The sequence below is a fragment of the Cryptosporangium japonicum genome (assembly GCF_039524755.1).
In the GTDB taxonomy this organism is placed as follows: domain Bacteria; phylum Actinomycetota; class Actinomycetes; order Mycobacteriales; family Cryptosporangiaceae; genus Cryptosporangium; species Cryptosporangium japonicum.
Genome location: NZ_BAAAGX010000016.1, coordinates 397220 through 453876 on the forward strand (window position 1 = coordinate 397220; position 56657 = coordinate 453876).

55 protein-coding genes (1 of these 55 cut by a window edge) are annotated in these 56657 nt (G+C 73.8%); 28 read left to right on the plus strand and 27 right to left on the minus strand.

What is annotated here, in order from left to right; all coding sequences use genetic code 11:
• A partial coding sequence (locus ABD437_RS21590) for a TetR/AcrR family transcriptional regulator (protein WP_344650698.1) occupies window positions 1-673 on the plus strand: 673 nt, incomplete at its 5' end.
• Here ABD437_RS21590 and ABD437_RS21595 read toward each other — a convergent pair.
• Genes ABD437_RS21595 through ABD437_RS21605 form a run of 3 tightly spaced genes read right to left on the minus strand, consistent with a single transcriptional unit; the run spans window position 670 to window position 2748 of the window.
• Entirely contained in the window at window positions 670-876 is a 207-nt protein-coding gene (locus tag ABD437_RS21595) for a hypothetical protein (RefSeq protein WP_344650699.1), read from the minus strand. The genes ABD437_RS21590 and ABD437_RS21595 overlap by 4 nt on opposite strands.
• A gap of 59 nt (window positions 877-935) precedes the next feature.
• On the minus strand, window positions 936-1532 hold the full coding sequence (locus ABD437_RS21600; RefSeq protein ID WP_344650700.1) for a cadmium resistance transporter: 597 nt from the start codon (window positions 1530-1532) through the stop codon (window positions 936-938).
• Window positions 1533-1557: 25 nt separating this feature from the next.
• A complete protein-coding gene (locus ABD437_RS21605) occupies window positions 1558-2748 on the minus strand; it encodes a CaiB/BaiF CoA transferase family protein (protein WP_344650701.1) in 1191 nt (396 codons plus the stop codon).
• 114 nt (window positions 2749-2862) lie between these two features.
• Between ABD437_RS21605 and ABD437_RS21610 the strand changes: the two genes are divergently transcribed.
• On the plus strand, window positions 2863-4077 hold the full coding sequence (locus ABD437_RS21610) for an MFS transporter (protein WP_344650702.1): 1215 nt from the start codon (window positions 2863-2865) through the stop codon (window positions 4075-4077).
• Window positions 4078-4207: 130 nt separating this feature from the next.
• On the opposite strand, the gene ABD437_RS21615 is transcribed toward ABD437_RS21610, so the two are convergent.
• The 5 genes from ABD437_RS21615 to ABD437_RS21635 all read right to left on the minus strand — a co-directional run bounded on the left by ABD437_RS21615 (window position 4208) and on the right by ABD437_RS21635 (window position 9691).
• Window positions 4208-5278 (minus strand): BMP family ABC transporter substrate-binding protein, encoded by a 1071-nt coding sequence (locus ABD437_RS21615; protein WP_344650703.1) that lies wholly within the window; start codon window positions 5276-5278, stop codon window positions 4208-4210.
• Window positions 5279-5434: 156 nt separating this feature from the next.
• Complete coding sequence (locus ABD437_RS21620; RefSeq protein WP_344650704.1) at window positions 5435-6712, minus strand: NAD(P)/FAD-dependent oxidoreductase; 1278 nt, start codon at window positions 6710-6712, stop codon at window positions 5435-5437.
• On the minus strand, window positions 6709-8073 hold the full coding sequence (locus ABD437_RS21625) for an NAD(P)/FAD-dependent oxidoreductase (RefSeq protein WP_344650705.1): 1365 nt from the start codon (window positions 8071-8073) through the stop codon (window positions 6709-6711). The genes ABD437_RS21620 and ABD437_RS21625 overlap by 4 nt, the downstream gene beginning before the upstream one ends.
• Window positions 8070-9485, minus strand: coding sequence for an FGGY family carbohydrate kinase (locus tag ABD437_RS21630; protein ID WP_344650706.1), 1416 nt, complete (start codon window positions 9483-9485; stop codon window positions 8070-8072). Before ABD437_RS21630 ends, ABD437_RS21625 begins: the two co-directional genes overlap by 4 nt.
• On the minus strand, window positions 9482-9691 hold the full coding sequence (locus ABD437_RS21635) for a hypothetical protein (protein ID WP_344650707.1): 210 nt from the start codon (window positions 9689-9691) through the stop codon (window positions 9482-9484). The genes ABD437_RS21630 and ABD437_RS21635 overlap by 4 nt, the downstream gene beginning before the upstream one ends.
• Before the next feature lie 101 nt (window positions 9692-9792).
• On the opposite strand from ABD437_RS21635, the gene ABD437_RS21640 reads away from it, so the two are divergent.
• Together ABD437_RS21640 and ABD437_RS21645 are read left to right on the plus strand one after the other, a co-directional pair.
• Entirely contained in the window at window positions 9793-10527 is a 735-nt protein-coding gene (locus ABD437_RS21640; protein WP_344650708.1) for a GntR family transcriptional regulator, read from the plus strand.
• A 9-nt stretch (window positions 10528-10536) separates the two neighbouring features.
• Window positions 10537-11703, plus strand: a complete 1167-nt coding sequence (locus ABD437_RS21645; protein WP_344650709.1) for an alpha-hydroxy-acid oxidizing protein — start codon at window positions 10537-10539, stop codon at window positions 11701-11703.
• A gap of 10 nt (window positions 11704-11713) precedes the next feature.
• On the opposite strand, the gene ABD437_RS21650 is transcribed toward ABD437_RS21645, so the two are convergent.
• Entirely contained in the window at window positions 11714-11911 is a 198-nt protein-coding gene (locus ABD437_RS21650) for a hypothetical protein (RefSeq protein WP_344650710.1), read from the minus strand.
• A gap of 93 nt (window positions 11912-12004) precedes the next feature.
• On the opposite strand from ABD437_RS21650, the gene ABD437_RS21655 reads away from it, so the two are divergent.
• Complete coding sequence (locus tag ABD437_RS21655) at window positions 12005-12394, plus strand: VOC family protein (RefSeq protein WP_344650711.1); 390 nt, start codon at window positions 12005-12007, stop codon at window positions 12392-12394.
• 27 nt (window positions 12395-12421) lie between these two features.
• Here the strand turns inward: ABD437_RS21655 and ABD437_RS21660 are convergent, their stop codons facing one another.
• Complete coding sequence (locus ABD437_RS21660; protein WP_344650712.1) at window positions 12422-13234, minus strand: siderophore-interacting protein; 813 nt, start codon at window positions 13232-13234, stop codon at window positions 12422-12424.
• A 111-nt stretch (window positions 13235-13345) separates the two neighbouring features.
• Window positions 13346-14161 (minus strand): MBL fold metallo-hydrolase, encoded by an 816-nt coding sequence (locus tag ABD437_RS21665; protein WP_344650713.1) that lies wholly within the window; start codon window positions 14159-14161, stop codon window positions 13346-13348.
• A 70-nt stretch (window positions 14162-14231) separates the two neighbouring features.
• Here ABD437_RS21665 and ABD437_RS21670 point away from each other — a divergent pair, with 70 nt between their 5' ends.
• Window positions 14232-14561, plus strand: a complete 330-nt coding sequence (locus tag ABD437_RS21670) for a winged helix-turn-helix transcriptional regulator (RefSeq protein ID WP_344650714.1) — start codon at window positions 14232-14234, stop codon at window positions 14559-14561.
• On the opposite strand, the gene ABD437_RS21675 is transcribed toward ABD437_RS21670, so the two are convergent.
• Genes ABD437_RS21675 through ABD437_RS21700 form a run of 6 tightly spaced genes read right to left on the minus strand, consistent with a single transcriptional unit; the run spans window position 14542 to window position 21628 of the window.
• Window positions 14542-16101: a long-chain-fatty-acid--CoA ligase gene (locus ABD437_RS21675; protein ID WP_344650715.1), complete on the minus strand. Its 1560-nt coding sequence runs from the start codon at window positions 16099-16101 to the stop codon at window positions 14542-14544. The genes ABD437_RS21670 and ABD437_RS21675 overlap by 20 nt on opposite strands.
• Window positions 16102-16105: 4 nt before the next feature.
• A complete protein-coding gene (locus tag ABD437_RS21680; protein WP_344650716.1) occupies window positions 16106-17149 on the minus strand; it encodes an ABC transporter ATP-binding protein in 1044 nt (347 codons plus the stop codon).
• Window positions 17142-18842, minus strand: coding sequence for an ABC transporter permease (locus tag ABD437_RS21685; protein WP_344650717.1), 1701 nt, complete (start codon window positions 18840-18842; stop codon window positions 17142-17144). The genes ABD437_RS21680 and ABD437_RS21685 overlap by 8 nt, the downstream gene beginning before the upstream one ends.
• Window positions 18839-19945 (minus strand): ABC transporter substrate-binding protein, encoded by a 1107-nt coding sequence (locus tag ABD437_RS21690; protein ID WP_344650718.1) that lies wholly within the window; start codon window positions 19943-19945, stop codon window positions 18839-18841. Before ABD437_RS21690 ends, ABD437_RS21685 begins: the two co-directional genes overlap by 4 nt.
• Window positions 19946-19976: 31 nt before the next feature.
• Window positions 19977-20279 carry a DUF4387 domain-containing protein gene (locus tag ABD437_RS21695; RefSeq protein WP_344650719.1) on the minus strand — a complete coding sequence of 101 codons (303 nt, stop codon included), beginning with the start codon at window positions 20277-20279 and terminating at the stop codon, window positions 19977-19979.
• Entirely contained in the window at window positions 20276-21628 is a 1353-nt protein-coding gene (locus ABD437_RS21700) for an acyclic terpene utilization AtuA family protein (protein WP_344650720.1), read from the minus strand. Before ABD437_RS21700 ends, ABD437_RS21695 begins: the two co-directional genes overlap by 4 nt.
• A 99-nt stretch (window positions 21629-21727) precedes the next feature.
• Between ABD437_RS21700 and ABD437_RS21705 the strand changes: the two genes are divergently transcribed.
• Together ABD437_RS21705 and ABD437_RS21710 are read left to right on the plus strand one after the other, a co-directional pair.
• Window positions 21728-22435 carry a GntR family transcriptional regulator gene (locus ABD437_RS21705; protein ID WP_344650721.1) on the plus strand — a complete coding sequence of 236 codons (708 nt, stop codon included), beginning with the start codon at window positions 21728-21730 and terminating at the stop codon, window positions 22433-22435.
• Window positions 22432-23745 (plus strand): alpha/beta hydrolase family protein, encoded by a 1314-nt coding sequence (locus ABD437_RS21710; protein ID WP_425558195.1) that lies wholly within the window; start codon window positions 22432-22434, stop codon window positions 23743-23745. Before ABD437_RS21705 ends, ABD437_RS21710 begins: the two co-directional genes overlap by 4 nt.
• 101 nt (window positions 23746-23846) lie before the next feature.
• On the opposite strand, the gene ABD437_RS21715 is transcribed toward ABD437_RS21710, so the two are convergent.
• Genes ABD437_RS21715 through ABD437_RS21735 form a run of 5 tightly spaced genes read right to left on the minus strand, consistent with a single transcriptional unit; the run spans window position 23847 to window position 28129 of the window.
• A complete protein-coding gene (locus ABD437_RS21715) occupies window positions 23847-24470 on the minus strand; it encodes a hypothetical protein (protein ID WP_344650722.1) in 624 nt (207 codons plus the stop codon).
• Window positions 24461-25888: a hypothetical protein gene (locus ABD437_RS21720; protein WP_344650723.1), complete on the minus strand. Its 1428-nt coding sequence runs from the start codon at window positions 25886-25888 to the stop codon at window positions 24461-24463. Before ABD437_RS21720 ends, ABD437_RS21715 begins: the two co-directional genes overlap by 10 nt.
• Window positions 25885-26733 (minus strand): ATP-binding cassette domain-containing protein, encoded by an 849-nt coding sequence (locus ABD437_RS21725; RefSeq protein ID WP_344650724.1) that lies wholly within the window; start codon window positions 26731-26733, stop codon window positions 25885-25887. Before ABD437_RS21725 ends, ABD437_RS21720 begins: the two co-directional genes overlap by 4 nt.
• Complete coding sequence (locus ABD437_RS21730) at window positions 26730-27539, minus strand: zf-HC2 domain-containing protein (RefSeq protein ID WP_344650725.1); 810 nt, start codon at window positions 27537-27539, stop codon at window positions 26730-26732. The genes ABD437_RS21725 and ABD437_RS21730 overlap by 4 nt, the downstream gene beginning before the upstream one ends.
• Entirely contained in the window at window positions 27536-28129 is a 594-nt protein-coding gene (locus tag ABD437_RS21735; RefSeq protein WP_344650726.1) for an RNA polymerase sigma factor, read from the minus strand. The genes ABD437_RS21730 and ABD437_RS21735 overlap by 4 nt, the downstream gene beginning before the upstream one ends.
• Window positions 28130-28223: 94 nt before the next feature.
• Between ABD437_RS21735 and ABD437_RS21740 the strand changes: the two genes are divergently transcribed.
• Entirely contained in the window at window positions 28224-29042 is an 819-nt protein-coding gene (locus tag ABD437_RS21740) for an SAM-dependent methyltransferase (RefSeq protein WP_344650727.1), read from the plus strand.
• Window positions 29043-29058: 16 nt separating this feature from the next.
• On the opposite strand, the gene ABD437_RS21745 is transcribed toward ABD437_RS21740, so the two are convergent.
• Entirely contained in the window at window positions 29059-29952 is an 894-nt protein-coding gene (locus ABD437_RS21745) for a LysR substrate-binding domain-containing protein (RefSeq protein WP_344650728.1), read from the minus strand.
• Between the two features lie 77 nt (window positions 29953-30029).
• Here ABD437_RS21745 and ABD437_RS21750 point away from each other — a divergent pair, with 77 nt between their 5' ends.
• From ABD437_RS21750 to ABD437_RS21760, 3 genes are read left to right on the plus strand one after another with little or no spacing between them, the layout of a single operon-like run.
• Window positions 30030-31181 carry a tartrate dehydrogenase gene (locus tag ABD437_RS21750; protein WP_344650729.1) on the plus strand — a complete coding sequence of 384 codons (1152 nt, stop codon included), beginning with the start codon at window positions 30030-30032 and terminating at the stop codon, window positions 31179-31181.
• Window positions 31178-31636: a DUF1203 domain-containing protein gene (locus ABD437_RS21755; protein ID WP_344650730.1), complete on the plus strand. Its 459-nt coding sequence runs from the start codon at window positions 31178-31180 to the stop codon at window positions 31634-31636. Before ABD437_RS21750 ends, ABD437_RS21755 begins: the two co-directional genes overlap by 4 nt.
• Window positions 31637-31667: 31 nt before the next feature.
• A complete protein-coding gene (locus ABD437_RS21760; RefSeq protein ID WP_344650731.1) occupies window positions 31668-32135 on the plus strand; it encodes an RDD family protein in 468 nt (155 codons plus the stop codon).
• Window position 32136: 1 nt separating this feature from the next.
• On the opposite strand, the gene ABD437_RS21765 is transcribed toward ABD437_RS21760, so the two are convergent.
• Window positions 32137-33684 (minus strand): APC family permease, encoded by a 1548-nt coding sequence (locus tag ABD437_RS21765; protein ID WP_344650732.1) that lies wholly within the window; start codon window positions 33682-33684, stop codon window positions 32137-32139.
• Window positions 33685-33838: 154 nt separating this feature from the next.
• Between ABD437_RS21765 and ABD437_RS21770 the strand changes: the two genes are divergently transcribed.
• The 8 genes from ABD437_RS21770 to ABD437_RS21805 all read left to right on the plus strand — a co-directional run bounded on the left by ABD437_RS21770 (window position 33839) and on the right by ABD437_RS21805 (window position 46365).
• Window positions 33839-34501 (plus strand): TetR/AcrR family transcriptional regulator, encoded by a 663-nt coding sequence (locus tag ABD437_RS21770; protein WP_344650733.1) that lies wholly within the window; start codon window positions 33839-33841, stop codon window positions 34499-34501.
• 93 nt (window positions 34502-34594) lie between these two features.
• Window positions 34595-35416 carry an urea amidolyase associated protein UAAP1 gene (locus ABD437_RS21775; protein ID WP_344650734.1) on the plus strand — a complete coding sequence of 274 codons (822 nt, stop codon included), beginning with the start codon at window positions 34595-34597 and terminating at the stop codon, window positions 35414-35416.
• Window positions 35413-36042: an urea amidolyase associated protein UAAP2 gene (locus ABD437_RS21780; protein WP_344650735.1), complete on the plus strand. Its 630-nt coding sequence runs from the start codon at window positions 35413-35415 to the stop codon at window positions 36040-36042. The genes ABD437_RS21775 and ABD437_RS21780 overlap by 4 nt, the downstream gene beginning before the upstream one ends.
• Entirely contained in the window at window positions 36039-39587 is a 3549-nt protein-coding gene (gene uca, locus ABD437_RS21785; RefSeq protein ID WP_344650736.1) for an urea carboxylase, read from the plus strand. The genes ABD437_RS21780 and uca overlap by 4 nt, the downstream gene beginning before the upstream one ends.
• Window positions 39584-41230, plus strand: a complete 1647-nt coding sequence (gene atzF / locus ABD437_RS21790) for an allophanate hydrolase (RefSeq protein ID WP_344650737.1) — start codon at window positions 39584-39586, stop codon at window positions 41228-41230. Before uca ends, atzF begins: the two co-directional genes overlap by 4 nt.
• A 175-nt stretch (window positions 41231-41405) precedes the next feature.
• On the plus strand, window positions 41406-44210 hold the full coding sequence (locus tag ABD437_RS21795; RefSeq protein WP_344650738.1) for an ATP-binding protein: 2805 nt from the start codon (window positions 41406-41408) through the stop codon (window positions 44208-44210).
• Window positions 44211-44246: 36 nt separating this feature from the next.
• Window positions 44247-44867: a hypothetical protein gene (locus ABD437_RS21800; RefSeq protein ID WP_344650739.1), complete on the plus strand. Its 621-nt coding sequence runs from the start codon at window positions 44247-44249 to the stop codon at window positions 44865-44867.
• A 97-nt stretch (window positions 44868-44964) separates the two neighbouring features.
• A complete protein-coding gene (locus tag ABD437_RS21805) occupies window positions 44965-46365 on the plus strand; it encodes an alkaline phosphatase PhoX (protein ID WP_344650740.1) in 1401 nt (466 codons plus the stop codon).
• Window positions 46366-46410: 45 nt separating this feature from the next.
• On the opposite strand, the gene ABD437_RS21810 is transcribed toward ABD437_RS21805, so the two are convergent.
• Together ABD437_RS21810 and ABD437_RS21815 are read right to left on the minus strand one after the other, a co-directional pair.
• Entirely contained in the window at window positions 46411-47310 is a 900-nt protein-coding gene (locus ABD437_RS21810) for an SMP-30/gluconolactonase/LRE family protein (protein WP_344650741.1), read from the minus strand.
• A 23-nt stretch (window positions 47311-47333) separates the two neighbouring features.
• On the minus strand, window positions 47334-48095 hold the full coding sequence (locus ABD437_RS21815; protein WP_344650742.1) for an SGNH/GDSL hydrolase family protein: 762 nt from the start codon (window positions 48093-48095) through the stop codon (window positions 47334-47336).
• A gap of 134 nt (window positions 48096-48229) precedes the next feature.
• On the opposite strand from ABD437_RS21815, the gene ABD437_RS21820 reads away from it, so the two are divergent.
• The 8 genes from ABD437_RS21820 (at window position 48230) to ABD437_RS21855 (ending at window position 56262) form a co-directional block, all read left to right on the plus strand.
• Window positions 48230-49480: a SpoIID/LytB domain-containing protein gene (locus ABD437_RS21820; RefSeq protein ID WP_344650743.1), complete on the plus strand. Its 1251-nt coding sequence runs from the start codon at window positions 48230-48232 to the stop codon at window positions 49478-49480.
• A 616-nt stretch (window positions 49481-50096) separates the two neighbouring features.
• On the plus strand, window positions 50097-50987 hold the full coding sequence (locus ABD437_RS21825) for an SDR family NAD(P)-dependent oxidoreductase (RefSeq protein WP_344650744.1): 891 nt from the start codon (window positions 50097-50099) through the stop codon (window positions 50985-50987).
• Window positions 50971-51171 carry a hypothetical protein gene (locus tag ABD437_RS21830; protein ID WP_344650745.1) on the plus strand — a complete coding sequence of 67 codons (201 nt, stop codon included), beginning with the start codon at window positions 50971-50973 and terminating at the stop codon, window positions 51169-51171. The genes ABD437_RS21825 and ABD437_RS21830 overlap by 17 nt, the downstream gene beginning before the upstream one ends.
• A gap of 50 nt (window positions 51172-51221) precedes the next feature.
• Window positions 51222-51791, plus strand: a complete 570-nt coding sequence (locus ABD437_RS21835; protein ID WP_344650746.1) for a hemerythrin domain-containing protein — start codon at window positions 51222-51224, stop codon at window positions 51789-51791.
• Between the two features lie 101 nt (window positions 51792-51892).
• Complete coding sequence (locus ABD437_RS21840) at window positions 51893-53107, plus strand: YibE/F family protein (protein ID WP_344650747.1); 1215 nt, start codon at window positions 51893-51895, stop codon at window positions 53105-53107.
• Window positions 53108-53174: 67 nt separating this feature from the next.
• Window positions 53175-54635 carry a diguanylate cyclase gene (locus ABD437_RS21845; protein WP_344650748.1) on the plus strand — a complete coding sequence of 487 codons (1461 nt, stop codon included), beginning with the start codon at window positions 53175-53177 and terminating at the stop codon, window positions 54633-54635.
• A 44-nt stretch (window positions 54636-54679) separates the two neighbouring features.
• A complete protein-coding gene (locus ABD437_RS21850) occupies window positions 54680-55234 on the plus strand; it encodes an RNA polymerase sigma factor (RefSeq protein ID WP_344650749.1) in 555 nt (184 codons plus the stop codon).
• On the plus strand, window positions 55231-56262 hold the full coding sequence (locus ABD437_RS21855) for a hypothetical protein (protein ID WP_344650750.1): 1032 nt from the start codon (window positions 55231-55233) through the stop codon (window positions 56260-56262). Before ABD437_RS21850 ends, ABD437_RS21855 begins: the two co-directional genes overlap by 4 nt.
• A gap of 44 nt (window positions 56263-56306) precedes the next feature.
• On the opposite strand, the gene ABD437_RS21860 is transcribed toward ABD437_RS21855, so the two are convergent.
• Window positions 56307-56657, minus strand: partial view of an SRPBCC family protein gene (locus ABD437_RS21860; RefSeq protein WP_344650751.1) — the 3' portion only. 396 nt of this gene lie beyond the right edge of the window; 351 of the gene's 747 nt are visible here — the last part of the coding sequence; its start codon lies off the right edge, out of view; the stop codon is at window positions 56307-56309.

A 56657-nucleotide genomic window follows, 5' to 3' on the forward strand; every position in this document is an offset into this window, starting at 1 on the left:
GCCCGGGCGCCGGCGCCGGCCGACGAAGACCGGCGTGGTCCTGAGTCACGACCTCATCGTGAAGACCGCGATCCGGCTGATGCACGAACACGGCTCCGAGGGCCTGAGCGTCCGGCGGCTCGGCATCGCGCTCGGCGCCGACCCGTCGAGCGTGTACCGGTACTTCCGCAACACCGACGACCTGATCCGGGCGGTCGCGGACGACCTGATCGGCCAGCACCTCTCCGGCTTCGTCGCCGGGCCCGACTACCGCGCCACGCTGCGCGACCTGGGGACGCGGATCCACACCGCGCTGGTCGCCGAGCCGCGGATCTCCACGCTGACCGCGTCGCGCGTCACCGGCCGCCCGCACGAGATCCGGGTCATCGAACTCGGCCTCGGGATCCTGCGCGGCGCCGGGTTCTCCGCGCCGGACGCGGCCCGCCACTACCACGCGTTCATCGACCTGACGCTCGGCTTCGCGTCGCTCGACGCGTCGGCGGCGACGCTCGCGCACGGCACCGAGGAGTCCGACGACGCGGTCTGGGGCTCGGTCTACGCCCGGCTGCCCGCCGCGACCCACCCGGACATCGCCGCGTGCGCCGGGTCGCTGGCCGAGACGATGCGCGGCAGCGCCTACCCGGCCGCGCTCGACCTGTTCCTCGACGGCCTCGAGGCCCGGCGACCGACCTAGATAGTGACCGGCTGGAGGGCGACGACGCCGTCGCACCAGTCGGTGTACGCGTCGAACAGGTGCTCGTCGCTGGTGTCGGGGGTGCGCTTGCTCTCCAGCAGCGCGCGACCGGCCGCGGTGTCGGACACGATCCGCCCGTCGACCAGGCGAATCGTGTCCAGCACGTCACCGGTGTCGACGTCGATCATCTGCAGTGCCGTCACAGCGCTCTCCTTCGTGCGCCCCGCTCCACCCGCCATCGTCTCGTATCCAACCAAACTTCCTACGAACCGAAAGCACCGCCGTCCACGAGAATGAACGCGCCGAGCGCGATGAGGACGATCGGCAGCAGGACGTGCCCCCACCGCGAGAGCACCCGCGCGATCGCCGGACGCGTCGCGAAGTACCGCCCGGCCGCGACCCACACCGCGACCAGCACCAGGAACACCACCACGTAGACGCTCGTGCCGCCGGCACCGGCGGTGGCGAAGACCGGCACGTAGACGCCGATGTTGTCGCCGCCGTTCGCGAACGTGACCGCGGCGACCTCGAGCGCGCGCGGCCCGCCGTCACCGTCCCGCGGGGAGTCGTCGGAGTCGTGGCGGTGCCGCCACGCGCCGACCGCCGCCTTGATGCCCAGCGCCAGCGGCAACAACCCGAGATACGGGACGGCCGACCCGGGCAGGAACGTGGCCCCGAACGCGGCCGCTCCGGCGACGACGAGGATCGCCAGGAAACCGAGGTACTGGCCGAGCGCGATCCGCCGTGCCGTCCCGCGCCGCCCGGCACCCTGCGCGAAGAACAACGCGAGGATGAGGATGTCGTCGATGTTCGTGACGGCGAACAGCCCGGCGGCCGACCCGACGAGGCCGAGGTTCACGCGGCCCGCCCCGCGGCGCCGGGGCTCACGCGGCCTGCTCGGCGACGCCGCGGGCGAGCAGGTCGTCGGCCTGCGCCGGGGTGAGGCCGGCCTCGCGGAGCAGCGCCGCGGTGTGCGCGCCGAGCGCCGGCACGTCCCCCATCCGGGCCTCCACGTCGGCGAACGTCACCGGGGGCAGCAGCGCCTTGACCGTCGCGTGCTCGGTGCGCACCTCACGCCACCGGTCGCGCGCCGCGAGCTGCGGGTGCGCGATCACCTCGTCGAGCGTCCGCACGTCCGCGGCCGGCACCCCGGCCGCGGCGAGCTTCGCGTCGAGCTCGGCGGTCGACCAGGTCGCCGACCGCGCGGCGACCGCCGCGTCGCACTCGGCGCGGTGACGCACCCGGTCGACGTTGGTGGCGAACCGCGGGTCGTCGGCCAGCTCCGGCACGCCGAGGACGTCGGTGACGAGCGTGCGCCAGCCGGAGTCGTTCTGGACGCCGATGAGGATCCGGCCGTCCGTCGTCGGGTACGAGTCGTACGGCGCGATCGCGGTGTGGCTCAGCCCCATGCGTGCCGGCTGCACACCGGTGTACAGCGAGGTGTACAGCGGATACCCCATCCACTCCACGGTCGCCTCGAGCATGGACACGTCCACCGACGCCCCGACGCCGGTGCGTGCCCGGCGCAGCAGCGCCGCCAGCACCGACTGCACGCAGTACATGCCGGCGGCGATGTCGGACGTGGGGATGCCGGTCTTGGACGGGGTCGCGGGGGTGCCGGTGATCGAGACCAGCCCGGCCTCGGCCTGGATGAGCATGTCGTAGGCCTTGCGCCGCTCGTAGGGCCCGCCGACGCCGTAGCCGGTCAGGCTGACCGTGACGAGCGCCGGGTGCGCGGCACGCAGGTCGTCGACTCCGAGCCCGAGCCGGGCCGCCGCGCCGGGCGCGAGGTTCTGCACGAACACGTCCGCGTTCGCGATCAGCGTCCGCACGACGGCCACGCCGTCGGGGGACTTGAGGTCGACGGCCAGCGACTCCTTGCCCCGGTTGAGCCAGACGAAGTGCGCGCCGGTGCCGTGGACGACCCGGTCGTAGTCCCGGGCGAAGTCACCGCGCCCGGTGCGCTCGACCTTGATCACCCGGGCCCCCAGGTCGGCCAGATGCCGGGTGGCCAGCGGCGCGGCCACGGCCTGCTCCAGCGCGACGACCGTGACACCGTCCAGAGGTTGCTCCATGCCACCCGATGATCCCCGACGCGCCGTCCGTGCGGTCGGGGCGGCGCGGGCCGCGACGTAGGTCACTCGGACCCGTTATGTACGTGCGTACACAACGCGGTTAGGCTGGTCCTCATGCAACCGGGTACCACGGTTCCGGCGCCGCCCTCCCGGCAGGCGGTCCGGAACGCCACTCTCGCCACCTACGCCGCGTTCATCGGGTCGGGGTTCGCGTTCGCCAACTGGGCCTCGCGCATCCCGCAGGTGCGTGACCAGCTCGAGCTGGATCCGGCCGCGTTGGGTCTGGTGCTGCTCGCCATCGCGGCCGGCTCGCTGGTGGCGCTGCCGCTGTCGGGGCCGGTGGTCACCCGGCTGGGCTCGGCCCGCACGATCACCGCGATGGCCGTCGTGCTCGGCGTCGGACTGGTCGTCGCCGCGTTCGGTTCGCTCGTCGGCGTCGTGCCGGTGCTGATCGGGCTGTTCCTGCTCGGCTTCGGCAACGGCGCCTGGGACGTCGCGATGAACGTGCAGGGCACGGTCGTGGAGCGGCACCTCGGCCGGTCGATCATGTCGCGCTTCCACGGCGGGTTCAGCCTCGGCACGGTGGCCGGCGCGCTCGTCGGTGCGGTGATGGTGGCGTTCTCCGTGCCGGTCGCCGTGCACCTGCCGATCGTCGCCGTGGTCGTGGTGCTCGTCGTCGTCCAGCAGACGCGGCGGTTCGTTCCCGACCGGGACGACACCGAGCCGGACCCCGCCGGCGACGCGTCGCCGGTCAGCGCGCTGGCCGCCTGGCGGGAACCGCGCACGCTGCTGATCGGCGTGTTCGTGCTCGCGTTCGCGTTCGCCGAGGGCGTCGGCAACGACTGGATCAGCATCGCCGCGATCGACGGGCACCACGTCTCCGAGGTGCTCGGCACGCTGGCGTTCGCCGGGTTCCTGGCCGCGATGACGATCGGCCGGTGGTTCGGGCCGGGCGTGCTGGCGCGCTACGGGCGGGTCACCGCGGTGCGCGGGCTGGCGGTGACCGGCATCGCCGGTTCGCTGCTGTTCGTGTTCGCGCCGGTGCCCGCGCTGGCCTACGTCGGCGCGATGCTGTGGGGGCTGGGCGCGTCGCTGGGCTTCCCGGTGGGGATGAGCGCCGGCGGTGACGATCCGCGCCGGGCCGCCGCCCGGGTCAGCGTCATCGCGTCGATCGGCTACTGCGCGTTCCTGGCCGGCCCGCCGGTGATCGGGTTCGTCGGGCACCAGAGCTCGGTGCTGCGCGCGCTCGTGCTGGTCGCGGTGCTGCTCGGGGTGGCCGCGCTGATCGCCGCCACGGTCCGCGAACCGGAGCGCTCCGCCGACGCCTGACGCGCCGGCGCGGGTCGGCCGGGACGTTCGGGCCGAGCCGCGCCCCGGCCACCCGCGCCGGCCGCGGACGGACGAGGACGCGACGGGAGGCTTCCGGCGCGCCCGGGGCGGGCGCGCCGGACCGTGTCGATCAGGCGCCGAGCTTCGCCACCTGGGCGTCGACGTCGATCTTGCCGCTGCCGACGTCGGAGATGAACGTCTCCAGCGCGGTGTTCTGCGCGGCCGTGCCGCCGCAGATCTTCACCGTGGGAACCGGGTCCTTGCCGAGGTGCCAGTCGCGCGAGACGCCCATCTTCAGCTTGCCGTCGGCGAAGTCCTGCAGCGCCGCGGCGAAGTACTCACCCGGGTCGAAGATCGAGGAGACCTGGAACTTCGGGCTGGTCGAGTCGCACCGGTCGGTGCCCGGCGTCGACAGGATGAGGTCCTTGGTGTTGCCGAACTTCGCCACCGCGTCGGTCGCGCCGCCGAGGTAGGGGTAGAGCGCCTTGACGCCCTGGTTGGCCTGCGCCTGCGCGGCCTCGGTGGCCTTGCCCGAGTCGTTGAAGTCACCGGTGTAGGTGGTCACCAGCGTGGCCTCGGGGATCACCGAGCGGATGCCGGCCTTGAACGCCTTGGCGGCCTGCACCGAGAAGTCGGCCTCCGGGCCGGTCACGTACCCGGCCTTGGTGTAGCCCTTCTCCTTCATCAGCAGCCCGTTGGCGTAGCCGGTGGCGAAGATGACCTCGTTGATGAAGTCACGCGAGATCGTGATCTTCGGCGTCTGCTTCAGGTCCTGCTGCGCCGGGACGTACCAGGCGGTGTTCCCGCACACCGTCTCCTCGGACGCGCTGATCGCGTCCTTCAGCTCGCTCGCGCCGAGCGCGACCATGTCGACCTTCTGCCGGCACAGGTTACGGGCCTGGTTCAGCGCGTCGGCCTGGTTGACCGAGCCGACCTTGATGAGCTGCCACCCCTGCTTGTCGGTGAAGGCCTGGGCCTTCGCGACGAAGCTCTCGTAGTAGCCGTTGTCGTTGAGGTCACCGGGGCTGAGCACCCCGATGACCACCTTGCCGTCGCCGTTGATGTCCGGGCCCGCGGTGCTGGTGCTCCCGGCCGACGACGACGAGGAGGTCTCGGCGGTGTCGTCGGGGCTGGTGCAGGCCGCGAGCGGAACGACGAGGCAAGCCGCGACGGCGGCCGCCCGCAGGGTGAGGCGTCTCATTACTGCTCCTGAGGGATCACAGGGGAGGGAGCTGGCGGCGAGAGCCCAGGTCAGAGCTCTACGTTGTGGTCAGCGTCACCTCGGGATGTTCCAGCCCCATGTCTCTCACGTCAAGAGATGATGTCGCGCAATGTGAAACGGCAACCCGACAAAACGTCAGTTCTGGTACGCGAGGGTGACCGGGCCGCCGGTGGGGTCGGCGTCGGCGACGAGGCCGAACGGGACCCGGAACACGCGGCCGGGGGCGGCCGGCCAGGGCACCCGGACCACGCCGACGCGGCGCCCGTCCTGAACCGCCTCCAGCCGCGGGAACGCCCGGTGGACGTCGCTGGCGAGCAGCAGCCGGTCCCGCGCCGGGGCCGGGCCGCCCGGCCGCACGAGCTGCGGCGCGACCCACCGCAACGGAGCCTCCACCCGGAGCTCCACCCCGGCGTGCGAAACCCCGGCACGCGAAGCCCCGGCACGCGAAGCCCCGGCGGGCACGGCCCCGATCGGGACAACCCCGGCGCCGCGCAGGTGGGCCAGGACCGCCGGGGCCACGTGTCGCCCGTCCAGCGCGGCCACGTCCGCGGTGTCCACCGGGTGCAGCACGTTCCCCACCGCGAAGACGCCGGGCACACTGGTGGCCAGCGCCGTGTCCACCCGGGGCCCGCGGGTGGCGGGATCGAGCTCGACGCCCCCCAGCCGCGCGATCTCGTGGTCGGGGATCCAGTCGCCGGTCGTGACGACCGTGTCGCACGGCACCCGGCGCCGCTCACCGGTCCGCAGGTCCTCGACGTCGACCGACGTCACCCGCCCCCGGCCGTGGATCGCCACCACCCGGGAACGCGCACGCACCGGCACCCCGGACACCGCGGGCCCCACCGACGCGAAGATCTCCGGCCGCGCGTACGACGAGACCATCAGGACGGTGGCGCACCCGGCCGCGCGCAGCGTCAGCACCGCCGACCAGCTCACCAGCTCCGCCCCGATCACCACCGCCCGGCGCCCCACCGGCCGGCGGTGCCCGTGCACGAGGTTCTGCAGCTGCCCGGTGGTGTACACCCCGTCGGGCCGGTCACCGGGGATCAGCCGGGCCGACCGCGGCCGTTCCCGCGCCCCGGTCGCGAGCACGACCGCGTCGGCGGTGACCACCCGGCGCCCGCGTGGTGACGTCACCTCCAGCGCGCGGTCACCGGCCCACCCGGTGACCGTCGCCGAGGTCTCCAGCGCCGCCCCGGCCCGCCGGGCCCGCCCGGTGAGCCGACGCGCGTACTCCGGCCCCGACAGGAACCGGCGCAGGTCACGCAGCCCGTACCCGGGGTGGTCGCTGTGCCGCGGTGTCCCTCCGGTCTCCGCTTCCCGTTCGAGCACCAGGACGTCGACGGACGGCGCCAGCGCCGCCGCGGCGGTGAGCCCGGCCGGCCCGCCCCCCACGATCACGACCGTGCTCATCGGCGCGCCTCCAGCAGCGTCTGCACCTCGGCGCCGCAGTAGAACCCCTGGCAGCGCCCGTTCATCACCCGGGTGCGCCGGCGCAGACCGTCCACCCCGGACGGCGGGATCACCGACGTGCACGCGTCGCGGATCTCCCCCCGGGTCACCCGCTCGCAGAAACAGACGATCCGCCCGTACTCCGGGTCCGCCTCGATCGCCGCCGCGTCCTGGTAGGGCCGGGTGAACGCCTCCCCCAGGTTCGGCATCCGCGGCGGCGGCGGCAGGTCGGCCCGCTCCTCGTGCGGGAGCACACCGGTGAGCAGCTCCCCGACGTGCTCGGCGATCGCCAGGCCGGCCGTCAGCCCGGTCGAGCGGATGCCGCCGACCAGCACGTACCGCTGCGACGCGTCGACGTCGACCAGGTAGTCGCCGGAGTCGATGGCCGCGCGCAGCCCGGCGTAGGCCGCGGTCACCTCCTCGTCAAGCAGCCGCGGCATCAGCCCCAGCCCTTTCGCGCGCAGGAACTCGAAACCGGCCGACGACGTCCCGGTCGCGGTGCGGTCGTCCACGTCCTCGGCGGTGGGCCCGAGCATCACGTTGCCGTAGATGGTGGGGCTCACGAGCACACCCTTGCCGACCTTCGACGGCACCGGCAGCACGATCACCGGCACCATCGGCCGGGCCAGCTTGTCGAAGACCAGCAGCTCACCGCGGCGCGGCGTCACCGTGAACCGGGAGAAGCCGAACAGCCCGTCGACGACGTCCGCGCCCAGGCCGGCCGCGTTGACCACCCACCGCGCGTGGACGTCCCCGCCCGTGGTCTCGAGCCGCGTCGTGCTCTCCCCCACCGACGCGGAGAGCACCCGGTGCCCGCGCAGCAACGTCACGCCCCGGTTGACCGCGTCGGTGGCGAGCGCGAGGTTCGTCGTCCAGGTGCAGATGATCGACTCCCCCGGCACGCTCAGCCCGCCGAGCGCACCGGGCCCCAGGTCCGGCACCCGCCGGTACACCTCGTCGGCGTCGACCGGGCTGGTGGCGTCGTACCCGTTCCGTTCGGCTTTGCGCTGTAACCCGGGCAGGGCCGCGAGCTGCTCGGGGTCCCAGGCGACGAGCAGCGCACCCGTGCGCTCGACCGGGATGCCGGTCTCGGCCGCGTACGCCCCCAGCAGCGCGTACCCCCGGGCCACCAGCCGCGACTCCAGTGTTCCCGGCGAGGCGTCGAACCCGGTGTGCAGGATCGCCGTGTTGGCTTTGCTGGTGCCGTCGCCGACGTCGTCGCGTGCCTCGAGCAGCGCGACCGACAGCGAGGTGCCGCCGAACAGCCGGGCGATGGCGGCACCGACGATGCCGCCGCCGATGACGGCCAGGTCGTGGATCACGGGTGCGGGATCTCCTTCGAAGCGGATACGGCGGCGTGCCACCGCGCGAGGTGGGCGGCGGCGCGGTCCGGCGTCCACCGCGGTTCGAACGTGGCCGACGGCCGCCAGCCGCCGACCACGTCGGACACCGGGGCGGACGCGTCGAGCGCGAGGCGCGCGCACGCCGCGGCCCCCAGCGGCGTGGCGTGCGGCGACGGGTAGACCTCGACCGGGAGCTGCGCGAGGTCGGCCTGCGCCTGCATCAGCACGGCCGAGCGGGTGAGTCCACCGTCGACCCGGAGCCGGGTGAGCGGGGAGTCGAGCAGGCCGATCAGCGCCGTGACCTGGGCCGCGATGCCCTCGAGCGCGGCGCGGACCAGGTGGCCGGTGCCGTGGTCGAGGCGCATCCCGGTGAACGAGGCGGTGGCCGACGGGTCCCACCAGGGCGCGGCCAGGCCGGCCAGCGCGGGTACGCAGAGCACGCCGTCCGAGGACGGCGCCGACGTGGTGTCCAGCGCGGACGGCCCGGTGACCAGGCCCAGGTCGGTGAGCCAGCGCACCGCGGAGGCCGCGGTGTAGACCTGGCCGTCCAGGCAGTACGACGTGTCGCCGCGCAGCGTCCACGCCACCGAGGTCGCGAGCCCGGCGGGTGAGCGCACGGCCGCCCCGCCGAGCTGGGCCAGCAGGAACGCTCCGGTGCCGTAGGTGCACTTGGCCGTGCCTACGTCCAGGCACGCCTCGGCCAGCAACGCCGCCTGCTGGTCGACGACGAGCCCGGTGACCGGCAGCTCACCGCCGAACGCCGCGGTGGTGCCGACGATCGTGTCCGAGGCGACGATCTCCGGCCGCTCCTCGGCCCCCAGGCCGAACGTGTCCACCAGCTCCGGGCTCCAGGCCACCGCATCCACGTCGACGAGGAGCGAGCGGCTCGCCGTCGACGAGTCGGTGACGAACGCGCCGCACAACCGGTGCACGAGCCAGGTGTCGGTGGTCGTGACCACGCCCTCGGTGGTCAGCGCCTCCCGGATCCAGCGCATCTTCGGCGCCGAGAAGTACGGGTCGAGCACGAGCCCGGTGCGTGCCGCGACGGCCGGGGCGTGCTCGGCGAGCGACACGCACACCGACGCCGACCGCCGGTCCTGCCAGACGATCGCCGGGGTGAGCGGTTCGCCGGTCGCGCGGTCCCAGGCCAGGACCGTCTCGCCCTGGTTGGCCAGCGCGACCGCGTCGAGCTCCCCGCCGGCTTCCCCGGCCGCACGGCGCCCGGCGGTGAGGACCGAGTCGAGCAGGGCCACCGGGTCCTGCTCGACTCCCCCGCCGTCGAGGTAGCGCGGGTGCAGCGGCTCCTCGGCGATCGCCAGGACCCGGCCGGCCTCGTCGACGACGATCGCCTTCGTGCCGGACGTGCCCTGGTCGATGGCGAGGATCCTCATGCGTGGGCCTTCCGGTCGAGTTCCGCGTCGATCGACCGCCCGTCGGGCCGGCCCGGTGCGCCCCGGCCGCGGGTCACGAGCACCGGAACCTCCCAGCGGCCGAGCTCGAACGTGCCATTGAGCAGCCTCACCGCACCGGACAGCGTGAACAGGGCGTCCTCACTGAACGCGGAGAACAGCCCCGGGATCACCTCGGCCAGCACCACGGAGAAGACGGTAGCCCGCGGCGGGGTGAGCTGCCCGACGACCGCGATCGGCCCGGACGAGCAGACCGAGAGGTTCCTCGCTGCGGGCTAGGGTGTCCACCGTGGGAACGAGGACGACCAAGTCGGCAACCGCACCCCGGTACGTGGCGATCGCCGGTGAGCTGCGCGACCGCATCACCCAGGAGAGACTCGCCCCCCACACGCTGATGCCCTCGGAGCGGGAGCTCAGCGAGTCCTACGGCGTCAGCCGGATGACCGCCCGGCACGCGCTGTCGCTGCTGGAGAACGAGGGGTACGTGTACCGGCGTCCGCCGCGTGGCACGTTCGTCGCCGAGCCCCGCGTCGCGTTCCGGATCGGCAGTTTCTCCGACGAGATCACCCGCGTCGGCCGGCGCCCGGCGGCCGTGGTGCTCTGGGCCGAGGAGCGGGAGCCCACCCCGTCGGCGCGCGCGGCGTTCGACCTGGCGCCGGGCGAGACCGTGCACGCACTGCACCGGCTGCGCACCGCCGACGACGAGCCGATCGCGCTCGAGACCACGTACTTCCCCAGCGCGCTGACGCCCGGGCTGCTCGACCAGCCGCTGACCGGTTCGCTCTGGGAGCTGCTGCGCCGGCACTACCGGATCGTGCCGACGCACGCGCGGGCCACGATCCAGTCGATCGTCATCGACGACGCCTCCTGCACGCGGCTCGCGGTGCGCACCGCCTCCCGCGGCATCCTGCTCACCCGGCACACGTTCGACGACGCGGGCCGCTGCCTCGAGTTCGCGCGCGACGTCTACCGCGCCGACCGGGCGTCGTTCGAAGTCGAGGCGCAGATCCCGGTGCCGCTCTAGGCTTTGCGCATGTCGCAGCCGTTCGGGAACTACCAGAACGAGATCTACTTCGACGGCCTGTCGGGCGTGCTGCCGCCGTACCCGATGGTCTTCGCCGAGCTCGAGGAGCGGGCCCGGGCCGCGTTGCCGCCGGGCATCTGGTCGTACGTCGCCGGTGGGGCCGGCGACGAGCACACCCAGCGGGCCAACGTGACGGCGTTCCTCCAGCACGGGTTGATCCCGCGGATGTTCGTGGGCGCCGCGCAGCGTGACCTGACCGTGTCGCTGTTCGGGCACACGTACCCGTCGCCGCTGTTCCTGTGCCCGATCGGGGTGATCGGGCTGTGCGCGCAGGACGGTCACGGTGACCTGGCCACCGCGCGGGCCGCCGCGCGCACCGGCGTGCCGATGGTCGCGTCGACGCTGTCGGTGGACCCGCTGGAGTCGGTGGCCGGCGAGTTCGGCGGGACACCGGGGTTCTTCCAGCTCTACACACCCACCGACCGCGAGGTCGCCGAGAGCCTCGTGCGCCGCGCCGAGAAGGCCGGCTTCGCGGGCATCGTCGTCACGCTCGACACCTGGGTGACCGGGTGGCGCCCCCGCGACCTGCGTACCTCGAACTTCCCGCAGCTGCGCGGGCACTGCCTGGTGAACTATCTGGACGACCCGGTGTTCCGCACCCGCCTGGCCCGGCCCCCGGCGGAGGATCCCGGTGGCGCGATCCTGCAGTGGGCGGGCATGTTCGGCAACCCTCTGACCTGGGCCGACCTGCCCTGGTTGCGGTCGCTCACGTCGCTCCCGCTGCTGGTGAAGGGCCTGTGCCACCCCGACGACGTGCGCCGCGCGGCCGACGGCGGCGTCGACGGCATCTACTGCTCGAACCACGGCGGACGTCAGGCCAACGGCGGGCTGCCCGCGCTGGACTGCCTGCCCGGGGTCGTCGAGGCGGCGAACGGGCTCCCGGTGCTGTTCGACTCCGGGGTGCGCAGCGGGGTGGACGTCGTGAAGGCGCTGGCGCTCGGGGCCACGGCCGTGGGGGTGGGGCGTCCGTACGCGTACGGTCTGGCGCTGGGCGGCGTCGACGGGATCGTGCACGTGCTGCGGTCGTTGCTGGCCGAGGCCGATCTGACGATGGCCGTGGACGGCTATCCGACGATCGCCGACCTCACCCCGGAGGCGCTCCGGCCGGTGTCGTGACCGGCGCCGGTCAGTAGCCCAGCCCGTTGAGGATGCGCTGGACGGCGTCGGCCACCCCGGACTTGCTCGTCGGCGCCAGGTTCTGCTCGCCGGCGATCAGCGTCATCAACGAGTCGACCTCGGCCGCGACGTCCGGCCGCCCCGCGTCGACCGCCGCGGTGCGTAGTTCGAGCGAGAGCTTCAGGAGACGAGCGGATCGGGTGTCCACGCCTCCACGGTAACCACGGCTGTCCATTCCCGAGGGGCGCCGGGGCGGGTACGGTCGCGGACGTCCGGTTCCTGGGTGGAGGGTGGTTCGTCGATGGCGTCTCGGATCGGGGAGCTCGTGTTCGGTTGCCGCGAGCCCGAGGTGCTGGCGCGGTTCTGGTGCGAGGTGCTGGACTTCGTGGTGCTCGGCCGCGAGTCGGACGGCAGCGTCGAGATCGGAGCGCGCGACGGCTTCGGCGGGTCGCAGCCGACGATCTTCTTCAGCATCCGGGACGAGCCGGAGCCCGGGAAGTCACGGCTGCACCTCGACCTCAACGCCACCGACCGCGACCAGGACGCCGAGCTGGAGCGCCTCCTCGCGATCGGGGCCCGCTTCGCCGACATCGGGCAGACCGGCGAGGAGTCCTGGCACGTCCTCACCGACCCCGAAGGCAACGAGTTCTGCCTGCTCAAGGCGCGCATCAACCCGGTCGGAGCGGGGTAGGACGCCACCTCGGAGCCGGGGTGGGGGTCAGGCCGGGGCGCCGGGGTGCTTCCAGAAGCCGGAGAACGTGATGCGGTCCTTGGGCAGGCCCGAGCGCACCAGGTGGCGGCGCCCCTCGGTGGCGAGCGTGGACTCGCCGACGACGAACGCGTACCCGTCGGGCGCGGGCTCGACGCCGCGGAGGGCCGCCAGCGCCGCGCACCCGGGGATCGCGGCGGGATCGTCGCGCGCGATCCAGGTGACCTCGACGCCGGGCGGGGCGTCGAGCACGCGGCGGTCGGCGCTGGTGGGCACTTCCTGGATGACGCGGCCGACGGCGTCGCGGGGCAGCGAGCGCACGATCGCGACGGTGGACGGCAGGCCGCTCTCGTCGGCGGCGATCAGGTACTCGGAGGTGTCGGCGGGCGGGTCGAAGAGCACACCCTGGTCGAGCAGCGCCAGCGGGTCGCCGGCCCGGGCGGAGCAGGCCCAGAGCGCGGCCCGGCCCTCGAGGTGCCCGTCGGGGCCGCGGTGCAGGACGAACTCGATGTCGAGCTCGGCCCTCTCGGCCCGGAAGTCGGCGACCGTGTAGTTGGCGCAGTGCGGGCGCTGCTCCGCCGGGATCGCCAGGTAGGGCTGCCACCAGGTCGAACCCTCGAACGCCGGCAGGACCAGGCTCTCCTGGTGCTTCAACGGCACGAAGAAGCGGAACCAGTGGTCGAAGCCGCGCCACGGGAACGCGGCCAGCTCCTCACCGGTGACGGTGACCCGCTGCATCGAGGGCGTCAGCTGCTCGGTGCGGACCACGTTCGCACGGAACATCCGCGGGTTCTCGGGCATCAACCGGGGCTTCTTCGACACCAGGTAAGGCTAACCTGAATTAGGTGACGCGGCGCGACCTCCAGTGGCGCGGATCACGTCGGATACCGGTGCCGGAAGTCGGCGGCCGAACGCCCGGTGCGAATTCGACCCTCATGCGGCCACGCTCAACTCGGCCGCGACGGCGTCCGCGCCGAGCGCGATCATCCAGGTCAGCGGCGCTCCGGGGGCGAATCGCGTCATCACCGCGGTCAGCTCGTCCTTCTGCGCCTGGTCGAGGCTCGACGCTCCGGCGGCGATCCGGCGCACCGCCTCCCGGTACATCAGCAGGTAGCGACGCTGCTCGGCGAGCATGCCGACGTCGCCGGAGCGGCCGTGGCCGGGGTGGAGCGTGGCACCGGCGAGCGCGTCCGGCAGCGTGTCGAGCGCGGCGAGCCAGCCCTCGGTGTGCCCGTCGGCGGTGTACGGGTGGGTGCCCGGGAACGCCAGGTCGCCGATGAACGCGTCGTCGCCGAGCGTCACGTAGGAGTCGGCGTGGCTCTCGGCCTCCCCCACCGTGTGCACGGTGAACCAGAGCCCGCCGACGTGCACGGCCTCCCCGTCGGCCAGCCGGTGCGAGGGAACGAGGTGGGTGTCGGGCCACTCGTCGCCGTAGACCGGCTGCCACTGGGCGCGCTTCGCGTCGGCGATCGCGGCGATCGTGTCGGCCACCGGCGCGGCCGCGTACACCGGCACGTCGTCGCCGGCGAGCAGCGGCAGGCCGTTGAAGTGGTCCGGGTGGGCGTGCGTGACGAACACGCCGAGCAGCGGCTTCTTCAGCGCCGTGATCCGGGCGGCGAGCGCGCGCACGTCCGAGAGCAGCAGGTTCGCGTCGACGAGCACGACGCCGTCGGTCGTCTCGATCAGGTAGCTGTTGACGAACAGGCCCGCCTCGGCGGCGGTGTAGGTGTGGATGCGGTAGTCCCTCATGGACCCGACGCTAGGTTGGGTTTCTCGCGTCGGACAGAAGGCACTTTCTGGTGCCCTTGCGGAGGTGCTGATGTCGCTGGTGATCCCCGACGTGCTGGAGGAGAGCTGCACGACCCGTCAGGCGCTCGAGCGGCTCGCGTCGAAGTGGCGCGTGCTGCTGATCTACGCCCTGCTGGCGGGCCCGCAGCGCCACGCCGAGCTGCGCCGTCGCGTCGCCGGCATCACCCAGAAGGTGCTGACGCAGACGCTCCGGGAGATGGAACAGGACGGCCTGGTGGAGCGGCGGGTCCTGAAACCGGACCCGCCGCAACACGTCGAGTACGCGCTGACGCCGCTCGGAAAGACGCTCCAGGAACCGCTGGCCGCGATCTGCGCCTGGGCTACGACAGCTCGCGCTTGAGGATCTTGCCGGTGGCGGTCATCGGGAGGGACTCGACGAACTCGTAGGTCCTCGGGTACTTGTACGCGGCCATCTTCTCGCGCGCCCACGCGCCCAGTTCCTCGGGCGTCAGCGACGACCCCGGCTCCGGGATCACGTACGCCTTGATCTCCTGACCGTGGCTCTCGTGGGGCACCCCGATCACCGCGCACAGCGACACCTCGGGGTGCTGCATCAGCGCCTCCTCGACCTCGCGCGGGTAGACGTTGAAGCCGCCGCGGATGATCAGTTCCTTGGCCCGGTCGACGATGTAGTACCAGCCGTCGTCGTCGACCCGCGCCAGGTCGCCGGTGCGGAACCAGCCGTCGGCGTCGAGCACCTCGGCGGTCGCGTCCGGCCGCCCCCAGTACCCCTTCATGACGTTGTGCCCGCGGATCGCGATCTCGCCGACCCCGTCGACGACGTCGAGCAGCGTCATCTCGACGCCCGGGATCGGGATGCCGATCGAGCCGGGGCGCACGGGGGCGTCGGGGCGGGAGAACGACGCGATCGGCGAGGTCTCCGACAGCCCGTACCCCTCCAGGATCGTCACGCCGAAGCGCTCCTGGAAGCGCGTGTGCACGTCCACCGGCAGCGCCGATCCCCCGGACGACGCGATGCGCAGCCGCGCCGCCATCGCGTCGACCTCGGCCGCCCGGCCCTCCTCCAGCGAGTCCAGCGCCCCGAGCAGCCCCCAGTACATCGTCGGGACGCCGGAGAAGAACGTGATCTTCTCGCGCAGCATGAGCTCCAGCGCGGCCGTCGGATCCCAGCGCGGCAGCATGACGATCGTGCCGCCGTAGGCGATCGGGCCGTTCTGGCAGACCGTCTGACCGAACGAGTGGAACAGCGGCAGCACGCACAGGATGGTGTCCGGCCGGGACGCGTCCGAGTCGACGAGCGAGGACCCGGCGATCGCGTTGTCACGCATGTTCCGGTGCCGCAGCTCGGCGCCCTTGGGCTGCCCGGTGGTGCCCGACGTGTACAGGATGACCGCGGTGTCGTCCTCGTCGGTCGCCACGGTCGCGAACGTCGGCTGCTGGCTCAGCGCGGCCTGCGCCAGCGTCTCGACGCCCTCGATCGGCGACGGAGCGGCCAGGTCGGCGGTGATCACGAAGAAGTGCTCGCACCCCTCCACCGCGGCGAAGCCCTCGTGGCCGAAGCGCGCCATCGGCAGCTCCGGGGTGCCCTCGAAGCAGAAGTACGCCTTGGCCCCGGAGTCGCGCAGGTGGTAGGCGATCTCCGAGCCTTTGAGCAGCACGTTCAGCGGCACGACGGTGGCACCGGCCTTGAGGATGCCGAAGTAGGCGATCGTGAAGTACGGCAGGTTCGGGCAGCTCAGCGCAACCCGGTCGCCGTGCCCGACGCCGCGGGCGGCCAGGGCACCCGCGACCATGTTCGCCATCGCGTTCACGGTGCCGTAGTTCAGGCGGGTGTCACCGAGGACGATCGCGTCGCGTTCCGGGTAGGAAGCGGCGGTCTGTTCGAGCAGCGTCGACAGGTTGTACTCAGGCACAGGCATCCCTTCACGAGAAGACGCGGATCGCGTCCGGCGGTAACTCGACGATCATCTCGGAATCCTGGTCCACCGGTGCAAGACTCCGGACAACTAGGTTGTGATCGCCCAGTCCCACCACATAGCGGTAGTGGTCGCCAAGGAACGCCCGCGACCGGACTTTCACCCTAACGGTGTTAGGTCCCTCGTCGTCAGTGGAACGCACCAGAATCCGCTCCGGCCGGATCGCGAGGCGTACGTCGCCGTCGGGCGCCGACCCGACCACGAGCGGCGTGCCCACGCCGTCCAGCCGCACCGTTCCCCCGGCCGCCCGGCCCGGCAGCACGTTCACGGTTCCGACGAAATCCGCCACGAACTCGTCGGCCGGCGCGTGGTAGATCTCCTCCGGCGTCCCGATCTGACGCACGCGCCCGGCGTCCAGCACGACGATCCGGTCGCTCATCGACAGCGCCTCGTCCTGGTCGTGGGTCACGAACACCGTCGTCACGCCGATGCGCCGCTGCAGCCTCCGGAGCCAGTCACGGGCGCGTTCGCGCAGCTTGGCGTCGAGGTTGGAGAACGGTTCGTCGAGCAGCAGCAGGTCCGGCGGGTGGGCCAGCGCGCGGGCCAGCGCCACGCGCTGCTGCTGCCCGCCGGAGAGCTCGTGCGGGTAGCGCTTCCCGTACGGCCCGAGTTCGACGAGGTCGAGCACCTCACGCACCCGCGCGGCCCGCGCGGACCGCCCGACCCGGCGCAGCTTCAGCGGATAGGCCACGTTGTCGTGCACCGACAGGTGCGGCCACACCGCGTACGACTGGAACACCACCCCGCAGTTGCGACGCTCGGGAGCCACGTCGACCCGGCCGGCGTCGAAGACCACGCGGTCGCCGAACGCGATCGTGCCCCGGTCGGGGGTGTGCAGGCCGGCGATCGAGGTGAGCGTCGTCGACTTGCCGCACCCGCTCGGGCCGAGCAACGTGAAGAACTCGCCGTCGCGCACGTGCAGGTCGAGGTTCTCCAGGACCGTGTTCTCGCCGAAGCGCTTCGCGAGCGACGTCAGCGTCAGATCAGGCATGGGCGCGTACCCCCAGGAAGAGCCGGCCGGCGCCGAGCACGGCGAGCGTGATGGCGATCTGGACGACACCGAACGCGGCGACGGCTCCGCCGGTGCTGGTGGCGGCGAGCTGGAGCATCGTCAGCCCCATCACCGGGGTGCGGTCGGTGACCAGGAACACGGCCGGGTCGGAGTCGTTGAGCATCGAGACGAACAGCAGGATGAAACACGCGCCCATCGCCGGGGCGGAGAGGCGCAGGGCCACGCTCACCGACGCCTGCCACCAGGTGGCGCCGGACGTGCGTGCGGCCCGGTCCAGGTCCGCCCCGATCGCGGCCAGCGCCGGGTAGAACACGCCGTACCCCAGCGCCAGGCTCCGCACGGCGAACGCCAGGCCGATCCCCCAGAGCGACGCCCGCACCGCGCCGCTCGGGTCGAGGACCGCGAACGACCAGAAGAACGCCATGCCGGTGACCAGCCCCGGCATCATCCGCGGCCACAGCACGATCTGCTGCAACGACCCGCGGAACCGGAATTCCGACCGGTGCGCCACCACCGCGATCACCGCGATCGCCACCGTCGCCAGCGCGCCGCCGACCCCGGCGACGAGCAGGCTGTTGACGATCGACTCCGACCAGATCGGGTTGTCGGCGATCGCCGCGAAGTTGTCCAGCGTCAGCACCGACCAGGGCGTGATCAGCGGCGTCAGGATCGACGTGAACGCCGAGAGGAGCACGCCGCCGAGCGGCACCACCACGAGGACGCCGAGGACGAACGCGAGCCCGGCCGCCACCGCCCACCGGGTCCGCCCGAGGTCCACGGTCCGCGGCGCGGTCGCTTTCCCGGTCACGGTCGTGTAGCGCTGGACGTCACCCACCAGTCTGTTCCGGGCCACCAGGAGGCCCGAGACGCAGATCAGGAGGAAGACGGCGCCTGCCGACACCAGCCCCTGGTCCGGCGAGGACGCGGTGACCCAGTGCCGGTAGAGGTAGGTGGAGACGAACGTGATGTCCTTGGAGAAGCCCAGGATCAGCGGCAGCCCCAGCACCTCGAACGAGACCGCGAAGACGAGGATCGCCGAGTTGAGCACGGCGGGGCGCAGCAACGGCACGGTCACCGAGATCAGCGCCCGCAGGGGCCGGGCACCGGCGCTGCGTGCGGCGTCCTCCAGCGCCGGATCGACGGCCAGCACGGTCGAGCGGCAGAACAGGAACACGGTCGGCGCGGCCACCGTCGTCGCGACCAGCGCCATCCCCGGCAGCGAGTAGAGGTCGACCGGGAACGTGAGGAACGTGTTCAGCGACAGCCACGACGACACGTAGCCCGACGGGGCCCACATCGCCGTCCAGCCGACGATCAGCACCAGGCCCGGAAGCATCACCGGCAGGATCAGCACGCCGGTCAGCGTCCGGCGCAACGGCACGTTCGTGCGGGTCAGCAACACCGCCGACCCGACCCCGAGTACCAGCGACAGCGCCGTGGTCAGCGCGGCGAACACCGCGCTGTTGCCCACCGCACCCCACCAGGCCGGATCGGTCAGCAGGTCGGCGAAGTTCGCGAGCGTGACGTGTCCGCCCGACCGGTAGAGCGGCGTCGACCAGAGCGACGCGAGCACGATCGGCACCACCGGCCCCACGACGACGACGAGCGTGCCGACCCAGATCGCGTAGTGGCTCACGCTGACCCGCCGCACCGCGGGGAGCGCGATGCTCATCTCCCGAAGGCCTTGTTGAAACGGGTGATCAGCGCCGGTCCCTCGGTCGCCAGCGACGGGTCGTAGCGGCCGACGAGCAGGTTGTCCTCACCCACGACGGCCTTGACCTGGGCCAGGCCGAAGTCGCAGGTGACCCCGTCGCGGTAGGGCGTGAACCCGCCCCGGCACGCGGCCTCCTGGCCCTTGACCGACAGCAGCCAGTTCAGCCAGACCTTGGCCGCGTTCGGGTGCGCCGCCGTGGTCGTCACGCCGACGCCGCGCGGCAGCAACGGGGTGCCGTCGGTGAGGTAGGCGTAGTTCACGACCTTCGCGACGTCGTCGACGATGAACGCACGCACGTTCCCGGAGACGAAGAACGCGGCGGCGTACTGCCCCTGGGCGAGCTTGGTCACCAGCGGCCCGTTGTCGGACTCGACGGACGCGTGGGCACCGATGGTCTCCAGCGTCTTCCAGCCCGCGTCGCCGTACTTGTCCAGGTAGGCGCTGGTGGCGCCGAACTGGATGACGTTCGAGATGTCGGTCGTGCCGATCTTGCCGTCGAGCTTCGGCGCCATCCGCGCGAGGTCGGCCATCGTCTTCGGCTGCTCGGCCTCGGGCAGCAGCGCCTTGTTGAACACCGCGATGACCGGGTCCTCGGAGAACGCGTACAGACCCGGCGCGAGCACCGCGTAGTCGGGCAGGTTCGCCTGGTTCGGGTCCTCGTACGTCAGGAGGTTGCCGTCCCGGACGAACGAGAGCCAGCCGACCGCGTCGCTGCTCATGATCACGTCCGCGGTCGAGCCGCCGGAGGCCACCTCGGTCTCGTAGCGCTGGAACATTTCCTTGTTGCCGAGCGTCAGGCTGCGGACCCGGATGTCGGGGTGGTCGGCCTGGAAGGCCTTGACCAGCGGCGCCATCTGCTGGTCTTCGCTGTTGGTGTAGAGCAACACCTCGCCTTCCCGGCCGGCGGCGGTGAGCGTCGCGGCGTCGACGGGGGTGACCGCGGACGCCCGGCCGACGTCCGCGGTGGCCGGCGGCGCGGACGTGGTGCTCTCACCGGCGTTGCTGCCGCAGGCGGCCAAGGCGAGGACGAGTACGACGGAGAAGGACGCGAACTTTCTCATGGTGTACCTCGGTGTCGTCGTTGACGAGGGATCACGGGTGCAGCGTCAGGGCGGCCAGCGGGACGTGGTGCTGGCCGGCGTGCATGTCGCGGTCGAGCAGCGAACCCTGCGAGACCGGGCGGGGGAACGAGATCTTCACGATGTTCAGCGACGGGAGGCGGAAGATCTGCACGGTTGCGGGGTCGACGCGGTAGAGGCCGGCGATCGTGTGCTCGTCGACGAACCCGACCGCCCGGTAGCCGTCGGCGTCGCGCAGGAACACTTCCATCGTCACCCAGAACGGGCCGGCGTTCTTCGACCGCACCTCGAGCGCGAGATCACCGACCGTCGTCATCGGACCACTCCGTACTCGATGCGGAACAGTTCGGTGGGGTCGCTGTCCACGACGTGGTTGAGCACGAACTCGTACGCGGCGCCCCGCTCGGTCTCCGCCGGTGAGCCCGCGAACGCGAGGCTGGGCAGGTAGTGCATCGACGCGGCGGGCAGGTGCAGCATCAGCGGGTTCGCGACCTTGGCGACCGCGGTGGCGGTGGCCTGGTCGGGTGCGTTGACCAGCAGCATCACGCCGACCTCGCGCGGCGGCCCGGCGTCGGGCTCGAGCTCGCCGAGTACCGCGTTGTGCCCGTAGAGACGCACGTCGAACGCGTAGGCGTCGTCGGCGAGGCCGAGCGTCTGGGTGACCCGGAGGCGCAGGTGGTGGCGGAACAGGTCGGCCCAGCCCTCGACGTCGGCGAGGATCAGCGGGTCGCGGATCGCGGTGAACGACGTGGTCTGGTAGCCGGTGATCCGGGCGCCTTCGAGCTTGATCGTGTGCTGGTCGGCGAGGTGGAACCGGGACCCTTCGACCCGCACCGTGCGTTCGTCCAGAGCGACGTAGGTCGCATCGCGGACATCCAGCGTGCCGTCCGGTTCACGCATCTCGAACGGGTTCACGGTCTCGTAGAGCATGTGCGCGGCCACCGTGTACGGCGTGCAGGCGCTGCCCGGCGAGAGCGGTTCGATCGTGAAACCGCCCGCGTCGATCGTGGTGTGCACACCGCCGCCGCGCGGGTCGGTGGTGCACTGGCCGCCGCACTCGACGATCTTCGACGCGTGCCAGGTCGGGCCGGCCGGCATGCCGTGCAGGAGCGGGAACGCGGCCGCGACCGCGGTGTCGGTGGCGCGCCCGGCCAGCACCACCTGGGCGCCGCCGCGGAGCGCCTCGACGATCGGGGCGTGCCCCATCATGCCGACGATGTGCGTGCAGCTCTCCAGGGTCTCGGCGGTGAGGTCGCCGAGCGGAGGCAGCGGATGGATGCGGTCCAGCTGCCCGGTGAGCGCGGCCGGGGCCTGCTCGCTGTAGATCCGGGCGACCCGGAGGTCGAGGCCCTCCTCGGCCATGACCTTGGCGGCGATACCGGCCACCCAGTCGACGCCGGCGTCGGTGCCGCTGGTGCCGCAGGAGCCGATGATCAGCGGCACACCCGCCCGGGCGGCGGCGTTGAGCAGGCTACGCAGGTCGCGGGCCACGGCCTGCGCGGTCGTCTTGGCGGTCGCCGAGCCGAGGTAGTACGGCCCGGAGTCGGTGGAACCGCCGTCCACCGTGATCACGTCGACCCCGAGCGCGAGCCCGCGTTCGATGGTGGACTCGTCCCAGCCGGCGCCGAGCATGCCGGTCGGCGTCATGATGCGCACTCGGTCCATCTCGCTCCTCTCCCTCGGAGCGGCTCACGGTATTTTGCTATAGCAAATTCGTCAAGCATTGCTTATTGCCTTGCCATGTCCTGACGCTAAGCTCGCCCGGTGGTCACCGACTCGCTCGCGACGCTCACCAGCGACACACTCGCCGACCAGGCCTACCGATCGGTGCGGGCGGCGATCGTCACCGGTGAGCTGCGGCCGGGACAGAAGGTGACCGAACGCGGCCTGGCCGAACGCCTCTCGGTGAGCCCTACGCCGGTCCGCGAGGCGATCCGGCGGCTGGAGCAGGACGGGCTGCTCACGCGCACCGGGCCCCGCACCGTGAAGGTCTCCGACCTCGGCGACACCGCGCTGCAGGACCTCGCCGAGGTGGAGGTGGCGCTGCGCGGGATGGTCGCGCGGTTCGCGGCCCGCCACGCGACGCCGGAGAAGCTCGACAACCTCGACGCGATACTCGACGAGGCCGACGACCTGCGCATCGTGATCAGGAAACGGCTGTCGGACTCCGCCCCGACGACGCGGCACATCAACCAGCTGCTCGACACCGTGCAGCGGTTCAACGACGCGGTCAACGCCTGCGCGGGCAACCCCGTGCTGGTGCGCCTGCTCGACCAGACCCGGGTGTTCTCGCAGGCGGAGAGCCGGGCCCGCCGGTTGGAACGCGCCCTCGAGGACCCGCACTTCGGCGAGGAGCGCTGGGCGACGCACCGCGCCCTCGTCGACGCCCTGCGCGCCGGCGACGAGGGCACGGCCGAGGCGGTCGTCATCGAGGACGCGCGGGGCGGGTTGAGCGCGCTGCTGGGCGAGTGAGAACGCGCTTACGACGCGCCCTGTCCGGCGCGCTCGTCGCCGCCGCACTGGCGACGACGCTCGGCGGCGCCGCGGTCGCCGCACCCGACCGGGCCTGCCCGGCGCCGCTCGCCGGCCGGGCCACCTGCTACGCCGGCCGGGACGCCGCGGGCGCCTGGTACTCGATCGCCGTGCCGGAACGCTGGAACGGCGCGCTCGTCGTCTACGCCCACGGCGGGCCCGATGACACCACGTCGGCCGACGGGCCGGCCGCGGACCTGGCGTCCTGGTCCGCGCTCGTCGAGCGCGGCTACGCCTGGGTCGGCTCGTCGTACCGCCGCGGCGGGTACGGGGTGTGGATGGCCGCCGCGGACACCGAGAGCGCCCGGCGTCGCTTCGTCGAGACCGTGGGCCGGCCGTCCCGGACCTACCTGCACGGCCAGTCGTGGGGTGGCAACGTCGCCGCCAAGGCCGCGGAGGTCCACCCCGCCTCCTGGGACGGCGTGCTGCTGACCGACGGGCTGCTCGCCGGCGGGTCCCGCGGCTACGACGCGCGGGTCGACCTGCGCGCGGTCTACCAGTACTACTGCCGCAACCTGCCCGGACCGGCCCGGGCCGGGCTGCCCGCGGACTCGACGCTGACCCCCGACGACGTCCAGGCCCGGCTGGAGGCGTGCACCGGTCGGCCCGGGCACCGCACCGCGCGCCAGCAGCGCGTCCTCGACGACGTCCTCGCGGTGACCCGCCTGCCCGAGCGCGCGCTCGGCGTCCACCTGCGGTACGCGACGTTCCTGTTCCGGGACATCGTGCGGCGCCTGGGCGGCCGCAGCCCGTTCGGCAACCAGGGTGTGCGCTACACCGGCTCGCACGACGACCGGGCCCTCAACGCCGGCGTCGAACGCTTCGCCGCCGATCCGGCCGCGCGCCGGGACCTGTCCTACGACAGCGACCTCACCGGCCAGGTGCGCGTTCCGGTGCTGACCCTGCACACGATCGGCGACCCGCAGGTGTTCGTGGAGAACGAGTCGGCGTACCGGCCGCCCCGGCTGGTCCGGACGTTCATCAGCGGCACCGGACACGGGGGCGCGACCATCGACGAGTACCTGGCCGCGCTCGGGGCGCTCGACGGATGGGTACGCACGGGCCGCGCCGCGTCCCCGGAGTCCGTCGCGGCGTCGTGCACCGGCGCGTGCTCCTATGTGCCCGGTTACCGCCCCGGTCCGTTCTTCACCCGGATCCGCCCCCGCCCGGGCGCCACGACCTGGCCCGCGCTGACGCCGGCCCAGGAACGCGCGTGGAGCCGCATCCCGGACGTCGGTATCGCGTCCTGAACAAGACCTCGCCGTGTACGGCGCGGCACGTGAGTTCCCCGCCCGTGCCACCTCCACCGGGCGGGGTCCCGCTTCCGCCGCCGCCGTACGCGCACCCACCGTCAGCCTCTCCGTCGGAGCCCTCTGACCCCCTCGCGGTTGGCGAGGGCCAGCACCAGCACGGGCACGGCGAGCGCACCGGCCAGCAGGTGGTGGACGTGGTCCCAGCGGGCGTCGCCGGGCCCGGTCCAGGGCGTGTAGTGGTCGGGCAGCAGCAGCGAGGCCCCGACGACGGCGGCCACCGTGAACAGGCCACCCAGCGCCGCCGCGCGGCCCGGTGCGCTCCGGACGCTCACCGCGCCACCGGCCAGGCCGATCGCCGTGAGCAGGGCCATCTCCACCGCGAGGCCACCGACCGGCAGCGGCGTCGGCACCCGGTTCGCGACGACCACCAGCGCCCCTCCCCCGATTCCCGTCGCCGCGCCGAGCGCGAGACCGCACCGGATCCACTGACGACGCCCCCGGCCGACCGGCGCCGCGCGGGTGCCGGCGTCCATCGGGTCGACGAGCGCGAACGCGGCCGCGCCGCCGGTCAGCGCCGCGATCATGCGCAGGACGAGCAGCGCCGACCCGGTCCGGGGTTCGACGATCGCGCTGGTCGACAGGCCGGCGGCCAGCACCGCCAGCAGCGGACCCCAGTCGAGCGCACGGGCCAGCGGACGAACCAGCAGGACGGTCAGGCGCATCGCGGAGGCCCCAGGGGTGAGTCGTGGTGGTGGCCGGACAGGCCCAGGAGCGGCAGTGCCCGCGCGATCGGCGTGGCCGGGTCGACCAGCACCGACCAGTGCGCCCGGATCCGTCGCCCGGCCTCCGGCATGGTCAGCAGCCGGCTCGCGTGCTCGATCTCGCCGGCGCCGTAGGACACTCCGAGCGGGGTGGCGCGGGTGACGAGGGTCCGTCCGCCGCTGCCGGTCGTCGCGATCGTCACCGTGATCGTCGCCGGTCCGGCGGCCCGCCCGGTGACCTGACCCAGCAACCAGAGCGCGACGACGGTCCTGGCCTGGCCGGACGCGTCGCACCGCTCGCCGGTGTCCAGACCGGTGGCCCGGGCCGCGACGTCCCCGGCCAGGAAGTCCCGGTAGGGGCGTTCGGACGCGCCCCGACCCCACACGCTCCAGACCGGCACCGAACCCGTCGTGTCGCCCGGCGCACCGGCCGTGTGTTGCACGATCGTCGGCAGCCCGTCGCGGGCGGACGCCGGCAGGGCCGCCTCGATCGGGGCGACGGCCGCCGCCCAGCGGGGGATCCAGCCGGTGTACCCGCGCAGCGCGCAGTACGTCACCGCACCGATCCGGCGGCAGTCCGTGCCGGCCCGGCCCTCGGCTGCCCGGCCGTCGGGGCCCGGGCCCGGCCGGGCCTGGGCCGCGGCGCCCGTCGAGACGCCGAGCACGAGTGCGGTCAGCACGACACCGAGCACCGCACCACGCCGCCGCGACCGGTGCCGCAGGAGCGCCACGCCGACGCCGGCCACCCCGACGGCGACCAGGTAGACCAGGTGCAGCTCCGAGGGCCGGGCCGGCCCGTCGGTCGTGCGGATCAACACCAGCGGGAGGAACCACCCGCCGAAGCCGCCGAGGTTGCGATTGAGCAGCGTCAGCAGCATCAGCGCGAACAGCACCAGCGGAGCGGCGACCAGCGACGGCACCCAGCGTCCCAGCGCGACCCCGAGCGGAGCCGCGAGAGCCGCGACCGTGACCCCGCAGGCCACCTCGAAGCCGTCGAGGTGACCGCCGACCGACCCCTGCGCGATCCGGAGCACCAGGTACGCGGCGATCTGCAGCGCGGCGACCACGGCACCCAGGACGGCGAACGCGCCCGCCACCGCCACCGCACGGTCGGCCGGGCGACCGGGCAGCGCGGCGAGCCGCTCGGGCATCCGACGCTCACGCAGGATCGCCAGGTTCGCGCCGAGCAGCACCCCCGCGGCGACGAACAGCGCGTCACCGGTCGCGTCGACCGTCTCGATGGTCAGATCGGGGGCCCAGGCCGCGGTGCCCGACAGCCGGGTCCGGACCGCGGCCGCGTGCACGGCGACCGCCACCAGCCAGAGCAGCGGGTTGCGCAGCGCCCGGCCGAGTTCGGAGCGGAACAGCGCGCCGGTCACGCCGGCACCGGCTCAGCGAGACGCAGCAGGTACCCGTCCTCGACGGTCGGTTCGGCGGACTCGCCTCCGGCCGGACGGTCGCCGAGGACCCGGTACCGGCCGTCGGCGCCGCGCCAGTACTGTCCGCCGGCCGGGCGCTCCGCGGTCGACCAGACGTGCCCCTCCGCCGCGGCGGCGAGCGCGAACGGCGTGCCGTCGAAGACCACCCGGCCACCGGAGACCACTACGACCCGTTCGCAGAGCGCGGCGACGTCCTCGGTCTGGTGGGTGGAGAGCACCACCGTGCGGTCCTCGCCGACCCGGGACACCAGCCGCCGGAACCGCATCCGCTGCTCGGGGTCCAGCCCGACCGTCGGCTCGTCCAGGATCAGCAGGTCGGGATCGGCGAGCAGCGCCTGCGCCAGCGCCAGCCGCTGGCGCATCCCGCCGGAGAGCTTGCGGACGCGGGTCGTCGCCCGGTCGGTCAGGCCGACGTCGGCCAGCACCCGACGCACCTCCCGGTGACGTTCGGCGCGGTCGGTGAGGTCCTTGAGGATGGCGACGTAGTCCACCAGGTCGAACGCGGTGAAGTGCGGGTAGCAGCCCGGGTCCTGCGGCAGGTAGCCGAGTCGCCGGCGCAGTTCGGTGCGGTCGGCCCGATCGGCGGGATCGAGGCCGAGCGCCCGGATCGTGCCGGAGTCCGGCGCGAGCGTGGTGGCGAGGCAGCGCAGCAACGTGGTCTTGCCCGCGCCGTTGGGACCGAGGATCCCGGTGACCCCGGCGCCGAGCGTCAGGTCGAGCCGGTCGAGAGCGGTCCGGCGTCCGTAGCGTTTGGTGATGCCGGTCAGCACGACGGTGTCGGTCAACGGGGCTCTCCCGGGTCGAGGCGGCCGCGCCGCCGGTAGAGGACGGCGGTGAACAACGCGGCGGCGCCGCCGTAGAGCACCTGTGCCGGGCCGGAGAAGACGACGTAGGTGTCGGTCGCCAGCAGGCAGACGGCGACCCAGACGGCGGCGAGCGTCCCGGCCAGCACCGGCACCGGGAACCGGGTTCCGGCCGCGAGGCACGCCGTGCTCAGCGTCAGCCCGGGAAGCAGCCACGCGAAGCTGAGCGCGGCGGGCCCTCCGACGAAGGGCGCGGCCGCCCCGGTCAGCAGCGCCGCCGGGGCGAGCACCGCACCGGCCCGGACGAGCAGCAGCCGGGCACCGGCCAGCGGAGTCGCGGCGTGCAGCTCGTAGGCCGGGTCGACGGTCGGTCCGTACGCGACCGCGATCCCGGCGAGCGGCAGCACCGGCGCGACGATCAGGAACGCCGTCAGCAACGCCCGGTCGGCGTCGGCGAACCGGGCGGCGCCCACCGCGAACGCCAGCACCAGCACGACGGACGTGAGCCAGGCCCGGCTCAGCGTCGGGGTGGCCAGGAGCAGCCGGGCCAGGTGTTCCGGTAGTCCGACGCGGGCCAGCGCCCGCTCCGCCGGAGCGCGCCGGGGCCGGTCGACCACGTCCTCGATCCGGGCCCACGACCCGGCCAACCAGGCGTCGTCGGCCGGTGCCGTCGCCCGGCACGCCCGGCAGCCGGTGACGTGGGCCTCCACCGACATCACCTGCGCCGGGGTCAGCGTTCCGTGCCGGTAGGCCGTGAGCAGATCGGTGGGGACGTGCCAGTCGCTCATGTCAGCAACTCCCGTAGCTGTGCCCGGGCGCGCCGGGCCCTGGTCTTGACCGTGCCCTCGGGGATGCCGAGCAGCTGGGCGGCCTCCCGGGTGGTCAGCCCGTCGAGCACCGTGGCCTGGATGACCGCGCGCAGCTCCGGCGAGAGGCCGGACACGGCCGTTCCCACGTCGCTGTGCTCGACGCCGAGCAGCACGAGGTCCTCGGCGGACTGGGTGACGTCGTCGGCGCGGCCGAGTTCCACGAACGGCGGCCGGGCGGCACGCAGTGTCGAGATCAACCGGCGGACGCCGATCGTCCAGATCCAGGCACCGGCGTCGGGGCCGGCGGACCGGTACCGGCCGGCGCTCCGCCAGACCGCCACGAACGTGTCCTGGACGACGTCGGCGACCAGATCGGGGTCGGCGCACCGCCGCGACAGCCGGGCCCGCAACCAGGGCGCGTGCCGCCGGTGCAGCTCACGCAGTGCGTCGACGCGGCCGGCGGCGACTGCCGCCAGGAGGACCTCGTCGGTGCAGTCGGCGCCCGGCGGCGCGGGCTCCTCGGGTCCCGGCGCGCGCTGCGGCCGACGCCAGGGAAAGAGTGCGTGCATACCGAGGACTATCGCGGCTCACCCCCGAACCGGTTCTCGGGCCGGCCCGGTCGACTCCGACCGTCCACGGCGGACAGTTCGCTACGCTGCGCCCGTGGACGCGAATTCCGGGAACCGAACGCCCTCCGCGCTGGACACCGGCGTTCCGCATCCGGCCCGGGTCTACGACGCGCTGCTCGGCGGCCGGGACAACTTCGCCGCCGACCGCCGGGTGGCCGACGCCATGCGCGCCAACCCGGCCGCCGAGATCGGGGCGCTGGCCAACCGGGACTTTCTCCGCCGGGCGGTGACGTTCCTGGCCGGCGAGGCGGGCATCGACCAGTTCCTCGACGTCGGCACCGGCTTGCCGACCTCACCGAACGTGCACGAGGTCGCGCAGGCCCTGACCCCGTCGGCGCGGGTCGTCTACGTGGACAACGACCCGATCGTGCTGGCCCACGCCCGGGCGCTGCTGTCGAGCTCGCCCGAGGGCTCGACCGGCTACGTCGACGCGGACGTCCGGAACCCCCTGACGATCCTGGCCGCCGCACGGGAGACGCTCGACTTCGACCGGCCGATCGGGTTGCTGCTGCTCGCGGTCGGGCACTTCCTGGACGACGAGCACGACCCCTACGGCGCCCTCGGCACGCTGCTGGCCGCGCTGCCCGCCGGCTCGTACCTGGTGATGTCCCACCTCACGGCGGAGTTCCTGCCGGACGAGACGGCGCGGACCGTGGCGATGTACCGGGCGCAGGGGATGGTGCTCCGCCCTCGCCGCCGGGAGGAGATCGCCCGGTTCTTCGACGGGCTGGAGCTCGCCGAACCAGGTGTGGTCCTGGTCCAGCGCTGGCGTCCGGGCCCGGACGACCGGATCAGCGCCGAGGAGCCGGGCGAGCGTGCTCCGGTCTACGGCGCGGTGGCGCGCAAGCCCTGACCCCGCGGGTTCGCGGTCACCGGCCGGCGAGACGCTCCGGCAGGGCCGCCGCCAGGTGGTCGAGGAGGTCGCTGACCCGCCGGGGAACGTGCCGGTCGCCGTCGAGCAGCGCGTAGATGTCCGCCGGCGGCGTCGGCACCTCCGGGAGGACACGCACCAGCGAGCCGTCGTCGAGGTGGCGGCGCACCTGCCAGAGCGAACGCATCACGATCCCCCGGCCCGCACGGGCCCACTCGGTCACCACGTCGCCGTCGTTGCTGGAGAGTGGGCCGCTCACCCGGACCCGCCGCTGGTTCGTGGCGTCGCCGAAGCGCCAGAGGGCGAAGTCACCCTCGTTCTCACGCAACACGATGCAGTCGTGCGCGGCCAGGTCCTCGACGGTCCGCGGTTCGCCGCGGGCCGCCAGGTACGCCGGCGCGGCGCACGGCACCCGCCGGTTCTCCGCGAGGCGGCGCAGCCGCAACGTCGAGTCCGGCGGGGCGCCGACGTGGATCGCGACGTCGAACTCGCGGCGGTGCGGCCGCAGGGGCAGCGCCGAGGTGTGCAGTTCGCAGTGCAGCGCCGGGTGGGCGGCCGCGAACGCGCCGAGCAGCGGCGCGATGTGGGCGCGGCCCAGCCCGAGCGTGGCGTGCACGACCAGGCGGCCGCGGACACCGGCGGTGACCACGTCGTCCAGTTCGCGGAGCTGGTCGAGGATGCGGCCGGCCCGGTCGGCGTAGAGCTCGCCCTCCGAGGTGAGCGTGAGCCGGCGGGTGCCGCGCTGCACCAACCGGATCGCGAGCCGCTTCTCCAGCGCGGTGAGTCGCTTGCTGACCACCGGCAGCGACCAGCCGAACTCCCGGGCCGCCGCGGTGAGGGTCTCGCTCCGCGCGACGACCCGGAAGAACGCCAGATCGTCCACCGAACTCATGCTCTTTCAGTACGCGAAAGAAAGGCTTGCCGGCAAGTGCCTTGTCCGGTCCGGCCCGGTCGGCGGAGGGTACGGGCATGTCTGCGCGCTACCGCATCGCGGTGATCCCGGGCGACGGGATCGGCCGCGAGGTCGTTCCCGAGGGCCTCCGCTGTCTGCGGCGGGCCGCCGAGACCCACGACTTCGCGCTCGACGTCGTCGAGTTCGACTTCGCCAGCGCCGCGTACTGGGAGCGGCACGGCACGATGCTGCCCGGCGACTGGCAGCCGACCCTGGAGGCGTTCGACGCGATCTACTTCGGCGCGGTCGGCTGGCCGGCGGTCGTGCCCGACCACGTGTCGCTCTGGGGCAGCCTGCTGCGATTCCGGCGGGTGTTCGACCAGTACGTGAACCTGCGCCCGGTGCGGCTCCTGCCGGGCGTGCGCGGCCCGCTGGCCGGGCGGGCTCCCGGCGACGTCGACTTCGTGGTCGTCCGGGAGAACACCGAGGGTGAGTACTCCAGCGTCGGTGGGCGCGTGTTCGAGGGCACCGAGCGCGAGATCGTGCTGCAGGAGACCGTGATGACCCGCCACGGCGTCGACCGGGTGCTGCGGTTCGCGTTCGAGTACGCGCGCGGACGCGAGGCACGGCACCTCACGTCGGCGACGAAGAGCAACGGGATCGCGATCTCGATGCCGTACTGGGACGAGCGGGTGGAGGCGGTCGGCCGCGACTACCCCGACGTCGACCGGGACAAATACCACATCGACGCCCTGGCGGCGCACTTCGTGCTCAACCCCGATCGTTTCGACGTGGTGGTGGCGAGCAACCTGTTCGGCGACATCCTGTCCGATCTCGGCCCGGCCTGCACCGGGACGCTCGGGATCGCACCGAGCGCGAACATCAACCCGGAGCGCCGGTACCCGAGCCTGTTCGAGCCCGTGCACGGGTCCGCGCCGGACATCGCCGGGCGGGGCATCGCGAACCCGATCGGACAGATCTGGTGCGGCGCGATGATGCTCGAGCACCTGGGCGAACCGGACGCCGCCGCCGCCCTGCTCAGCGCCGTCGAAGCCGTCCTCGCCGGGCCGGCCGACGCCCTCACCCCCGACCTCGGCGGCGCCGGTACCACCACGCAGCTGGGCACCGCGATCGCCGCCCGCGTGGGCTCGACGACCGTCGCCGTCGCGGACCCCCCGACCGATTCCCGCCAGACGGCGGCCGGGAACGGCGCCACGATCGAGCCATGACGTTCGTGATCTCCCCGATTCCCCCCGCCCGGCTGAGCGCGATGCGGACGAGCGGCGCCGACGACGCGGGGGCGCCGCTGGCCCCGTTCACCACCGACGAGGACGGGGCGCCGCTGCGGTGCTGCCTGCGGAACGCCCGGGCCGGCGAGCGGGTGGCGCTCGTCGCCTACCGGCCCGGCGGCACCGCGGGGGCGTACCGCGAGGTGGGGCCGGTGTTCGTCCACGCGGACGCCTGCGCGGGGTACGCCGAGCCGGGCGTCTACCCGGAGGCGTTCCGCCCGCGCCGCCAGGTGTTCCGGGCCTACGACGCCGACGGCCGCATCACCGGCGGCGTGCTGATCGAGGGCGCGGACGCGGAACCGGCCATCGAGGAACTGTTCGCCGACCCCGCGGTGGCGACGGTGCACAGCCGCAACGTGATCCACGGCTGCTACATGTTCACGATCACCCGCTGAACCGGACGGCCGGGGCGTTCGTGTTGGGTTCGTGACCCCAGTACCCCAGGACACGCGGCCCGACGACTCCGTCGAGTGGGTCGAGGTGCACTCGCAGGGCACCCGGGCCGGACGCCCCGCCGCGCTGGTCCGTCGCGGCGGGGCGCGGCTCGTCGACGTCGCGGTGTGCGCCGCCGTGGCGTCCGTGTCGCCCTGGTGGGTCGCGGCGCTGTTCGCCGCGGTCTGGCTCGTCGTCCCGGTGCGGCTGGCCGGGGCCACCGCCGGCAAGTGGCTGTTCGGGGTGCGGGTCACCCGCTACGACGGCGCCCGGCTCACGATCGGCCGGGCGCTGGCCCGCGAGGCGTTCGTCGTCGGCAGTTTCGTGATCACGCTGGTCGCGGTGCTGAACACGATGGTGATGGTCAACGACCCGCGCGGGCAGGGCTTCCAGGACCGGATCGCGGACACGGTCGCCGTCGACGCGACGACGACCGGCCGGGCCCCGGCCCCGCCGCGCTGAGTCAGGCCTCGTCCACCGCCACGTGGGTGTGCGGGATGTGAACCAGGTCGATGCGACCGTGCAGCCGCTTCCCTCCGAAGTACACCGCGCCGACGGCCACGACCGCGCCGACGAACAGCACCGCGCTGTACTGCAGCACCCAGTTGCCGTTCGTGGAGAGGTCGTAGATCTCCGGCCGCGGCCACATCAGGTTGACGATCATGATCACCTGGTAGACCACGGCCAGCGCGTTCACCGCGATCCCGAACCGGCCCATCGTGAACAGCGGCTTCCCGTCCTCGTCGTGCCCGGCCGGGAAGTGGTCGGTGTCGCGGTGCTTGATCCGCACCACCAGCAGGGGCAGCGTCACGCCCAGGTAGGCGACGTAGAGCATCGCGATGCAGATGCTGGAGAGCGCGGTGAAGATCGTCGTCGAGTTGACGTTCACCGCCAGCGCCAGCGCGGCACCCGCCCCCACCACGATCGACGTGACGACCGGCGTACCGGTGCGCGGTGACACCGTGCCGAGCGCCTTCGCGAACGGCAGCGCGCCCTCGCGGGCCATCGAGTACGTCATCCGCGCGCCGGACGTCTGCACGGCCAGCGTGCACGCGAACACCGCCACCGCGACGCAGCAGAGCAGCAGCCGCCCGAACACGTCGCCGAGCCGCTCGGTGATCACCCAGGACAGCCCGAGCGACGAGAGGTTGCCGTCGGTGAGGCTCGGTGCGGCCATCAGCGCGCCCAGGATCAGCAGGCCACCGCCGAGGCCCGACGTCGTCAGCGCGCGGATGATCGTCTTCGGCGTGGTCTTGCGCGGCGAGTGCGTCTCCTCGGCGAGCTCACCGGCGGAGTCGAAGCCCACCATGACGTACGCGGCCATCAGCGCCGAGGCGAGCCAGGCGAAGAAGTAGTTGCCGCTGCCCTCCCAGCCGGTGTGGTGCAGCACCACGCCGGGCCCGCGCTCGGACAGCGCGAACAGCACGCCGATCAGGACGACCACACCGACGATCTCGATCGCGACGCCGAAGCTGGTCGCCGCGGCCATCTGCCGGATGCCGAGGATGTTCACCAGCGTCGTGACGACGAGCAGGGCGATGCCGAGCACGACCGCGTTCTTGGCGCCGGTCGGCGACAGGATCGACGGGTCGGCGCCGGACCCGCCGACGAGCTGGAAGCCCGACCAGATCGCCGGGAGCACGGCCTGGGCGGCGATCGCGGCCACGGCGACGGTGAGGATCTGGCCGACGATCATGATCCAGCCGGTGAACCAGCCCCAGCTCGTGCCGGCCAGCCGGCTCGACCACTGGAAGATCGCCCCGGACACCGGCCAGCGCCCGGCCAGCTCGGCGAAGCACAGCGCGACGAAGAGCTGGCCGACGAACACCACCGGCCAGGCCCAGAAGAACGACGCCCCGCCGAGCAGGAAGCCCAGCCCGAACAGCTGGAACACGGTCGTGAGGATCGAGACGAACGAGAAGCCGGCGGCGAAGGACGCGAACGTCCCGACGCCGCGGTGCAGTTCCTGCTTGTAGCCGATGGGCGATCGTTCCGGCGCGGCTGTGCTCATGACTCCACCTCTGGGATTTCTGTCGCTCGACAGGAATTGGCCATGAGCGTGGGGTCGCTGTGTTCCGGGCAGGGTGCGTGATCGGTTAAATCCCCGTGTCCCCCGCCCGACGCGGTGTGCCCCGCCCGGCGCCGGGCATGGCAGCATCGGCGGCGTGAACACCAGCCGCGCGGGACGCCCACGGGTGCGCGAGTCCCGGCATCCGGACCGGACCCCGCGCCAGGAGATCCTGGACGCGGCGGCGGCGCTGTTCGGCGAGTCGGGGTTCGCGGCCACGTCGACGCGGGCGATCGCCGAACGGGTCGGCATCCGGCAGGCGTCGCTGTACTACTACTTCCCCGGCAAGGACGAGATCCTGCTCGAGCTGCTGGAGGCGTCGGTGCGCCCGACGCTCGATCTGGTCGACACGATCCGCGCCGGTGCGCCGGGCCCGGCGGCGGCGCTCTACGCGCTCGCGGTGCGTGACGTCGGCACGCTGCGGGCGGGGCCGCTGGGCGTGGCCACGCTGTACCTGGCGCCCGAAGTGCGTCAGGCGCCGGCGTTCGCGCCGTTCCGCGAGCACCGCGCCCAGCTGGCGGCGGTCTACGCCGAGCTGGCCGCGGGCGCGGCTCCCCCGCACCACCCGGTGGGCGCCGAGGTGCTCGGTGCGGCCTGCCTGCACGTCGTCGAGATGGTGCCGACGCTGCCGGGCCGCCCGGACCTGGACCGCGAGATCGCCCACGCCTGCCTGGCGCTGGCCGGCCTGCACGGCGAGTCCGCCGAGGCCGCCGGGCTGGCCGGCGACGCGCTGCTGGCCCGGCTGGCCGCCACGCCCTGAGCCCGGGAACGTTTCACGGGGGAAACGCGGGCGAAACGCCGGAACCCGAAGGTGATTTCTGTCAGTCGACAGAAATCACCGAGGGGGCGCCGCATGACCCGCGACACGTCCACTGTGTTCGCTGCCCGCGACGACGCACGCTCCCGGGCCGGCACCGACGCCGACTGGATGCCCTACCTGCCCGCGTCGAGCTCGCCGTTCGCTCCGGACGGCGTCGAGAAGGCCGCGCTCACCTGGGCCGAGACGGTCGCGCCGGGCGGGTACACGGCCAAGGTCGTGGCCCGCGGCACCACGATCCGGCTCACCGACGTCACCGGCGACGCCTGCGCGCACGTGCTGCTCTTCAACGCGGTGGCGCCGTGGGAGCGGCTCAACGTCGCCGACACGCAGAAGATCCCCTGGCAGGCCTACCTCGGGGCGGGGCACCCGCTGCTCTCCGGCGACGGCCGGGTGCTCGCCACGATCACCGCCGACACGTCCGGGCGCCACGACGCGTTCTGCGGCACCACGTCCGACGCCTGGAACACGCGCAAGTACGGCGACGCCGCGCCCGAGGGGCCCAGCCCGTCGGGCCGGTCGCTGTTCACGCTGGCCGCGGCGAAGCACGACCTCGGCCCGCGCGACCTGCCCCCGAGCGTCTCGTTCTTCCAGGGCGTCCGGGTCGAGGAGGACGGCACGCTGCGGTGGGAGGGCTCGGCCGGACCGGCCGAGGTGGACCTGCGCGCGGAGTTGCCGCTGATCGTTCTCATCGCGAACACGGCGCACCCGCTGGATCCGCGCGAGACGTTCACCGTCGGCCCGCTGCGTGTGCACGCCTGGCGCACGGCGCCCACCGCCGCGAGCGCCGCCGCCACCCCGGAGACCCACCGGGCCTACCTGAACACGATCGACTACGCGGAGGCGCGAGGACTGTGAGCGACGCCCTGATCCCCGGCCCGGTCGTGCTCGACGAGCGGGTCGCACCCCGCGCGCCCTGGTCGGGTGTCGTCGCCGCCGGGCACGTGCTGACGATCGTCGACGTCGGCGGCAACCAGTCCGCCGACTGCCTGATCTACGCCGACGCCGACCGCACCGAGCGCTACAGCGTGCCGGACACGCTGGCCTGGCAGGGCAACGCCTACGTCCGGGAAGGCACGGTGCTGCGCAGCCAGTACGGCAACGCGCTGATGACCGTCGTCGGCAACGAGGTGGCCCGGCAGGACACGATCGGCGGCGCGTGCGGCAAGGAGTCCAACACGTTGCGCTACGGCCACCACACCGCCCACCAGCACGGCTGCCGGGAGAACTTCCTGGCCGAGGCCGCGCGCCACGGACTGGGCGCCCGGGACGTCGTGTCCAACCTGAACTGGTTCATGAACGTGCCGGTGGAGGCGGACGGGACGCTCGGGATCGTCGACGGCATCTCCGGGCCGGGCAAGCGGGTCGCGATCCGCGCCGACGTGGACGTGCTCGTCCTGGTCAGCAACTGCCCCCAGATGAACAACCCGTGCAACGACTTCGACCCCACGCCGCTGCGGATGATCGTGACGGTGCCGGAATGAGCTTCGACACGCTGCTGATCGCGAACCGCGGGGAGATCGCGCGCCGGATCATCCGGTCGGCCCGCGCGCTCGGGATGACGACCGTCGCGGTCTTCTCCGACGCCGACCGCGCCGCACCGCACGTTCGCGAAGCGGACACCGCGGTGCGGCTCGGCCCCGCCCCGGCCCGCGACTCCTACCTGCGTACCGACGCGATCCTCGAGGCCGCCGCCGCGACCGGCGCCGGGGCGATCCACCCCGGCTACGGTTTCCTCTCCGAGAACGTCACGTTCGCCCGCGCGTGCGCCGACGCCGGGCTCGCGTTCGTGGGCCCGACGCCCGCGCAGATCGAGGCGTTCGGCGCCAAACACACCGCCCGGGAACTGGCCACCGCGGCCGGCGTCCCGCTGCTGGCCGGCTCCGGGCTGCTGGCGTCGGCCGAGGCCGCGGTGGACGCCGCCGCGTCGATCGGCCTGCCGGTCATGCTGAAGGCCACCGGGGGCGGCGGCGGCATCGGCATGCAGGCCTGCCACTCGCTGCCCGAGGTGCGCGCCGCCTACGACCGGGTCGCGCGGCTGGCCGCGGCGAACTTCGGCTCCGCCGGGGTGTTCCTGGAACGGCTGGTGCGCCCGGCCCGCCACGTCGAGGTGCAGCTGTTCGGCGACGGCGCCGGCCGGATCGCGGTGATCGGCGACCGCGACTGTTCGCTGCAACGGCGCAACCAGAAAGTGATCGAGGAGGCCCCGGCGCCGGCGCTGCCCGGCGCGGTGCGCGCCGAGATCGCCCGCACCGCCGCCGAACTCGCCCGGTCGGTGCGCTACCGCTCGGCCGGCACGGTGGAGTTCGTCTACGACCCGGTCCGGGAGGAGGCCGCGTTCCTCGAGGTCAACACCCGCCTGCAGGTCGAGCACCCGGTCACCGAGGTCGTCTACGGCGTGGACCTGGTCGACGCCATGCTGCGGCTGGCGCGCGGCGACGTCCTCGACGAGCTGTTCGACCGGGACTGGCGGGCGAACGGGGTCGCGGTCGAGGCCCGCGTCTACGCCGAGGACCCGGACAAGGACAACGCGCCCTCGACCGGCCTGGTGACGCGCGCGGAGTTCCCGGCCGGCGTCCGGGTGGACGCCTGGATCGAGACCGGCCTGGAGGTCACGCCGCACTACGACCCGATGCTCGCGAAGGTCGTCGCCGGTGGCGCGACACGCACGGCCGCCCTGGACGCGCTCGGCGACGCGCTGGCCGCGAGCCGCGTCGACGGCCTGGTCACCAACCTGGGCCTGCTCCGCGCGCTGACCGCGGGCGCCGCGCTGCGCGACGCGACGCACTCGACGTCCACGCTGGAGGTCACCGCCGACCCCGAGCCACGCATCGACGTGGTGGAGCCGGGCGCGCTCACGACCGTGCAGGACCTGCCCGGCCGGCTGGGCTACTGGCAGGTCGGCGTGCCCCCGTCGGGCCCGTTCGACCCGCTCGCGCTGCGGGAGGCCAACCGCGCGGTCGGCAACCCCGACGGGGCGCCCGGCCTGGAGGTCACCGCGACCGGCCCGGTGCTGCGGTTCTCCGCGGCCGCCCTGGTCTGCGTGACCGGGGCACCGGCCGACGTCCGGGTCGACGGCTCCGAGCGGCCGATGTGGACGCCGATCGAGGTTCCGGCCGGCGGCACGCTCAGCGTCGGCACCGCGTACGGGCCCGGCCTGCGCCTCGCGATCGCGGTCCGCGGCGGCCTGGACGTGCCTCCGTACCTGGGCAGCGCGTCGACGTTCACGCTCGGGGGCTTCGGCGGGCACGGCGGCCGGGCGCTGCGGGCCGGTGACGTGCTGCGCCCCGGGGGTTCACCGGTGGGCGCCCCGGTCCGGCCCGTCCGCATCCCGGACTACACGTCCACCTGGACGATCGGCGTCACCGAGGGGCCGCACGCCGCGCCGGAGTTCTTCACCCGCGAGGCGCTCGACACGTTCTACGCCACCGGCTACGAGGTGCACCTCAACTCCGCACGCACCGGCGTGCGCCTGATCGGCCCCCGCCCCGTCTGGGCGCGCGGCGACGGCGGCGAGGCGGGCCTGCACCCGTCGAACATCCACGACACCCCGTACGCCGTCGGCGCGATCGACTTCACCGGCGACACCCCGATCATCCTCGGCCCGGACGGCCCCAGCCTGGGCGGTTTCGTCTGCCCGGCGGTCGTCGCCAGCGGCGAGCTGTGGAAGGTGGGGCAGCTGCGCCCGGGCGACACCGTCCGGTTCGTGCCTGTCCGCGAAGCCGACGCGGCCGCCCCGGTCCTGATCGGAGCCACCGGCGACGGCGACGACGGCGTCCTCGCCCGGATCGACGAGCAGCCGGGCCGCCCGAGCGTCACCTACCGGCGCGACGGCGACGACAACCTGCTGATCGAGTACGGCGACCAGGTCCTCGACCTGGGGCTGCGCATGCGGGTGCACGCGCTGATGACCGCGGTCGAGGCGAACCGGCCGGACGGCGTCGTGGACCTCACGCCCGGCATCCGGTCGCTGCAGATCCACACCGAGGGCCGCGCGAGCCGCCTGGTCGGCCTGCTCCGTGCGCTCGACGACGCGCTCCCGGCCACCCAGGAGCTGCGCGTCCCGTCCCGGCGGGTGCGGCTGCCGCTGTCCTGGGACGACCCCGCCACCCGCCTGGCGATCGAGCGGTACATGGCCGGCGTCCGCGACGACGCGCCCTGGACACCGTGGAACATCGAGTTCATCCGCCGGATCAACGGCCTGGACTCGGTCGACGACGTCTACCGCACCGTGTTCGACGCCGAGTACCTGGTGCTCGGCCTCGGCGACGTCTACCTCGGCGCACCGGTCGCGACCCCGCTCGACCCCCGCCACCGGCTGGTCACCACGAAGTACAACCCGGCCCGCACCTGGACCGCGGAGAACTCCGTCGGCATCGGCGGTGCCTACCTGTGCATCTACGGCATGGAGGGGCCCGGCGGGTACCAGTTCGTCGGCCGCACGGTGCCGATCTGGAACCGGTTCCGGCGCGGCGGCCTGTTCACCGACCGGCCGTGGGCGCTGCGGTTCTTCGACCGCATCGACTGGTACCCGGTCACGGCCGAGGAACTGCTCGAACTGCGGGCCGAGACCGACGCCGGGCGCGGCGCGTTCGCGACCGAGGACGGCACGTTCGGCCTGGCCGACCACCAGCGTTTCCTGGACGCGAACGCGGACTCGATCGCGGCGTTCCGCGCCACCCAGGCCGCCGCGTTCGCCGCCGAGAAGGACCGCTGGCACGCGTCGGGCGAGTTCGACGTCCGGCCCGAGCCCGCCCCCGCGCCGGTCGCGGCGCCGGTGGACGTGCCCGCGGGGTCGATCGCGGTCACCGCGCCGTTCGGTGCGACCGTGTGGCAGGTGTCGGCCCGGCCCGGGGACTCCGTCGCCGACGGCGACCGGGTACTGGCCCTGGAAGCGATGAAGATGGAGACGCCCGTGATCGCACCGCAGGCCGGTGAAGTAGTGGGGATCTACGTGGCGCCCGGCGACGCGGTGTCCGCGGGCCAGGTGCTGTTCGCCCTCCGCACCGCTGCGGAGGTGGCCGCGTGATCGCCGACCGGGTCCGCGCGGCGTACCGGCGGATCGCGGCGGCCGACCGCCCCGAGGTCTGGATCACGCTCCGGGACGAGGCGGACGTCCTGGCCGAGGCCGCGACGATCGACCCGGCCCTCCCGCTGGCCGGTCTGCTCGCCGCGGTCAAGGGCAACATCGACGTCGCCGGGCTGCCCACCACGGCCGCCGCACCGTCGTACGCCTACGAGCCGGCGGCCGACGCCACCGCGGTCGCCCGGCTGCGTGCCGCCGGGGCGCTGGTGCTCGGCACCACGAACCTCGACCAGTTCGCCACCGGCCTGGTCGGCACCCGCAGCCCGTACGGCGCGGTCCGGAACGCGGTCGACCCCGAGCGCATCTCCGGCGGTTCCAGCTCGGGCTCCGCCGTCGCCGTCGCGCTCGGCCTCGTCGACCTCGCGCTGGGCACCGACACCGCGGGCAGCGGCCGGGTGCCGGCCGCGCTCAACGGCGTCGTCGGCGTCAAACCGACCCGCGGTCTGATCCCGACGACCGGCGTCGTCCCGGCGTGCCGCAGCCTCGACTGCGTGACGGTGTTCGCCCGCGACCTGCGCCTGGCCCGCCGCACGGCCGAGCTCCTCGCCGGGCCCGACGGGCTGGACCCGCTGGCGCGGCCGTTCGTCCCGGCGCCGTCGACCGGCACCGTGCGGCTCGCGATCCCCGCGCCCGAGCACCTCGACGGGCTCGCCGCCGGGTGGGCGGACGCGTTCCGGGCGGCCGTGGAGCGGTTCCGGGCCGCCGGCGCCGAGATCGTCGAGGTCGACGTCACGCCGCTGCTGGCGGCGGCGTCGCTGCTCTACGAGGGCGCGTTCGTCGCCGAACGGACGCACGCGGTCGGGGCGCACCTCCGCGCGCACGCCGAGCTGATCGGCACCGCGCTCGACCCCACCGTCGCGGCCATCGTCCTGGGCGGTGAACGGTTCACCGCGGTGGACGCGTTCCGCGACCGGCAGCGCCTGGACGAGCTCGGCGCGGCCGGCCGGGCCGCGCTGGACGGCACGACCGCGCTGCTCACCCCCACCACCACCTGGCACCCCACGCTCGCCCAGGTCGAGGCCGACCCGGTCGGCGCGAACGCCCGGATGGGGCGCTGGACCAACTTCGCGAACCTGCTCGACCTGGCGTCGCTGGCGGTACCGGCCGGGATCGTCGACGGGCTGCCGTTCGGCGTGATGCTCACCGGACCGGCGTTCAGCGACCGCACGCTCGCCGCGCTGGCGCAGCTGTTCGCCGACCCGCCGGTCGACCTGTTCGTCGTCGGCGCCCACCTGTCCGGGCACCCGCTCAACCACCAGCTGGTGTCGGCGGGCGGGTCGTGCCTCGGCCCGGCCGCGACCACGGCCGACTACCGGCTCTACGCCCTGGACACCGTGCCGCCCAAGCCCGGGCTGCTGCGCCGCGACGACGGCGCCGCGATCACCGGCGAGGTGTGGCGGCTGCCCGCGGCCGGGTTCGGTACCTTCGTCGCGGGACTGCCCCAGCCGATGACGATCGGCGCGGTGACGCTCGCCGACGGCCGCACCGTCCGCGGGTTCCTCGCCGAACCGATCGCCACCCGGGACGCGACCGACATCACGGCACACGGCTCCTGGCCCTCGGCCCTGGCCGCCGGCGTGAGCTGAGCCGCCCGGCCGGCCCGGAGGGGACTTCCGGGCCGGCCGGGCGGGCTCCAGCGTCGCCCGGCCCCGCTCCCCGCGGCAGGGCCGAAAGTCCCGACCGCGGACCCGTTGTTCGGCAACCGCGGATATGCGCGCGGCCGGCCGTGACTTTCCGCGGTGCGGGCGGTTGATCCGGGTGATGGGAAACGCGACGATCGTCGGGCGCGCCGGGGAACTCGACGTGCTGCGCCACGCCGTCGACGACGTCACCGCGGGTATCGGGAGCCGCCTGATCGTCGGCGGTGACCCCGGGATCGGCAAGACCTGCCTGCTGCGCGCCGCGACCGACCACGCCGGCGGCCGGGGCGTCGCGGTCGCGGCCCGGATCGCGTTCGAGAGCGACCGGGCGCTGCCCTGGCTCACGCTCGGGGCCGCGCTGCGGGGCTGCGCGCCGTCCGGGGAGGCGTTCGGCTGGCTCCGCGAGGAGCCGCGGAGCTCGTACGCGTTGCTCGGCCGGCTGACCGAGTCGCTGGAGGAGTTCGTCGCCGGGCAGCCGCTGGTCGTCGCGATCGACGACGCCCAGTGGATGGACGAGTCGAGCGCGGTCGCGATCCGGGAACTGGTGCCCGCGCTGGAGTCCGCGCCGGTGTGCTGGCTGTTCGGCCACCGACCGGTGCCCGGGGAAACCCCCGGCCAGCTGCTGGTGAGCTGGCTGCGTCAGACCGGGGCCACCACGCTGGCGCTCGCGCCGCTGGCCGACCACGACGTCGCCGAGCTCTGCGCCGACCGGCTCGGCCACCCCGTCGACCACACCGTGCTCGCGCTGGCCGCCGGGTTCCGCGGCGTGCCGCTGCTGGTCGAGCAGCTCGTGCGGGCCCTGCGCGCCACCGGTCAGGTCGTGGTGACCGACGGGGTCGCCGGCGTCGTCGGGAACCAGCTGCCGGCGAGCTTCGTCGCGGTCGTCGATCAGCTGCTCGCCGGGCTGAGCCCGGACACCGGGCGCCTGGTGCGCAACGGCGCGGTGTTCGCGCGCCCGTTCGGCGTCGACGCGGTGGCGTCGCTGCTCGACCTGCCGGTGGCGCGGACGATCCCGCGCGTCGAGGAGGCCACCGCGGCCGGGGTGCTCGTCGACGGCGCGGGCGGGTTGACGTTCTCCCACGACCTGCTGCGCCGGGCGGTGTACGCGGGGCTGAGCCCGGCGGTGCGCCCGTCGCTGCACCGCCGGGCCGCGGCGGTGCTCCGGGCGGAGGGAGCGCCGCCGGCGGAGGTGGCCGGGCACCTGCTCCGCGCGGGTCCGTCCGGCGCCGCGCGTGCCGGAACGCTGCTGCGCCGGGCCGCCGCCGAGGTCGCCGGTGCGGCCCCGAGCACGGCCGCCGACCTGATCCTGCGCGCGCTGGAGGTCCGGCGCCCGGGCGACGCCGGGCGCGACCGGCTGGTCGCCGAGGCGGTCGAGCTGCTGGCCGCCGCCGGGCGGATCGGTGAGGCCCAGGAGCTCGCGCGGACCGTGTCGGGGGGCGGCCTGCCGCCGACCACCCGGGCCGTGCTGCGGCTCGGGCTGGCCGAGGCGGCCGCGCACGCCGGCCTCGACGACACCGCGGTCCACCACGCCGGCCGGGGCCTGGTGGACACCGGCGACGACCCGGAACCGTCCGACGTCGATCAGCGGTCCCGCGGTGCGGACGGGCCGGCGGGGATCCGGGCGAAGTTGCTGGCCGTGCGCGCCCACGGCCTGGTCCACCGCGGTGACCTCGCGGCCGCCGACGAGGCCGGCCGGCTCGCCGACGAGGCCGGGCGCGGCGCCGGGACGACCGAGGCGTCGGCGTCGGGGCTGAGCGCACGCCGCCTGGTGGCCCTGGCCGAGGGACGCCTCACCGACGCCCACCGGTACGCACTGGCCGCCACCGAGGTCACCGGCAGCGGAGCGCACCCCCGGATCGGGCTGGCCGACACGCTGCGCGCGCTCGGCCGCCACCGCGACGCCGACCGCGAGCTCCGGCAGGCCTGGGAGGACGCCGAGCGGCGCGGGACGACCCGGGCGGCGCCGCGCTGGCACCACGTCGCCGCCCGGCTGCACCTCGCCCAGGGCCGGGTGGACGACGCCGCCGCCGAGGCCGACGCCGGGCTGACCGTCGCCGGGCGGTCCGGCGCCGGCCGCCTCACGGTGCCGCTGCTCGGGATGCTGGCCCGGCTCGCGGTGGCCCGCGACGACCCCGACGCCGCCGGCCGCCACCTGGAACAGCTGCGGGCCCGGCGCGCCGACGGCACGTCCGCCGCGCCGGAGGACGCCGACTGGTCCGAGGCGGTGGTCCTCGCCGCCCGGGGCGATCCGGCCGCCGCGCTCGCCGCGGTCCGCGGGCTCGTCGACCGGCTCCCGGACCGGCCCGCGCTGTTCGTCCACGACCCGACGTCCGCCGTCGCGCTCGTCCGGATCGCGCTGGAGGCCGGTGACCGCGTCCGGGCGCGTGGCGTCGTGCGCGCGGCCGGGCGGCTGGCCGCGCGCAACCCGCGGGTGCCGTCGATCGCCGCGGCGGCCGCGCACGCCGAGGGTGTGCTGCGCCGGGACCTCACCACGCTGCGTCGGGCGGTCGAGCGCTACCGGCCCACCGGTCAGTGGCTGGCGCTCGCCACCGCGCTGGAGGACGCCGGGGCGACGGCCGACCGCGCCACCGCCACCGCGTGGTTCGAGGAGGCGCTGACGATCACCACCACGTGCGGCGCCCGCGCGCACCAGCGTCGGCTGGAGCAACGCCTGCGCGGTCGCCCCACCCGGGTGCCCGCCGGCACCGGGCCGGAGCTCCGGCGCCTGAGCCCGAAGGAGTTCGCGGTGGCCCTGCTGGTCGCCGACGGCCTCACCAACCACCAGGTCGGCAGCCGCCTGCACATCTCCAGCCACACCGTCGACAGTCACCTGCGCAACATCTTCCGCAAGCTCGAGATCCGCAGCCGCGTGGACCTGACCCGGCTCGTCGCCGGTGGGAACGGTGTTGATCCCGTGATCACGTGACTACTGCGCGGACGCGGGGCGCCGCACTCTCGTTCCATGACGTCGACGCTCTCGGCCACGCTGCGCACCACCGTGATCGGACGGTGGCACCACCACCTGTCGAACAAGCCCCCGACCCGACGCAACCACTGGCGGACGCGGGTGCGCTACTACCGCGCGGTCGAGCAGCTGGTGACCGACGACCCGGACAGCGAGCTCAGCTGGCGCACGGTGGTGGCCGCCACCGGCCCCGACGGCGCACGCAGCACGTTCTACGAGGTGGCCGGCCCGGGCGCGCGGAGCTCCATGATGGATGCCCTGCTGCGCGCGGACAGCACCGACGCGATGCAGCTGGTGCTGCGCTACCGGCGGCCCGGCGCGGCGGCGCAGCTGCTCGACGAGGTGAAGGTCTGGTCGTTCTGGCCGTACCGGGTGGCGTTCCTGGCCGCGCTGGAGGCCGGCGGACGCGCACCGGCCGACGCCCTCACCGACGCCGTGCTGGCCTGGGCGTCCGACCACCCGCGGCTGGCCGCCGCGCTCGACTGGACCCCGCCGGCGTGCGCGGTCGAGGACCTGATGGTCGTCCACCAGGGCCTGCTGCCGGCGGTGCGCGCCGCCGGCCTGCTCTCCGACCGGCTGCGTGCCGCCGCGAACGTCCGGCCGGGACGACCTCGATAGTTCGCCCAGACGTCAGCGAGTGTTTGTCCGGTACGCGCCGTACTTGCCCTTACTGTCCTCGGTGCATCATCGAGTCGTGTCGTGAAGGAGCTCCCCCATGACCGAGGCAGTATCCCGCCGTTCCGCCCTGGCCCTGGGCACCGCAGGCGCGCTGGGCATCACGTTCGCCGGAAGCATCGACGCGATCGCGGGCACCGCTGCCACCGCCGCGGCGACGAGCCAGACCGGCACCGACGGCTACGGGCCGCTGGTAGCCGACCCGGCCGGCCTGCTGGCCCTCCCGAAGGGCTTCAAGTACACGATCGTCGCCGAGGCCGGGAAGACGAAGCTGGAGTCGGGTCAGCCGACGCCCAGCGACGCCGACGGCACCGCCAGCTTCCCCGGCCACCGCGGCCTGACGCTGGTCAACAACCACGAGAACGACGGCACCGAGCCGTACCCGGTGCCCGCGCTCGAAGGTCTCACCTACGACCCCGCGGCCAAGGGCGGCACGACGAACATCGACGTCGACCACCACGGGAAGCGGCTCCGCGAGTACGTCAGCCTGGCCGGCACCCACAACAACTGCGCCGGCGGCAAGACGCCCTGGGGCACGTGGCTGACGTGCGAGGAGACCGAACAGAAGGCGGTCGCCCCGTTCACCAAGGACCACGGCTACGTGTTCGAGGTCGACCCGTTCGACCGGGCCGCCAACAAGAACCCGGTGCCGCTGAAGTTCCTCGGCCGGTACTCGCACGAGGCCGTCGCGGTCGACCCGCACAACCACACGATCTACCTCACCGAGGACGCCAACGAGCCGCACGGCCTGTTCTACCGGTGGACCCCGCCGGCCGGCTTCCACGGCGGCAAGGGCGCGCTGCGCCGACTGGCCACCCGTCCGGGTGGTGACACCGCGGGCACGCTGCAGGCGCTGAGCGCGTTCGACGGGGCCACGCAGATCGCCGACCTCTCGCAGGCGACGAAGCCGGGCACGAAGTACAAGGTCAAGTGGGTGGACGTGCCCGACCGGGACGCGAGGAGCGTGTCGGTGCGCAAGCAGTTCGGCGCCGGGCAGGTCACCGGTAGCCGCAAGCTCGAGGGCGCGTGGTGGGGCCACCACGGCGCATACTTCGTCGCCAGCTACGCACGCAAGACCGACGGCAGCGTCGCCGAGCACGACGGCCAGGTGTGGTTCTACGACCCGCGGTCGAGCACGGTCACGCTGGAGACGATCTTCGGCGTGAACAAGACCCCGGCGAAGGACGGCGCGTTCGACGGGCCGGACAACATCACGGTGTCGCCCTACGGCGGCGTGATCCTCGCCGAGGACGGCGAGGGCGTCCAGCACCTCATCGGGGTCACCGACCGGGGCGCCTCGTACCCGCTGGCCCGCAACGACTTCAACGACAGCGAGTTCACCGGCCCGAACTTCAGCGCCGACGGCTCGATCCTGTTCGCGAACATCCAGTCACCCGGCTACGTCCTGGCCATCACCGGCCCCTGGACCCGCGTCCGCTGACCCGGGCGGCCCGGCCGTCCGCTCCCGGACGGCCGGGCCGATCGGTCACGGCCGGCCGGCGTGCGGGACGTCGACGGTGGTCGTGAGGAGGACGGCTTCGCGGACCGGGGCGCGCAGGTGCTCGTAGAAGTCCGGCGCCGCGCACATCAGCAGCGTGCGGCCGTCCTCGCCGCCGAGCATGCACGCGTAGATGCCGAGCCCGTCCGGGGCCCGGATCTCGTCGACGATCGCGCCGCCGGGGGCGACCCGGACGACCCGGCCGCCCACCGCGTCGGCGGCCCAGAGGTGGCCCTCGGCGTCGAGCGTGCACCCGTCGGGCGCCACGACGAGCTGGCCGAGCACCTCCTCGGTCGTGGTGCCGGTCGGCGCGGCCGCGAACGTCGCCCAGTCGCGGCGGTTGGACAGCGACCCGTCCGCGCCCAGGTCGAACGCGGTGTAGCGGTTGCCGAGCGTCTCGCCGACGATCAGCGTCGAGCCGTCCGGCGTGATCACCGAGCCGTTCGGGAAGTACAGGCCGTCGGCGACGACGGTGACCGTGCCGTCGGGGTCCACCCGCTTGAGCCGCGCGGTGCGCAGGTCACCGCCGCCCATCAGGTCGAACCCGAAGTCGCCGACGTAGATGCGCCCGGCCTCGTCGATCACCAGGTCGTTGAGGTGGCCGCCGCAGTGCGGGGACAGGTCGACGAGCTCGGTGAGCGCACCGTCGGTCCAGCGGAGCAGCCGCTGGTCCTTCATCGAGACGACGACCAGCGACCCGTCGGGCAACCAGCCCAGCCCGGACGGCTGCTGCTCCACCTCGGTGACGACCGTCTCGTGGCCGTCCGGGGTGATCCGGCTGACCGTGTGCCGGTAGAAGTCCGAGACCCACCAGGTGCCGTCGCGCCACCTCGGCCCCTCGAAGAACCCACCGCCGCTGAACATCGTCCGAACGTCTCTGTCCGTCATGAGCAGCACGTTAACGGTGTGTCTTAGGTCGCGGCCAGAGTCAGCAGCAGTTCGTCGGCGATCGCACGCATCCCGGCGGCGTTCGGGTGGAAGGCCGCGGCCGAGCGCTGGAACCCGTTCACCCACGGCTCGGGCGTGCCGACGCCGTGGGCGGCGCTGAGCACCGAGGCCTGGATCAGGTCGGCGCCGGTGGCGTGCGCGGCCATCACGAACGCGCCGTTGACCCGGCGGCCGAGGGCACGCAGCGCCCGGTGCTGGGCGTCGTCGAACGGCTCGGCGGTGATCGTCTCGTCGAAGATCGTGAGGTAGTCGACGAGCACCACCCGCGCGTCCGGCGCCCGGCCGCGGACGGCGGCCACGATCGCGCCGAGGCGCTCCACCACGACGTCGGTGTCGAGCACCGGCACCGGCCCCCGGGCGAGCCGGTCCCCCAGCGGCCGGGTCCACCAGTGGCGCCGGAAGCGGTTCGCCCAGGCCAGCCGGAGCACGGTCGCGAGGTAGCCCAGGTCGTTGCCGCCGGCGGTCAGGGTGACCAGGTCCGCGTCCTCGGGCACGCCGCCCACCTGCGGCGGGTACGTCGTGCGGGCGATCCGCTGGGGCGTCTCGAGGATCGTCGCGGTGGTGGCGCCGGAGACCGTGAGGTCGGTCAGCCGGGCACCCAGCCCGTCCGCGACGAGATGGGCGTAGTTGCGGCCGGAGCGGCCCGCGGACCGGTCGACGACCGGCGGGATCCCCGGCCCGGCCGCGAACGAACTGCCCAGCGCTACGACGTGTCGGTAAGGCATGGGCCCCATCCGATCAGGTGCGGCCGGGTTACCGGACAGGAGGCCCCCGGTTGCGCGGTGCCGCCGACCCTCAGCCGGCAACCGAACGCGCCGACATGACCGGTGAAGCCCACGAGACGAAGGGGGGCGCTTCAATGTCCCGTTCCACCGGCCTGCTCCGTCGAGGCGTTCTGCTGCCCACCGTCGCGCTCGTCGCGGCGATGATCGGCGGAGGGCTCGCCTCGCCGGCCGAGGCGGCCGCACCCACGGCCAACGCCACCGCGGTGCCGACGAGCGGGATCAGCGTCTACGGGGCGGGCTTCGGGCACGGCCGGGGGCTGAGCCAGTACGGCGCCAAGGCCGCGGCCAAGCAGGGCCTCTCGGCGGCGAAGATCGCCGCCTTCTACTACCCGGGCGCGGCGCTGACCGCGAAGGGCAACCCGTCGTTGCGCGTGCGGCTCTCCGCGATCGACGGCGGGCACTTCACGTTCTCGCCGGTCAGCGGCGTGAGCGTCAGCGGCATCGTGGCCACCGCCGGGAACGGCACGAAGGTCGCGCTCCCGGCGCAGCCCGGCTGGCACGTCGCCCGCAGCGGCGCGAACTACGTCGTGCAGAAGAAGGTCGGCACCGCCTGGAAGACCGCGTACACGCTCGCCGCCCCGGTGACGTTCACGGGGCCGAAGACGCTCCGGCTCACCTACAGCAAGGCCAAGTCCGACTGCCGCGGCGGCTCGACCGTGACGTTCGACGGCTCGCTCACCGCGTCGGTGGTCGAGGGCGCCCCGCGCTACGTGGCGAGGATGCCGATGGACACCTACCTCCGCGGTGTGGTGGCGTCCGAGATGCCGTCGAGCTGGCCGGCGGCCGCGCTCCAGGCCCAGACGCTGTCCGCGCGGACCTACGCCACCGCGAAGATCTCCGCGTCGCGCTACTACGACGTCATCGACACCCAGCAGAACCAGTGCTGGGACGGCGCGACCTCGGAGACCGCGGCCACCAACGCCGCGATCGCCGCCACCGCCGGCAAGGTGCTCACCGTCGGCGGCAAGGTCATCAGCGCCGAGTTCTCGTCCGACAGCGGCGGTTTCACCGCGACCGGTGGCGTCAGCTACCTGCCGACGAAGGCCGACCCGTACTCGCTGGCCGCCGGTTCGCCCGCGGTCAACTGGGTCAAGGTCGTCACGCCGGCGCAGCTGGCGGCGCTCGACGGCGCGGGCGGCCTGCTGAAGGTGACCGCGGTGACGGTGACGAAGCGTTCGAGCGCCGGGCGCTGGGGCGGCCGGGTCGACTCGCTCGCGCTGACCGGAACCGTGGCCGGCGGCAAGACGACCACGGTGGCGATCACCGGCACCACGTTCCGGGTGAAGCTCGGCCTGAAGAGCACCTACCTCGGCTTCACCAAGTAGCCCTCCACCGCGACCGGCCGACGTCCCCCACGACGTCGGCCGGCTCGCACGGCTGATTCACCCCGGGGTGGGGCGCCCGCTCCCGGGTGCCCCGCTCCGCTCGGCGCCGGGCTCGCTTCCGCTCGGCCGGTCGGCGCGGCGCGGATCTGGAACATCACGACGAGACCGAGGATCGTCGCGGCGATCGTGGCGTAGAACCCGCTCAGCGGTCACGTCGACGATCGCCGCGACGCTCTGCTCGTCGACGCCCGCGGGCCGCGGCGAGGTCGGGGTAGCCGCGCGCGCGGAACCCGCCGCCGGTGCGTGGTTCGAGCTGGTCGAGCACGGTGGCCACCGCCGCGTCGGGGCCGACCGTCGCGATCGGAACCGCGTGGGCGGCGGGGCGGGCGACGCGACCGGGTACGCGGTCACGAACGTCGCGCCCATCGCGAGCGCGACCAGGATGACGACACCGGCCGCGCGCAGCGGCGCCCAGCGGGAGCTCATCGTCGCGCCTACCCGGCCGGCCGCGGGGTATCCGCGCCCCGGAAGCGCACCGTCCGCGCCCCGCCGCCCGACCCGGGGTTTGGCCCCCCGGCCCCCGGGTACGCGGCCGTCGCCGCCGGAGGGAGTCCCTATGGGCACGCAGCGTCGTCGCCTCGGCGACCAGGTGATCGTGCTGGTCGGCGCGGCCAACGCCGTCGGGCTGACGGTGGCCGTGCGGGCCGCCGAACGAGGCGCCCGCCTGGTGCTGGCCGCCGACGACGACGTCGCCCTCGGCGGGGTCGTGCGTGCGGTGCGCGCGCACGGCGGTCGCGCGACCGGCGTCGTCGCGGACGGGTGCTGGGACGAGGACGTGGCCCGGATCACGGCCACCGCAGGCGAGTACTACGACCGGGTGGACACCTGGGTGAACACGACCCCGCCGCCCACGCTCGGCGCGGTCGGCGCGCGGACGACGACCGAGGAGCTGCACCGGGTGTTCGATCCGCTGTACTGGGGTTTCGTCGCCGCCTCCCGGGAGGCGGTCCGGCACTTCCGCCGCACCGGACGCGGCGGCACGCTGATCAACGTCGGTGACTTCTTCGCCGCCGGCCCGGCCCCCGGCTCCGCCACCCGGCGCAGCGCGGCCGCCGCGGTCGACCGGTACACCGCCGGTCTGCGCGCGGAGCTGAGCGCCGACCGGGTGCCGGTGTCGGTGACGCTGGTCCGGCCCCGGCGCCGCGCCCTCGGTGGCGGGCGGGTGTCGCGCGAGGGGTTGACGCACTCGCCGGACGCGGTGGCCGCCGCGGTGCTGACGGCCGCGGTCCGGCCCACCGCCCAGGTGCGGGTGGCCGCGGTGGGCAGCCCGTTACGCGTCTGGGACCGGGTCGTCCACGGTGCACCGCCGGTCACCCCGGAGACGTCGGACGCGACGCGACGCGCGTCGGGCCCGGAGCCGTTCGCCGGCGGTGAGCTGCTCCCGTTCGGACCACGCGCCGGGGCGCACCCGGGTGCGCCCCGATGGACCGGTGATCCCGGCTCCTGACCTCACGCCGGCCCGCGGCGACGCGCTCGACCCGGCGTCGCGGGTCACACCGCACTCCCCTCCGGACCGGCTGCCCGCCCGGTCTACGGCTCGCTCGACCACCGGCGCCGGCGCTCCGGTGGTTCGCCGCGCTCCGGGTCGTCGCGTCGGCGGCCGGGTCGACCCGTCGATCGTCGGCGCGTAACCGGCCGCATCCCGGGTAGCCGGTCCCGACACCGACCCAGGGAGACGGCGATGAGCACCGACACGGACGTGATCGACATCCTCACCAGCGACCACCGCGACGTCACGACGCTGATCCGGGAGATCCACACGGTGGACGACGCGGTGATGCGCCGCGACCTGGCCGACACCGCGATCAGCGAACTCGTCCGCCACGCGGTGACCGAGGAGATGTACGTGTACCCGGCGATGCGCCGCTACCTGGCCGGCGGGGACAAGGCCGTGGAGCACGACGTGGAGGAGCACAAGGAGCTCGAGCGGGCGATGAAGCAGCTGGAGGGCGCCGACGTCGACAGCCCCGAGTTCGCCCAGGCGCTGGCGCAGCTGGAGACCGTGCTCGCCGACCACATCCAGGACGAGGAGGGCGAGCAGTTCCCGCAGCTGCGGAGCGTCGTGCCGCCCGAGGAGCTGGTCGAGCTGGGCGCGAAGGTACAGGCCGCCAAGCGGCTGGCCCCGACCCGCCCGCACCCCGACGCCCCGAACAACGAGGTGTTCCACAAGCTGGTGGGCCCCGGCGTGGGCCTGGTGGACCGCCTGCGCGACAAGCTCACCCACCGCGCGACGGCTCCGACGCCCGAGTAGGAGGCTCCGCCCTGGTCGCGCCGCCCGCCCGGCGGCGCGACCAGGCCCGCCACCGCACATGACAACGATTGTCACCACACCGGCTTGTAGGGTGCGGAAACATGCGTGTTCGGTTGCGTGGGGTGTGGCGCCCCGTTCTGGTGGTCATCGTCCCGATCGCCCTGCTGACCATCGTCGGCATGGTGTGGCTGTGGCCGTCCGGAGCCGGAACCGCCCCCGACCGGACGCAGTACGTGAACGCCACCGTCCGCACCATCGTGCACGCCCCGTGCGCGTCCGACGACGAAGCCGCCCGCGCCGCCGGCCAGACCGACTGCGGTGCGGTCGTGGTCCGCGTCACCAGCGGCCCGGACACGAATCAGGACGTCACCACCGACGTTCCGAGCGGGCCCGGCGCCCCGGCCCTCCACGAGGGCGACGACGTCGTGCTGCTCTACCTGCCCGACACCCCGGTCGGCGAGACCTACCAGATCGCCGACCACCAGCGCGGCGGTCAGCTCTGGGTGCTCGGAGCCGCGTTCGTGCTCGCGGTGGTCGCGTTCGGCCGCTGGCGCGGGCTGAGCGCCCTCGCCGGCCTCGCGGTGACGTTCGCGGTGCTGCTGCTGTTCGTCGTGCCGGCGATCCTGGACGGCGAGCCGCCGCTGCTGGTGGCGATCGTCGGGTCGGCGGCGATCATGCTCACCGTGCTGTACCTGACGCACGGCGTCGGCACCTCGACGTCGGTGGCGGTGATCGGCACGCTGACCAGCCTCGCGCTCACCGGCGCGCTGTCCTGGCTCGCGGTGCGCGCCCTGCACCTGACCGGCGTCGCCGACGAGCAGGCCAGCTATCTCGGCGTCACCCACGACGTGAACCTGCAGGGACTGCTGCTGGCGGGCATCCTGATCGGCTCGCTCGGCGTGCTCGACGACGTCACCGTGACGCAGGCGGCGACCGTCGGGGAACTCGCGCGCGCCAACCCGGCGTACCGGTTCACCCCGCTCTACCGGGCCGCGAACCGGGTGGGCCGGGCGCACATCGCCTCGGTCGTGAACACGATCATCCTGGCCTACGCCGGCGCGTCGCTGCCGCTGCTGATCCTGATCACCGACAGCGGGCAGAGCCTGGGCCGGGTGCTGACCAACCAGCTCGTCGCCCAGGAGCTGGTCCGCAGCGTGGTCGGCACGCTCGGGCTGATCTCGGCGGTGCCGATCACGACCGCGCTCGCCGCGTTCACCGCGCGCCGCCGTCCCCGCGCGGAGACGGAGGCCGACGACGCGCCGCGCACCGACCACCTCTCCGCCCTCGCTCGCGAAGAGCACGACAGCGCGTGGTGACCCGCGTTAACCTGAGTCACAGTGGCGCCCCCCTTCCCCGATGTGGTCCGAAATCGATGATGTGAGCATGAGACGTGTCCCCGCGGTGCTCGTACCAGTCATCGCCGCTGCCTGCGGCGCACCGGCCGCGTTCCTGCCGGGGAGTTCGTTCGCCCACCTCACCTACCTGGCCGGGTTCAGCACGCTGGTGGCCCTCGGCTGGGTGCGGCTGCGCACGCTCCCGGGGCCGCAGCGGCGGGGCTACGGCTTCATCGTCGGGGCGCTGAGCGTCTGGCTCGTCGGTGACCTGCTGCAGGACCTGCTGCGGTGGATGTTCGAATCGGTCGGGGACGTCTCCCCGGCCGATCTGCTGTGGATCAGCGGGTATCCGCTGCTCGGGATCGGGCTGCTGCGCCTGGTGCGGTTGCGTGCCCCCACCCGGTTACGCGAGGCCGTGCTCGACGCGCTGGCGATGGCCACCGTGATGGCCTGGCTGTGCTGGCAGTTCGTCATCCTGCCCGCGGTCGAGCACGAACGGCTCTCGCCGGCCGTCGTGGTCGGCGCGATCTACCCGCTCGGCGACGTCCTGCTGTTCGCCGCCGGCGCGATCCTGGTGCTGGCGCCCGGCTCGAAGCGCGGCCCCACCCGCTACCTGATCGCCGCGCTCGCGATCTCCCTGATCGGCGACATCGCGATCTCGATGCTCCCGACGCTCATCGACGACCTGTCACGCATCATGCTGGCCGACCGCCTCGACGGCATCCTGCTGCTCTCCAACAGCCTCTACGTCGCCGCGGTGCTCCATCCCGACGCGGCGCGCATCGCCGAACCCGACAGCTCACGCGAGGAACGGCTGCACCCGGCCCGGGTGATCTTCCTCGGGGTCGCGCTGGCCGCGCTGCCGATGTTCGCCGGGCTGCAGGCGATCGACGGCGTGGCCGGGCGGGTGTCGCTGCTGGTCTCGATCGCGGTGCTGACCGCGTTGATCCTGGTCCGGTTCGTGCTGGTGGTGCGTGAACAGGAGTCGGTGCGGGCGATGCTGGCGCACCAGGCCCACCACGACCAGCTCACCGGGCTGGCCAACCGGCAGGCGCTGCACGCCGCGCTGGACCTCGCGCTCAACCGGGCCCGCGAGCTCGGCTCGCCGTACGCGCCGGTGCTGTTCTATCTCGACCTGGACGGCTTCAAGCAGGTCAACGACCGCTACGGTCACGCCGCGGGTGACGTCGTCCTGGCCGAGTTCGCCCGGCGGCTCACCGCCGAACTACGCACCGGCGACGTCGCGGCGCGGCTCGGCGGGGACGAGTTCGTCGTGCTCGCGGAGAACCTCACCACCGACGCCGAGGCGCACGCGCTCGCCGACCGGCTCCGGAGCCTCACCGACGAGCCGGTGACCCGGTCGGACGACGAGGCGTACTCGATCGGGGTCAGCGTCGGCGTCGCGGCCGCGGGCACGCTCGGTACGCCGGACTCCGACACGCTGCTCGCCGCGGCCGACGGGAACATGTACTCGCAGAAGAACCGTCCGCCCGACCTCGTCTCCGCCTGAGCGCGGGCGGTCACGATCCGCGCGGTACCGGACATGGACCAGTCGTGATCTCCGAGGACCGCTTCCGGCGGATCTACACCGCGAACTTCGACCCGCTGCTCGCGTACGCGATCCGGCGCGTCGAGCAGCCCGAGGACGCGGCCGACGTCGTCGCCGAGACGTTCCTGGTGGTGTGGCGGCGCCGCCGCGACGTGCCACCGGACGACGAGGTCCGGCTCTGGCTGTACGGGGTGGCCCGGCGGGTGCTGGCCAACCACCACCGCGGCGGAGCACGCCGGGAGCGGCTCGGCGACCGGCTGCGTCAGCGGCTGCGCGCGGTCGCACCGGCCGACCCCGGCACCGAGGTGCCCCGGCGACTGGTGCTGCGCAGCGCGCTGGCGCGCCTGGGTGAGCTCGACCGCGAGGTCCTGATGCTGACGTTCTGGGAAGGGCTCGAGCCCCGCGAGATCGCCGCCGTGCTGGGGCTGAGCGCGCCGACCGCGCGGGCGCGCCTGTCGCGGGCCCGACGCCGGCTCCGCGAGCTCGTCGGTCACGACCTCGGACCACCCGGACATGAACTCGACGTCATGACCGGACGGCCCACGAAGGAGGGCAGATGACCGACGACTCGCTCGACCGGCTGATCCGCGACGCCGACCCCTACCGGCCCGCCGTCGGGAACCGGCTCGACGGGGCCGCGGAGGAACTGCTGGAGGAAATCATGTCGGACCGGCCCGTCCGGACGATACCCACCCGGCGGCGGCTGCTCGTGCCGCTGCTCGGCGCCGCGGCGGCGGCGGCGCTCGTCGGCGTCGTCGCGCTCACCGGGACCGACCCCGCGCCGACCGGCGCCCAGCCCGGCGGCACCACGTCGGTGACGTACTCGGCGCTGGCGCTGCGCGCGGCCGAGGAGAACCCGCGGCTGCTGATCGACGAACCCGGGTGGACCGCGACCTACGTCTCCGGCTTCGCCGAGAAGGAAGGGTCGATCCGGTGGTCGAAGCAGGGCCGGGAGATCGAGTTCAACTGGCGCCCGGCGCAGTACTACGACTCGTACCACCAGGACCGGGCGTCGGTCAGCGCGGCGGAACCGGTCACGGTCGCGGGGCGGGGCGGGGAGCTGTACACGTACTCCGCGAACGACTTCGGGGTGATGCTCCCGCCCCGCGGGAAGTTCTTCGTCGAGCTCCGGGGCGGCGGGTCGTGGACCAGGGCCGCGTTCGGCGAGACGCTCACGCACGTCGTCCAGGTGGGGGTGGAGCAGTGGCTGGCGGCGCTCCCGCCGGAGGTCGTCACGCCGGACCGGATCGACGCGCGCGCGACCGAGGTGCTGGCCGGGGTGCCGCTGCCGCCGGGCTTCGACCGGGCGTCGCTCGCCGACCTCGGCACCAACGACACGTACCAGTTCGGGGCGCAGGTGGCGGCCCGGGTCGGCTGCGGCTGGATCGCGGAGTGGGAACGGGCCACGAAGGCCGGTGACGCGGCCGCGACGACACGCGCCGCCGACGCGCTGCGCGGCAGCCACGGGTGGAAGTTCCTGAACGACATGAACGCCGCGGGCGACTACCCGGAGGTGTTCTGGGAGATCGCCGACCAGGTCGTCGCCGGGTCCGTGCCGCCGCAATACCGCGACTCGCTGGGGTGCTGACCTGCGCGCGGCGCCCGGCCGGGTGGCCGAGCGCGACGCGCGGGTCAGCTCGACCGGCGGCGGAGCAGGCGGAACAGCACCGCGAGCACCACCACGACGGCCAGGGCCGGTTTCCAGTAGGAGCGGGCCAGCACCGGCAGCACGGTCGCCCCGAGATCCAGGGCCTCGGGCTGCGGCGGAGCGGGTCGCTGCGCCCGGGCCGACGACGGCGGCGCGGCCGCCACCACCGGCGGAGCCGCCTCGGCCACCGGGGCCGAATCGGCCACCGGCGCCGACTCGGCCACCGGGGTCGAATCGGCCACCGGCGCGGCGGCGGACGCCGGCTCGGGGTCCGTGGGCGGAGGGTCGGGGCTCAGCTGCTTGCCCAGGCACTCGACGAACTGGCCGAGCAGCTT

Bases quoted from the DNA above. Each gene is read 5' to 3' on its own strand.
- ABD437_RS21605 (WP_344650701.1), bottom strand. From the start codon at position 2,748: ATGGAGCAACCTCTGGACGGTGTCACGGTCGTCGCGCTGGAGCAGGCC.
- ABD437_RS21610 (WP_344650702.1), top strand. From the start codon at position 2,863: ATGCAACCGGGTACCACGGTTCCGGCGCCGCCCTCCCGGCAGGCGGTC.
- ABD437_RS21615 (WP_344650703.1), bottom strand. From the start codon at position 5,278: ATGAGACGCCTCACCCTGCGGGCGGCCGCCGTCGCGGCTTGCCTCGTC.
- ABD437_RS21620 (WP_344650704.1), bottom strand. From the start codon at position 6,712: ATGAGCACGGTCGTGATCGTGGGGGGCGGGCCGGCCGGGCTCACCGCC.
- ABD437_RS21630 (WP_344650706.1), bottom strand. From the start codon at position 9,485: ATGAGGATCCTCGCCATCGACCAGGGCACGTCCGGCACGAAGGCGATC.
- ABD437_RS21645 (WP_344650709.1), top strand. From the start codon at position 10,537: ATGTCGCAGCCGTTCGGGAACTACCAGAACGAGATCTACTTCGACGGC.
- ABD437_RS21655 (WP_344650711.1), top strand. From the start codon at position 12,005: ATGGCGTCTCGGATCGGGGAGCTCGTGTTCGGTTGCCGCGAGCCCGAG.
- ABD437_RS21665 (WP_344650713.1), bottom strand. From the start codon at position 14,161: ATGAGGGACTACCGCATCCACACCTACACCGCCGCCGAGGCGGGCCTG.
- ABD437_RS21670 (WP_344650714.1), top strand. From the start codon at position 14,232: ATGTCGCTGGTGATCCCCGACGTGCTGGAGGAGAGCTGCACGACCCGT.
- ABD437_RS21675 (WP_344650715.1), bottom strand. From the start codon at position 16,101: ATGCCTGTGCCTGAGTACAACCTGTCGACGCTGCTCGAACAGACCGCC.
- ABD437_RS21680 (WP_344650716.1), bottom strand. From the start codon at position 17,149: ATGCCTGATCTGACGCTGACGTCGCTCGCGAAGCGCTTCGGCGAGAAC.
- ABD437_RS21685 (WP_344650717.1), bottom strand. From the start codon at position 18,842: ATGAGCATCGCGCTCCCCGCGGTGCGGCGGGTCAGCGTGAGCCACTAC.
- ABD437_RS21690 (WP_344650718.1), bottom strand. From the start codon at position 19,945: ATGAGAAAGTTCGCGTCCTTCTCCGTCGTACTCGTCCTCGCCTTGGCC.
- ABD437_RS21695 (WP_344650719.1), bottom strand. From the start codon at position 20,279: ATGACGACGGTCGGTGATCTCGCGCTCGAGGTGCGGTCGAAGAACGCC.
- ABD437_RS21700 (WP_344650720.1), bottom strand. From the start codon at position 21,628: ATGGACCGAGTGCGCATCATGACGCCGACCGGCATGCTCGGCGCCGGC.
- ABD437_RS21715 (WP_344650722.1), bottom strand. From the start codon at position 24,470: ATGCGCCTGACCGTCCTGCTGGTTCGTCCGCTGGCCCGTGCGCTCGAC.
- ABD437_RS21730 (WP_344650725.1), bottom strand. From the start codon at position 27,539: ATGAGCGACTGGCACGTCCCCACCGATCTGCTCACGGCCTACCGGCAC.
- ABD437_RS21735 (WP_344650726.1), bottom strand. From the start codon at position 28,129: ATGCACGCACTCTTTCCCTGGCGTCGGCCGCAGCGCGCGCCGGGACCC.
- ABD437_RS21745 (WP_344650728.1), bottom strand. From the start codon at position 29,952: ATGAGTTCGGTGGACGATCTGGCGTTCTTCCGGGTCGTCGCGCGGAGC.
- ABD437_RS21750 (WP_344650729.1), top strand. From the start codon at position 30,030: ATGTCTGCGCGCTACCGCATCGCGGTGATCCCGGGCGACGGGATCGGC.
- ABD437_RS21755 (WP_344650730.1), top strand. From the start codon at position 31,178: ATGACGTTCGTGATCTCCCCGATTCCCCCCGCCCGGCTGAGCGCGATG.
- ABD437_RS21765 (WP_344650732.1), bottom strand. From the start codon at position 33,684: ATGAGCACAGCCGCGCCGGAACGATCGCCCATCGGCTACAAGCAGGAA.
- ABD437_RS21775 (WP_344650734.1), top strand. From the start codon at position 34,595: ATGACCCGCGACACGTCCACTGTGTTCGCTGCCCGCGACGACGCACGC.
- uca (WP_344650736.1), top strand. From the start codon at position 36,039: ATGAGCTTCGACACGCTGCTGATCGCGAACCGCGGGGAGATCGCGCGC.
- ABD437_RS21795 (WP_344650738.1), top strand. From the start codon at position 41,406: ATGGGAAACGCGACGATCGTCGGGCGCGCCGGGGAACTCGACGTGCTG.
- ABD437_RS21800 (WP_344650739.1), top strand. From the start codon at position 44,247: ATGACGTCGACGCTCTCGGCCACGCTGCGCACCACCGTGATCGGACGG.
- ABD437_RS21805 (WP_344650740.1), top strand. From the start codon at position 44,965: ATGACCGAGGCAGTATCCCGCCGTTCCGCCCTGGCCCTGGGCACCGCA.
- ABD437_RS21810 (WP_344650741.1), bottom strand. From the start codon at position 47,310: ATGACGGACAGAGACGTTCGGACGATGTTCAGCGGCGGTGGGTTCTTC.
- ABD437_RS21815 (WP_344650742.1), bottom strand. From the start codon at position 48,095: ATGCCTTACCGACACGTCGTAGCGCTGGGCAGTTCGTTCGCGGCCGGG.
- ABD437_RS21820 (WP_344650743.1), top strand. From the start codon at position 48,230: ATGTCCCGTTCCACCGGCCTGCTCCGTCGAGGCGTTCTGCTGCCCACC.
- ABD437_RS21825 (WP_344650744.1), top strand. From the start codon at position 50,097: ATGGGCACGCAGCGTCGTCGCCTCGGCGACCAGGTGATCGTGCTGGTC.
- ABD437_RS21835 (WP_344650746.1), top strand. From the start codon at position 51,222: ATGAGCACCGACACGGACGTGATCGACATCCTCACCAGCGACCACCGC.
- ABD437_RS21840 (WP_344650747.1), top strand. From the start codon at position 51,893: ATGCGTGTTCGGTTGCGTGGGGTGTGGCGCCCCGTTCTGGTGGTCATC.
- ABD437_RS21845 (WP_344650748.1), top strand. From the start codon at position 53,175: ATGAGACGTGTCCCCGCGGTGCTCGTACCAGTCATCGCCGCTGCCTGC.
- ABD437_RS21855 (WP_344650750.1), top strand. From the start codon at position 55,231: ATGACCGACGACTCGCTCGACCGGCTGATCCGCGACGCCGACCCCTAC.